Consider the following 57,671-nt stretch of genomic DNA (forward strand, 5'->3'; position numbering starts at 1 on the left):
CGCTGTCCCAGACAGACAATTCTTGACGGATGTACGGTTGCGGCGGGCCAGAAGGACGATCTGGCCCCTGTTGGTGCCTGAAATTCGCCTCTGTACCGGTGATCTTCCGGTATTCTGAAAATGGGGCAAAGTAGTCGAGCATTCCGGTCGAGCCGGGGGTATGACAGGTAGCGGCTATGGCAGGAAACTCCGCGCAACGGTCTGTCGTTCTATTTGCGCTATACCGCCTTGAATTCGGATGGTTTTTAACTCTGATTCTTTAGGTATTTTACGTTGGGTATAATAAGTGGAACTTAATGGGGCGCTGTACCTGACTTGCATATTTTTTTATTTTTAGTATTATATCCAGTTGTTAAATAATTCATCTAAAATGGTAATAACAATGTTACAGTATTTGTATAAAGATGCTCCTGTTCGCAGCAAAATTCATGCGGTCATGCTGTTTCAGGAGTCTTACCCGGTTCTTCAGATCGCATTGATAATCCTTGCATACTTCATGGATGCGACCGCTCTGCATATGCTGTACATTACGGTGGCGTTGTTCGTGTTCAGCCAGCTGGAGGCCCTGGCTGTCTGGCACGTTCTGGAACGTTCAGTCATCCTGCCGACAGAACAGCTGGTGAACGTCGGTGAGGAACTGGGCAAGGGAATTATATCCAGCACGATTCCATATTATAATAACAAGGACTGTACCGGCAGGCTTGCACGAATCATGGTGTCCTTTGCCAGCAATGTCAAAGAGCAGAAGACGGCGCGCGAGCAGCAGGAAAAAATGTCTGACGAAATCAAGGATTCTTTTGAACGTAGCCAGAACCGTGACCGGCAGACCAGAGAAGTCATTTCAGTGCTGGGCGTTGCATTGAACGAGATGGCTCAGGGGGATGTCAGTCAGCAGATTTCCAACAATGCGTTTGACGGCGAGTTCGCGCCTTTGCGTGAGGCTTTCAACCAGTCAATGCAGGGTCTGAATGAAGCGCTTAAAACCGTGGCCAAAAGCTCGGATCTGATCGCCAGCAGCGCGAGTGAGATTTCCACGGCTTCTGACGATCTTGCAAAGCGCACTGAAAAGCAGGCAGCCAATCTGGCTCAGGCCGCGATAGCGGTCAGGACCATTACTGACGGGGTGCAAACGACCGCGCATGCCTGCAAGGATACAACAGAGGAAACCCGCCAGACACTGGAAAAGGTCAACCTTGCGACGACGGCAATGGTAGAAACGACGAAATCCATGGATGGTATCAAGGCGTCGTCCGATGCGATTGGTGAAATTATCTCCGTGATGGACAATATCGCGTTTCAGACAAATGTGCTGGCGCTCAATGCCGGGGTTGAGGCCGCCAGAGCGGGTAATGCCGGACGCGGTTTTGCTGTTGTGGCGCAGGAAGTCCGTTCTCTGTCCGAACAGGCGGCTACATCAGCCAATGAGATTAAAAAACTGGTCACTGTCGCGTCTGATCAGGTCTCCAAGGGAGTGACGCTTGTGCAGACAACAAGCTCCTACCTGAGCGAGTTTGCCAGCAGCACTCAGGGTATCGCTGAAAGAATTGAGAAAATTTCCGTTGCGACCCAGCATCAGGCGAGCAGCCTCTCGGAAATTACATTGTCTATTGGGGATATGGATCGCGTAACCCAGCAGAACGCGGCAATGGTGGAAGAAACAACGGCGGCCAGCCATAATCTGACCGGAGAGACAAAAACCCTGTCTCAAACGCTTCAGCGTTTCGTAATGTCCGCTTCGTCCTCACGCAGGCCGCCTCAGCTTGCATGGGACGAAACGGCCCCGTCCCGTTCAAAGCGCCTTCTTCAGAAGATAAGCGCATAGTCCAGCCCGGGCTTTGAGCCCCGGGCGTGATCCGGCTGAGCCCTGCGGGTACAGGCAAGAAGTATGCGCAGGCCCAGCAGGCACGGCTTGCAGCGGATAATTCCGAGGCATTTTTGCCCTGCCTGCAAGCCGGGCTTGGATACGCCCGTCAGTTTTCGCCCCCATTTGCGGTGTTTAGGGTTTGTGCTGCAACGTAGCCTGCGCTCACACTGAGCATGCACAACCCTACGGACAGGCCGATATTAAGAAGTGCGCGGCCCGGCGCACCGCTTTTGAGCAGGTCAAGCGTTTGCAGGCTGAAGGCCGAAAACGTGGTGTACCCCCCGCATAACCCCACCATAAACACCAGCCTTCCGGTTTCGGATACGGGCAGGCGGCCACCTGCTGCGGTTAGGGTGCCAAAAAAAGCAATGGCAAACGAACCGGATACATTAATGGCAATGGTCCCCCACGGCAGAACCTGATTCCAGCGCAGGGTTGCGAGCCCTACCCAGTAGCGCAGCAGCGTGCCAGCCGCCCCGGCGAGACCGATAAGGAGAGAGGGTAGAATGTTGGTCAACATGGAAAGCTCTGTGTCTGTGGTTCTGTGCTGATCAATGGTGGGGTCAGGACTGGCCATGTGGCATGGGCCAGCAGGTCCACCATTCCGGCTGTGGTGTCAGGGGGTGCGTATGTCCGGTGGAGGCAAGCCGTGTAGGCGGGCATGGTTCTGGGCATATTCCTCCCTCACGCATGGTGTTGCGGGGTAGGAATCATCAGCCAGCAGGGCGGTTTGATTTTGGTGGGGCAAAATCCGACAGAGTCCATTACCGTGGTTAAGTATGAATAAAACACGTTCTCCAAGTCAATCCCGTCTGCTGGCGCGGGAGGCGGGGCTTTGAAAATACATCCCGATATATCTTTACTTTCGATATATCGGGATGTATATCGGAGTCATGGAACACAAAAACAGACACGCAGGCGGTCGCTACTGCCATCAGTTATTCGCTCCTGAAGGTCGGTCCGACCTGGCAGGGCATGGTCGCCACCACGGACGGGGTGGCGGCGGGCGGCGGGGTGGCCGCCACAGACTGTTCGATTACGGGGAGATGCGTCTGCTTGTGCTGAGCCTGATCGGACAGAATCCGACCTACGGGTACGAGCTTATCAAAACCATAGAGGACAAGTTTGCAGGCAGTTATACGCCAAGCCCCGGTGTGATTTACCCCACACTGACATGGCTGGAGGAGGCTGGGCATATCCGCCCTGTGGAGCAAAATGGGCGCAAGACGTACCACATCACCTCCGAAGGGGAGGTCTATCTGTCTGCCAATGGCGCTGATCTGCACGCAATTCTTGCCCGTGCCGCCAGCGCGGACACGCCAGAGCAGGGCGGGCGGTGCAATACACCGGTGTCCGTAGTGCGTGCGATGGAAAACCTGAAAACCGCTCTACGCCTGAAGCTGCGCAACGGTGGCTTAACCCCGCAGGAAGCCGAACAGATAGCCTCCCTGCTGGACGGGGCCGCCCGTGCCATTGACCAGACATAAGCTCCTTTGAAGCTTCACCCACATCCAACCCATGGACCAGACAGCTATGCAAAATCTGATACAGGAGCAGGCATGGCCACCCGCTCCCGTCTATGAGACCGTGCGGCATCCAATGCGCAGGCGCAGCCTGAGCGTGGCGGCGGTGGATTACCTGACACCCCATACGATCCGTATCACACTGACCGGGCCGGATCTGACTGATTTTACCAGTGCGTCTGCCGATGACCATGTTAAAGTCTTTTTGCCCGGAGCCGATGGCGTGGAGGTACGCAGGGACTACACACCGCGCCGTTACAGCCAGGAGGAGGCAACGCTTGTGCTGGACTTTGTCAACCATCAGGCCGGTCCAGCCGTAACGTGGGCGCGTGCGGCCCGTGTGGGGGCGCCGCTGGATATTGGCGGGCCAAAAGGGTCGCGCGTTATTGCGGGCACCGTGGCGCAGTGGCTTCTTGTGGGGGATGAGACGGCTTTACCAGCCATTGCTCGCAGGGTAGAGGAATTACCCGCGCCCGTAACAGTAACAACCGTTGTGGCTGTGCCCGGGCCGGAAGATGAACAGAACTTTGCAACGGCTGCCAGCCATGATGCGCACTGGGTACACCGGCCCATGGCTCAGGCGGATCAGGCGCAGGCGCTTGTGGCCGCGCTTGGTGAGGTGAGCATTGCGCCGGGCACTTTTGTCTGGGTTGGGGCGGAGGCTCATGTGGCCCGGGCTGTGCGGCAATACCTGCTGAAAGAACGCTGCGTGCCAGCCCGGTGGATGAAGGTCGCAGGGTACTGGATTATGGGGCAGGAGAATGCTGCCGTGCGGGATATGGCAGATTTTTAAGAGACGGGGCGTTGCTTGCAGGCCACCCGGCTATCCGTATGAAAAGGAACAGACAGACCATGCCTCAATATATTGCCATGAACCGTTTTCTGGTTACGCCTGAAAATGAGGAAGCCTTTTGCCAGCGCTGGCTGGAGCGCGAGGTGTTCTTGCAGAGCGTTCCCGGTTTTGTCAGTTTCCAGTTTCTGCAAGGTCCGGAAAAGGAAGGCGGCAGGCTCTATGCCTCCCATACCGTATGGGCATCATACGATGCATTTGTAGGCTGGACCCAGTCCGAGCAGTTTCGGCAGGCTCATGCCGGAGCAGGGCAGGGGCGTGCCCTGACCGCAGGCCCACCAGTGTTTGAAGGTTTTACGGTGCTACAGAACGTAACAGCCTGAACAGGGGGAGGGCTCCCCCGGCCCGGTGGGTGGGGGGTTAGTTTGAATGCTGGCCGTCGGGGATTTCGTCCCCCAGTTTTTCCCACGCATAATCAGCATTCCAGACTGCCAGCAGGTCATCCAGATGTGTGGCGCATAAAAGGGCAAGCTTGGGTTCAAACGCGCGCCCGGCTTCCTGTTGCAGAATTTTTTTGACTGCTTCGGGTGTCCATGAGTGCTTGTAGTTGCGCTTGGACAGGCATGCGTCAATGGTATCTGCCACGGATATGACCTGTACCCAGAGCGGAATATGCGCACCTTTAAGCCCGAGTGGGTAGCCTGTGCCATCCCACCGTTCATGGTGGAGCAGGGTTGCATCCATGACTTCGCGCGGGAAGTCGTGCTCGTACCATTGCAGCACGCCAAGTCCCAGCAGTGGATGTTTGCGAATGACGCTTTTTTCTTCCGGGGTCAGCGGGCGCGGCGCGTGCAGGATCTCTGGCCCTGTCAGCACCTTGCCTGTATCATGCAGTTCTCCGGCAAGCTGGATGGTATTCTGGTCCAGCCCCAGTCCCGCCAGTTCGTTGATCCGCGCAGCCAGTAATCCCACGCGACGACCATGCCCGTCCTGGATATTGCTTACACCCTGAATAAACTCTTTGTGGGAGAGCGATGGAGGAGGAAGCGTTCCGGCATCCCACATGGAGGCGATGGTACAGTCAGGCATACATAGTCTACTCGTAGATATTGAATGTGATTTATTCAGTTTGCGTTGAGGGATTTTAGAATCAATAAAATACGCAGTAAACTCGGAAAAAAGTTTATTACCAAGAAAACATGGGGTGTCTGCACTGCAACTGTTGCAATGCCAGAAGAGAATTGCAGTCCGGCGTGCGGAAGAAAAGAGGGATTGGGTTTATAAAATTGTTTTTATTCAATATGTTATGCATAAATCCGCTGTGGCGGAATGTAGCCAACCCTTCCGTTCCTTTTGTTTGTTAATCAGGAGCGTGGGCGGCAATGCTGATATATTCGTAATATAATCAGGCTTTTTCAGGGGCTCTGGTTCATGGCTACAATGCGGTTGCGACCGTTGTTCTTGGCTTTGTAGAGGGCCTCATCGGCCTGATGGATCAGCAGGCGTGCATTGGTTTCGCCCGCAAATGTCGTGGCACCACCCGAGACGGTGACCTGAACCTGATCATGGGAGGAGAGCGTAAGCGGATGTTCGGCCAGCGAGGTGCGAATACGCTCCGCACAACTCAGCCCGTCCTCCAGCGGGGTTTCGGTCAGGACAATCAGGAATTCTTCGCCGCCATAGCGGAAGATAAAGTCGTTGGCGCGTACGTTGACGGCAATAATTTCGGCGACAAAGCACAACACTTCATCCCCTATCAGATGACCGAACTGATCATTGATTTTTTTGAAATGATCAATGTCGAGAATAACCAGACTGAACGGTTTTTCGTGCGTGAGGGCAAAGGTGATCTCGTTCTGGATGACCACATCGAGAAACCGGCGGTTGAACACCTTGGTCAGGGGGTCACGCCCGTTTTCCACTTCCTCCAGATGCCGGAATACGCGCCCGATCAAAAAGGTCAGGCTGGTAATGGCCTTGTGGAGTTCGGTGGGGAATTCGGGCGGAATGGTAGCGGTTTGGCGAATGACCGTAATCTTGGCGTCCAGATCACGCACCTTGTTCTGGATTTCATGGGCTTCATGCGTACCTTTGAACAGGCTCATGCCCTTGTGGGTCAGCCATAGGCCAAATTCGGATTCCGCAATGGTGGGCAGGTCTTCGGGGTGGTCCTTGCACAGACAATAGAAAGCCTGCGTGCTCCACCCCGAAAAGGTGCTGATCTGTGTTTCTTTTTCGTAGGAAATATTGTGCCCGAGGGAGACAAGGCGGAAGGCCTCGTCACTTTCCACTTTTTTGCGGAAGTTGATGTCATAAGCCTTGATCATGAACTTGAAGGCAAAATCCATCATGTTGCTCAGGTAGATAATGGCGGCAATAGTGTCGTCCTTATCCGATGTGGCGGCTTTTATGCTGTTAATAAGAGCCTGTTTGATAATGTAAATTCCGTACACCACAATATCGGTTGGAATTTCAAGCTGGGCATGGACCGTACCGATACGGCACTGGAATTCGCTCAGTTCCTCAAGGTGCTCGGCATCGGTAAAAAACAGGCTCTGGATCCAGGCGAGCAACTGGGGTCGCATTTTGACATCAACAGTTTCCTTTTCCAAAAAAATGGCGGCCCGTTCGTGATGGAAAAGTGCGGAGTAAAACAGGCTCACGCAGGTCTGCCCCGAAGTCGTGACAACGTCGCGCAAAATTTCGCGGATATGTGCCGGGGTCCCGTTCATCGTCTCCTTCATTTGATCGAGGGGGGACAAGGTTATGAAATCGGGAGACATATGTTAACGGAACCTTTTGATAAAACTATATAAAATATGCTTCGCCACTGGGTGGCAATAACGCGGAACAAGAACCATACCAGAGGACACACGGCAGCGTAGAATACGACCCGACTGTTATAATACCGAAGCACAGGCTGCGATATTTATGCATATCACAACCAGTGTGTCTGTTGCGCTTTGAGCTTTATAGCATTGTTTTATGCTTTTGGGGCTGTGTGGTCGGGGGCGCGGCATAGTGTGCAAGGGAGCGGACTTTATACTCCCATGGCATGGATGCAAGGGGGAAGGCGTTTACGTATCTGCCTGCTCTCCCCTGTTCATGCGGTGGCGTGGGGGAATGTGCGGGAGGATACGGAGGTAGGCGTCCTCCTCCGTTTCGTCCGGTTTTATACCCAGCCAGTGGGGTTTGCGGCGGATCGTCCAGTCCAGCATATGCGCGCAGGCCTTGCGGCACAGGGTAAAATCTTCTGCCAGCAGGGCAATGCCCAGAGGGAGCATCCATAAGCCCAGCACGGGCAGGAAGGAGAGCAGTCCCCCCATCACCAGCAATGTGCCAGCAGGCAGGCGGAGCCATTTCTGCCCCGGTTCGCGCAGCCAGAACAGCCAGCCCCGTGTGGTGTCCGGCAGTCGGACAAGGAGTAGCGCCATACGGCGCTGGCGCAGGAATTCGGTGGGATGGGCTGTTCCGGCAATGGTCTGTGCATCGGTCATGGTACAGATATGGGGTACAGGTAGGGTGCTTGCAAAGGTGCTCCCCGCTTCTGGCATGCCATATGCCCGGCGGTGCGGTACCTATTGGGCAGATCGCAAGGCTTGGAGGGACGTGCCAGCGGCAATAACCCTCACATTCAGTGCCGGAGTGGGTGGAGCCAGTGTGCGCAGCGCTTCCAGCCCCTGATGGAACAGACGGACAACAATGTATGGCCCATGTGCCGTGCGCCACAGCTCAAAGGCCAGTGTTGTATCGGGGGCAGTGGGGTCGGGCTGGTCGGCAAAAGACCAGTCCAGCCCATACAGGGTGGCCAGTGCGTCCAGATTGGTGTCGTGCCCTGCCAGTACGAGCAGTTTTGTCTGTTCCGTTACAGTGGGTATACCGTCCACCGGCTTGCCAGCCAGCGTGTTTTGCACGGCTGCGGCCATCGGAGCGCCCTTGTGTGCGGCCAGTGTGGGCAGGCGGCGGACCAGCCAGCTTTCTTCTGTGTGAAGGGGAAATACCTGCCCGATCAGGGGGGCGGGGTCACGCCCACCAAACGGTTCAGCCTGTGCGGGCATGCCCTGTGCGTATTCCAGCAGCAGGTTTTCGGCCGCTGTGCCGCCCGTGGCAATGCCGCCTGCAAGGTGGGGTCTGCCTTTTTTCCATACCAGAGTGGTTTTGCTGGCGCGCAGGCAGTGGGGGGTATTGGTTGCGCAGGCGGTGGGGGCCAGAACACCCTGCAGCGTGGTCATGCTGGCCGCCACGCCGGGGGGCTGGGTGTGTGCTCGCTGGCTGAACTCCTGCGTGATGGCACTTTGCTCCTGTGCACTGAGCGGTGCTGGCAAGCCTGCAAAAATGGGGTCTTCCTGCCCGTCGGGTAGGGCGTTGGCGCGCAGACCGCACGGGGGTGCAAGCTGGTCGGCCCATATGCCTCCACTCTCACGCGTGCGGTGGTCTTTGGCATCGGCCCATATGGCAATGCTGGCAGATGTGGGGCAGCCGCCTGACTGGAGCAGACCCGCCTGCGTGTAGTACTGTCGTACCAGCACCACCATCTGGGCCAATGCCTGTCTGCCATGTTCGGTCAGGTCGCCGGGGGCTACGGGCCATTGCGCCCATGCGTGGCCGGTCTGGGCCTGCAGGGTCCGGGGTGGTTTGGTGGGGCTGCGTATGCCATGGCGGGTTAGCAGGACCACCCTCTCCAGCATTGCCCCGCGCTGCGTGGAAGGCAGCGGGAGTGTGGGGGCGGCAAAGGCGGGAATTGCCATGAGCACTGTGCAGAAAAGGGCAGGACGTTTCATGGTATGGTTACCGCAAGGTTGAAGGATATGCTGCGTCCGAGGGTATGGTCAGTCCGGATTTTGCCTGGAAAATATATGATGGATAAAGCAGGTATCGTCTGGTCCAGGTCCGTGGCATCATCAGAGGGAGTACCGTCATAGGCCCTGCATTGCTGTCTGTCCTGAAAATCGTGCAGGCATATGGCGCGGCCCGGAGCGGTAATGGGTTTGTCTGTTTTTCTGTCAGTCTGGCATGTTGTTATCGCATATCTTTTTGCGGCGTGATGCCTGCAGGACAAGGAGGAGCGGGTGCGACCGCGTGGTGTGGCGGTATGGTGGATGCGCGGCATTCACATCAACTGTACACATTATCCACAGGCTTATGCACCGGAGCATCCGCAGAATCTGTGGACGAATCTTATGCAAAGCGCTTTTTTTGCGCGTCAACAGGTGGCAGGGGGAACGGGTCTGTCGCCATGCCGCGGCGCATTGCTGTGCCTGTATTTAAAACATGGCTGTGTTGCGTAATGGTTAACGGGTTTGGGACCTTCTTGGAGGGTAAAGTAAATTTCTCAAAAATAATAATTTTTTTAATTCAGTTTCTTTTGCGTTTAACACCTTGAGAAACGCATTTTGCTAACCAGATATTGAGTTTGAATCCTTAATACTCGGGTGTTCAACATTTTCGGTCAGGATTGTTTTTATGCGTTTTAAAGCATCTTTTGCGGCAGTGGCCGCTCTTATGGTCAGTGCTTCGGCAGCGCATGCCGGGGCCATTCATACGGATTGGGAAAAGTTCAAGGCCGGGCGTGCGCTGCACCACCTGTCTGTGGATGGTCAGAAAGCCTTGCAGGATGTGCTGGTCGCGCGGGATCTGCTGGCGCAGGGTAAAACGGATGCGGCTATCCCCCCGATTTACGATGCGCAAAAGCGCTTTGTTGCGGCACAAAAGGATAACCGGCGGTTTTACGCGGCGGAGAACCAGTTGCAGCCCGCGCCCCAGCATCCTGTTTCGGCCACACATAAGCCTACGACTGGCCCTGTGACGTGGATTCCCGTTGGTGGTGAGTTCATTCTGACCGAAACTCTGGCCCCCGATAAAAAAGCCGCAGCCCAGAAAGCCAACAAGGCGCTCAAGGCTGGGCAGAACGCACAGGCCCAGCAGAACCTGCAGGTTGTGGGCGAAGATGCCGACTTTATTATTGCTCTTGCCCCTCTGGAGCAGACCAAAGACACCCTGTACCGCGCCCGTGTGCTGACTGAAGGCCGTCAGGCCAAACAGGCGAAGGAAGCGCTGGACCAGTTGCTGGATAGCATTGTGTTTGTCTCGGACGATTTTGTGGACCAGTCCGCAAATGCCCATTCCTCCGCCCAGACTGCGGGCAAGACTGCAGCTCAGGGTAACAGCAGTGCTGTAGCGCCAGCCGCCACCCCTGCTACGGTGTCCGCTCCCGCTCCCGCTCCCGCTCCCGCATCCAGCGTGACAGCACCAGCAGCTTCGACCACGGCAACGCCAGATGCCTCAAAGGGGAATTCTGCCACGGGCAGCACTCACTAAAAGCTTTTTAAACCAATATGTTAGAAAATTAATGCAAAGGGCGACGAAAAAAAATCGTCGCCCTTTCGTTTTTTGCTTGCCTTTTAATGCGAGTCGTTCTTATTATCATCTTGTCGCGGTGATGAAGGCGTTTCTGCTGGTGGGGCAAGGGGCATCACCGCGACAATCTGTGGTTGTCGTGACTACCGTAAAACTATCCCCCCTAACTTCCGGGCTGTTTTGCATCCCCGGTCAGTCCGGAAGAGTTCTTTCTTCTCCTCCTACCCCTTGCCCTGCCAGCACCAGCTTCAGACCCGCCCTCCTGAGAGCGGGTTTTTTAGTGTTCGGGCACGGCCCTGTAAGGCACAACCCCGCGCGCATTGCTGCCCGTGTCCAGCACCCTGCCAGAAACGGGGAGCGAACGGTGGCTGCATACTTCCCGTCCGCAGGCCCGGCACCCAGGCCCAATAGGCACGACCAGAGTGTGGTCGGCCAGATCAAGCCCGGCGGCGTAAACGGTTTTTGCCGCATCGGCTATGGTGCAGCCCAGCACAATGGCAATCTGGCGGGGGCGGTCGGCATAGCTCAGTCCTTCCCGCCCGACGGTGCGCGCGACATTCAGGTAAATGGAATCATCCGTAGTCTGTGAAAGCTGGACCTGAATCTGCCCCGGTGTTGCAAAGGCACGGAACACGTTCCACAACGGGCAGGGGCCACCAAAGCGCGCCTGAGAAAAACGGTTGGCTGAAAAACTTTTAAGAATATTGCCAGCAATATCCAGTTTTAGAAAATAGAACGGAATACCTTCCGCGCCAAAGCGCTGCATGGTGCTCAGGCGGTGGCAGACCTGCTCGAAACTGACTCCAAAATGGCGGCGCAGGTCGTCCACATCATACCGCATGCTTTGCGCCTTATGCAGGAAGCGCGTATAGGGCAGGATAAGCGCACCAGCAAAATAGTTGCCCAGATATACCCGTGCAAGTTCCTGCGCATTACGCTCCTTTGGGCCTTCGCGGCGCAAAATATCCGCCATCAGGCGGGTATGTTCCAGCTGGCCTATAATCTGAGCCAGAAAAAACAGCGTGCTTTCCGGCGGCTGGTTATGGGGGAGCTGTATTTGGTGCTTGTGCCGGTCAATCCGCCAGACCAGCCCGCGCTCCTGTATGTCCGTATTATGGGTTATGCCCAGACCGTGCTGGTTGCGCAGGTGCTGGGCGAGGGCTGTATCCAGAGATATTTCCGTGCTTATGAGTCGTTCGTAAAATGCCTCGGCTGCGCAATCAAGTTCATGAAAATAGTTGTTATGGTCCTGCACCCAGTTGCCAACGGCCTCGTACGGTTCAAGCGGGGGAGTGCTGGCCAGAGGAGCATGGGCATGCCGTTCCTGCTCAAACGTGTATGCACGATAGAGCGTTAAAAACGCTTCGCACAGTTCGGGGGTCTGGCGGGCAGCTTCGGCCATTTTAGCAAGCTGTAACGGAGAGTTTTTAAAAATCGGGTCGGCCATGGTCTCGCGCAGCGCCTGTGCGGCATGGGCTTCGCGCGTGTCGGCGAACCAGGCGGGGCTCAGGGCAAAACGGTCGCACAGGTTTTGCAGCAGGTGGTCGGGCAGGGGGCGATGGTTGCGCTCCATCTGGTTAAGATAGCTGAGCGATACGCCAACACACTCCGCCAGCACGGCCTGTGTCATGCCTTCACGCTGGCGTAACTGGCGGAGCCTGTTGCCAGCAAACAGCTTGGTTTTGGTTCTGGGCATGCTCGCCAACCTTCACAGACTTTGCAATGGACGCGAATTCCTTCGCTTCTTTTTACTCTTATTCCTCTGCTGCTTTACGCAACAGTCTGCAACTGTTTCCCCAGATCACAAGTTGGCAAGGGCCGGAATAATGCAAAATCATGAAGTGCGCGTACACCCAGAGAGTGAACGCCTGAACCGTGCGGACCAGCTGGCCTGGAAAATTGCACAGGTCGCGGCAGACCCGGTTGGGGTGGAACCCGCGGTGGCGGATATGATCATCAACCGCATGATTGACAATGCCGCCGTAGCCATGGCCTCTGTCAACCGTCATTCGGTCATGAGCGCACGGACCGAGGCGCTGGCCCACTGCAGGCCCGGCGGGGCGACGGTGTTTGGCATGGGGCCGGATGTGCGCGTGCATGCGGAATGGGCGGCATGGGCCAACGGGACCGCCGTGCGTGAGCTGGACTACCATGACACCTTTCTGGCGGCTGAATACTCCCATCCGGGGGATAATATTCCCGGTATTCTGGCTGTGGCGCAGCAGTGCAACCGCAGCGGCGCGGACCTGATCCGCGGCATCGCCACCGGCTACGAAATCCAGATTGATCTGGTCCGCGCCATATGTCTGCACAAGCACAAGATTGACCATGTGGCGCATCTTGGCCCATCGGTTGCGGCGGGTATTGGCACGCTGCTACGCCTGCCGCCCTCGGTCATTTATCAGGCTATTGGGCAGGCGCTGCATGTCACCACCGCCACCCGCCAGAGCCGCAAGGGCGAGATTTCGTCCTGGAAGGCGTATGCTCCGGCCCATGCAGGCAAAATGGCTGTGGAATCCGTCGATCGGGCCATGCTGGGCGAAACATCCCCCACTCCGATCTATGAGGGGGAGGATGGGGTTATCGCATGGATGCTTGATGGCAAAAACGCGCATTACACCGTGCCCCTGCCGGGTATGGGTGAACCCAAGCGGGCCATCCTGTCTTCCTTTACCAAGGAACATTCAGCCGAATACCAGAGTCAGGCGCTGATTGATCTTGCCTTCCGCATGGGTAAAAAAATCAGCAACTGGGAAGATGTGGAAGATGTGCTGATCGAAACCAGCCATCACACCCACTACGTAATTGGCACCGGCTCCAACGACCCGCAGAAGTTTGACCCCCAGGCCACGCGGGAAACGCTGGACCACTCCATCATGTATATTGTGGCCGTGGCCTTGCAGGACGGGTGCTGGCACCATGTGCGCTCCTACGAGCCCGAACGGGCGCGCAGGCCCGATACGGTGCGGTTGTGGAAAAAAATCCACACGATTGAAAAACCCGAATGGACAGAACGCTACCATGAGAGCGACCCGGACAAAAAAGCTTTTGGCGGGCGCATCGTCATCCGCATGAAAGGCGGCGCCGTTCTGGCAGATGAACTGGCCGTGGCCAATGCCCATACTCTGGGGGCAACTCCGTGGCAGCGCGCAGATTACATTAAAAAATTCCGCACCCTGTCTGAAGGTATCGTTGCTCCGGCGGAGGTCGAGCGTTTTCTGGCCGTAGTGCAGCGCCTGCCAGAACTTGGGGCAGGGGAACTCCACCAGCTTGAACTGCATATTCCACCGCAGGACATGCAGATCAACAAGGTGGAAGGTATTTTCAACTTCGGCCAGTCTGCCCTGGGTGCCAGAAATATCCAGCAGACCGCAGCCCTTACGTCCTGACAGACACAGAAAGATCAAGGCAGGGGAGCAACAGCAATGCACACCGAACTGCACCGCACAAAACCCAAAAAATCCGTGGCTCTGTCCGGTACCGTGGCGGGCAACACGGCTCTGAGCACGGTCGGCCATAGTGGTAATGACCTGCATTACCGTGGGTATGACATAAAAGACCTCGCCCGTACCTGCACGTTCGAGGAGGTAGCCTACCTGCTGATCTATGGCTTTTTACCCAACACAGCGGAGCTGGAAGGGTATAAGCGCCACCTGATGAGCCTGCGCGATATTCCCGATATCGTGCGGGCAGCTCTGGAACGTCTGCCAGCGTCTACGCACCCCATGGATGTCCTGCGTACGGCGGTGTCCGTTCTGGGGTGCGCCCTGCCCGAGCGGAGTGACTGCCCCACCGCAGGCGCGCGTGAGATTGCGGACAGGTTTGTGGCCTCCACCGCGTCCATGCTGCTTTACTGGTACCATTATTCCAACCACGGGCGGCGGATAGACACCCATACGGATGATTCCAGTGCAGGCGGGCATTTTTTGCATCTTCTGCACGGCGTTCCTCCTCCGGACAGCTGGGTGCAGGCCATGCATACATCGCTGATCCTGTATGCCGAGCATGAGTTTAACGCCTCCACCTTTGCCGCGCGTGTTGTGGCTGGCACAGGGTCGGACATGTATTCTGCCGTAACGGCGGCCATTGGCGCGTTGCGCGGCCCCAAACATGGGGGGGCGAACGAGGTGGCGCTGGATATCCAGCAACGCTACCACACGGCGGACGAAGCCGAGGCGGACATCCGCCGCAGGCTGGAAGGCAAGGAGGTGATAATCGGTTTTGGGCACCCGGTGTACACTCTGGCTGACCCGCGTAACGAAATTATCAAGGAAACGGCAAGGGACCTGTCCTGCCGTAATGGCACCATGCGGCTCTATACCGTGGCCGAGCGTATAGAGCGGATTATGGCTGAACAGAAAAAGATGTTCCCCAACCTCGACTGGTTCAGTGCTGTTTCCTACAACGCCATGAACATTCCCACGGCCATGTTCACTCCTGTTTTTGTCATGGCCCGTGTGACCGGCTGGTGCGCGCATATTATGGAACAGCGTATGGATGGAAAAATCATCCGCCCATCCGCCAATTATACCGGGCCAGATGCCCGCCCGCTTATACCTTTGCGCGAACGCGATGGACTGGAGTACGCAGCATGACCTATCTGGTAGGCAAAGACCTGCCCGCAACTCCTGCGGGCCAGCGTTTTAAGGACATGATGCACCGTAAGGGCATTATGCAAATTCCCGGCGCGCATAACGGGCAGGCTGCCCTGCAGGCAAAAGACTCCGGGTTTGGCGCGCTGTATCTTTCGGGGGCAGCCATGACCGCAAGCATGGGACTGCCCGATCTTGGTATTATTACCATAGACGAGGTGTGTTTTTTCATTCGTCAGGTTGTGCGCGCCTCGGGTCTGCCCGTGCTGGTGGATGGAGATACGGGGTACGGTGAAACCCTGAACGTGATGAACATGGTGCGCGCGTTTGAGGAGGCCGGGGCCGCCGCCGTGCATATTGAGGATCAGGTTCTGCCCAAAAAATGCGGGCACCTGAATGACAAGAAGCTCGTCTCCCCCCAGGAAATGGCCCAGAAAGTGGCCGCCGCCGCCCGTGCCCGGCGCGATATGGTGGTGATCGCCCGCACAGATGCCGCTGGTTCGGAAGGGTTGGATGGCGCGGTTGCCCGTGCAAGGCTGTATTACGAGGCCGGAGCGGACGCCATTTTCCCGGAGGCTCTGATATCGGAAGATATGTTCAGGGAGTTTGCGCACCGCCTGCCCGATGTGCCCCTGCTGGCCAACATGACCGAATTTGGCCGTTCCCCCTATTTTACGGCTTCCGAGTTCGAAGCCATGGGGTACAGCATGATCATATGGCCGGTCAGTTCCCTGCGTGCGGCCAACAGGGCGCAGGCGGATCTGTATGCCACCATTGCGCGCACGGGGGGCACACACGCCATGCTGGATCGGATGCAAACCCGCGAGGAGCTGTACAAAACACTTCGGTATTATGATTATGAAACACTCGATGCAGGCATTGTGGCCACGGTTCTCCCGCATATAGGGCAGCCAGACCGTAACGCAGCCTGAAAACCGCAGACTTCTGTCCCATACAAACAACAAAAATCAGGGGATACAAGACCATGACGGACCAAACAGTCATCCCGGCGCGCAGCTACCCTCATTATCCAGCCATCATGACACCGGAGCAGTTGCAGGTCATGCGTGAGCATGCAAACCGCGATCCGGACGGGTTCTGGCTGCAACAGGCGCGACGCATCCACTGGTGTTCGCGCCCCACTCAGGGCTTTTCCGGAAGTTTTGAAAAAGACGTGTCCATAAACTGGTTTGCAGATGGCACGCTGAATGCTTCGGTCTGCTGCATAGACCGGCACCTGACCGAGCGGGGCGACCAGGCTGCCCTGATCAGCCAGCGCGAGGCTGCGGGCCGCTCGGAAAGCCTGACATACAGGGACCTGCACGAACGTGTCTGCCGTCTGGCCAATGCCCTGACCCATCTGGGGGTGGAAAAAGGGCACCGCGTGGCCATCTGCCTGCCCATGGTGGCCGAAGCGGTTGTGTCCATGCTGGCCTGCGCGCGCATTGGTGCGGTGCATGTGGTGCTGTTTGGCGGGTTCTCGGCCGAAGGTATTGCCGAACGTCTGGTGGATAGTGGGGCTGTGGCCGTTATTACCGCCAACATGGCATGGCGTGGCAACAAGCCTGTGGCGTACAAGCAGAGCATGGATGAAGCCTTGCGCAAGGCTGGGGGCAATAGTGGCGTGCACTCCATGCTGGTCGTGCGCACATCGGAGGAAGCCGTGCCCATGCTGCCGGGCCGGGACTACGATTTTCATGATTTTGTTGATAACTTCGAGGCGGATTTCGTGCCTGCCGTCATGCGGGCGGAGGATCCGCTGTTCATGCTCTATACCTCGGGCAGCACAGGCAAGCCCAAAGCGGTTGTGCATGCAACGGGGGGGTATATGGTGTGGGCGGCCTACACCATGGGCATGGTCTATACCCACCAACCGGGCGATGTGCTGTGGTGCACGGCCGATGTGGCCTGGATTACGGGGCATACCTCGGTTGTGTATGGTCCGCTGGCCAATGGCGGCACCACCATGATCTCGGACAGTCTGCCCACTCACCCCCAGCCGGGGCGGTGGTTTGACCTGATTGATGAATACAAGGTGAGCATGCTCTTTACCGCTCCCACCGCCGTACGTGCCATGATGGCCGAAGGCGATGCGGTGGTGAACCGGCACAACCTTGGTTCCCTGCGCCTGCTTGGCGTGGCGGGTGAACCCATAAGCCCCGATGCGTGGCTGTGGTACCATGATGTGGTGGGCAAAAAACGCTGCCCCGTGGCCGATACATGGTGGCAGACGGAAACCGCAGGCATTGTGCTTGGCCCGGTACCGGGTGTGCAATCGCTCAAACCCGGTTCGGCCACCATGCCCCTGCCGGGGGTGGAAATGGCCATAATCGACCAGCAGGGCAAGGTGGAGCAGGGTGCGGCGGAAGGCGCGTTGTGCATTGCGCGCTCATGGCCCGGGCAGGCGCGCACCATATGGGGCGACCATGCCCGCTTCTGCCAGACGTATTTTGCCCTTGCGCCGGGCCTGTATTTTACAGGCGATGGCGCAAGGCGGGATGAGGACGGGTATTACTGGATAACCGGCCGTATGGATGACGTGATCAACATTGCCGGGCACCGTCTGGGCACGGCAGAGGTGGAGGACGCTCTGGGCGCGGACCACAGGATTGTGGAATGTGCGGCCGTGGGGGTGGAACACCCCGTCAAGGGGCAGGCGCTGGTTGTGTTTGCCATTCCCCGCAAGGATGCAACCACCGGGCTGGACGAAGGGGGCATCAGCCGCCTTGTGGTGGAGTTGATCGGGCGGTACGCAGCACCGGAGGCGGTGTATCTGGTGCCGGATCTGCCCCGCACCCGTTCTGGCAAAATCGTACGCCGCCTGTTGCGCAAGATTGCAAGTGGCGATACCAATGAACTGGGTGATCTGTCTGCCCTGAGCGATCAGTCCATCGTGCCCATGCTACGGGAGCGGGTATGGGGGCAAATGGCTTTTGGGAAGTCAGAAGCCGTGCAGGCCAGAGCCTGAGGCTTGGTAGGCCAGCGCGTGACGGAATCTTGCTAAGCGCGGCAAGACCGGGGGGGTCGAGGCGGCAACGCCCCGGCCCTTCTGCTTATCCGGGCCATAGTCTGCCGTATTCGTGATTATTCCTGCGTGGCAAAGCCAGTGGCGGGCATGCCACAAGGTGGATAACCGGCAAGCAGGAGTTCCAAATGGCCACCAGCGCCCTCCCCCCCATTGACCGTACAACAGCCCGGCACGTTGTAGCCGCTTCCTTTATGGGGTGGATGCTCGATGCCTGCGATTTTTTTATTGTCCTGTTTACGCTTGATAATGTTGCCCGCAGTTTTTCCACTTCGCTGGAGGTGGTGCTGCTGGCCCCGACACTTACCCTTGTAACCCGGCCCATAGGGGCTTTTGTATGTGGACGGGCAGCGGATGCATACGGGCGCAAACCGGTGCTGATCGGCACGATTACCATTTATTCGCTGATCGAGGTCTTATCGGCTTTTGCGCCCACTCTTACGGTTTTTCTGGGTCTGCGTGCCCTGTTTGGCGTGGCTCTTGGGGGGGAATGGGGGGTTGGCACCTCCCTGATCATGGAAAGTGTTCCGCCATCATGGCGGGGTACGGCATCGGGCATTTTGCAGGCGGGGTATCCGGCGGGGTACCTGCTGGCGTCGCTTATGTTCCTGCTGTTGCCCGTGCTGGGCTGGCGGGGGCTGTTTGTGCTGGGGGGCGGGGCCATTGTGTCGGCTATCTACATCTGGCTGCGTGTGCCCGAAAGCCCGGACTGGCTGGCCCGTCAGGCACAGGGGGCAGGGGCTGCGCGTCCGCCGGGCATGCTGGTGGGGGCACGCCAGAACATGGCCTTGTGCGTGTTTGCGGTGGCGCTTATGGCGGCCTTCAACTTCATGAGTCACGGCTCGCAGGATTTGTATCCCAAGGTGTTCCTTGCACTTGAGCGGCATGTGCCGCCTCCTTCCATTACCCTGCTGGCCGTGCTGTATAATCTGGCGGCCATTGCGGGCGGGGTGGTGTTTGGTGTGCTCTCCCAGCGCATTGGGCGGCAGTATGCCATAGCCGTGGCCGCAGTGCTGACCATTCCGCTGCTGCCGTTATGGACCCTGCCGCACTCCATTTTCTGGCTTGGAGTGGGGGCTGTGTGTATCCAGTTCTGTATTCAGGGGGCGTGGGGGGTGGTGCCTGCCTATCTGAGCGAACTCTCCCCCGCTTCTGTTCGTGCCACGTTTCCGGGGCTTGCGTATCAGTGCGGTAATCTTATTGCGGCCAGCAACGCACTTGTGCAAACCCGGCTTGCGGGGTGGATCGGGGCTGGGCTTGCCCCTGCCCTTATGCTCACGGTAGGGGGTGCGGCACTGGGTGTGCTGGTGCTGACCCTGCTGAATGCCCGCCTGCACCCGCAAGGCAGACCGGGCTGAACAACCGCAAACAAGGGTGCGTGCCCATGCGCTGCTTCAGGGTTTCTGTTCATCTTTGCCTGCTGCTGGGAACTGTTGGTGGCGTGCAGGCTCTGGCTGCTCCCGCGCGGGAGGATTTTTCTGCTGTTGCCCATGATGTCGCGCCGTTTGTTGGAGCAACCGTCTTTGATGCCGCAGATCAGTCCTTCTCCCAGCCTCTGGGCGTAAGTGCCGGGGGACTGGGCGCACGGGTGGAGATTGCCGAACGTCAGCCATGTTCCTCCCATGGTCTGCTGGAGAGGGAAGGGCTGGCGACACCTGTACGGTCAGGGGAGCTTTGCAAGGTTGCAATACTGGTGGCCAGCACCCCGGGTCATCCCGATTTCAGGCAGGGCATCGCATCGCTCGGAACTGAGGGGAAAGGCGCGCTCAGCGAACTCACACTGTCTTTTTACTATCTGGAACCGGGGTATAAATGGCCCCAGTTCATCCTGTCCGGTTTTACGGGGGGCGCATCTTGCTGTCTGGTCAGCGCCATTGTGGGGGTGGGGGATGCCGGCCAGTGGTATGCGGTGCAACTGCCTGAACAGAATGGGTTCGGGCCGCTCTCAGTGGTGGATATTGCCCATGATGGCGGGCGGCAGTTTATTTTTCCGGATAAACGGTTTGATGCTGTTTTTGCCTCGCATGATGGTTCGGTAATGCCAGACGTTATTTATGAATACGCACAGGGAAAGCTCAATATAATTACCGCGCAGCCCCGTTTCAGGCCCTACATGGCGTTGTCCGTCAGGGCCATGCCGGGTGAGGAGGATGTACCAGCTCCCGGAAGCCGCGAGGTTAACGGATATCTGGCGGGTTATGTGGCAACAAGTGCCCTGGCCGGGCAGGTGCAGGCGGGATGGCGCTATATGCTGGCACGCTACAACCCTCAATCGCCTTATCTGGCAAAGTGGTGCGCGCTGGACAGGTCCGTGTGGAGCGGGAAGGGGCAGAAGGAGTGCCCGGCACCGTATGTGCGTACGGTGCCATACCCGCAGCAACTGGCCCTGTTTCTGCTTCAGACAGGATATATCACACATGCACAGTGCGTGGCCCTTGGGTATGACCCGGAAAAAATACGGCATGAGCGGGACACAATCCGGGCTGCGGCTATAGTACACTGGCACGCAACACATTCCGGTTAGGCCCGTGCACATTGTTTTGGCGCACCCTGCCGGGCAGTGTTGGCCGTGGTGTCTGGTTGGGGCAGCGGAGCATTGACCTCCGGCGTGCCGCATCGGGTGCTGCGCATGCGGGTTTGTGCCATGCGCCATTGCGCCGTAAACGAAGGGGGGAGAGTGATATGCCTAACCTTCTGCCTGCCGGAGTATCATGAACGATCTGTTTACAGGCCACCACGTCGGCCAGTCCCGCCCGCTCAAACTGTCGGGGGATGTTGTGAGTGCGGCCACCTATGGCGGGCCGGACGACTGCTACCGCTACACCCTGCATCGGGTGTGGGATAAGGACAGGCCGCTGGTCATGTGGCTGATGATGAACCCTTCGGTCGCCACCGAACAGGGAGATGACCGGACCGTGGCCAAATGTCAGCGTTACGCGCGGGCATGGGGGTATGGTGGCCTGTACGTAGGCAATACCTTTGCTTACCGTTGCACGGACCAGTTGCGTCTGCTGGAAACCCCGGACCCCATAGGCCCCGGCAACGATGCGGCCTTGCTGGACATGGCCCTCAGGGCTGATCTGGTTGTGGCGGCTTATGGTTCGCCCCATCACAAGGCCCTGCTCGCGCGTGGACCTCAGGTTGTGCAGATGCTTCAGGACCACGGTATTATGGTGTGTGCCCTGCGGCTGAGTAACGCCGGACGACCGTGCCACCCGCTTTATCTGCCAGCGGAGTTAAAACCGTTTGAACTGCCCGTGGCGTAAGCGCGGCCCCACCCGGTAGTCCTTCCCCGATCGGGTACCAAAAAGGGCGGGAAGCAAAACCCGGAGTTGACGGACGCGCTCCATGTGTATCCCATAAGCATCCAAGAGTTCCGCTCCAGAAAAGGACAGGCATAAACGTGACAGAACGCAACATGCAGGCCGATGGTGGTTATCTGGCTTCGGCCGAATTTGCAGCCCGGCTTGACCGGCTGGGCGAGGTTGCGGCCCGCACGGGGCTGAATGTGGCTCCGGGCCAGCAGGTGATCATGACCGCTCCCCTGCATGCGGTGCCGCTGATGCGCCGTATTACGGAACATGCCTACAAGGCCGGGGCATCGCTGGTCACCACATTCTACTCGGATGAGGAGACCACGCTGGCCCGCTATGAATATGGTGCGGAAAACACGTTTGACACGGCATCGGGCTGGCTGTCCGCCGGTATGGCGGAGGGTTTTCGGGCGGGTGCTGCGCGTATGGCCATTACCGGTTCCAACCCGGCCCTGCTGGCGGGGCAGAACCCGGACCACGTCTCCCGCGCAAGCAAGGCGGCGGCCCGGGTCAACCGCCCTGCCATGGAGATCATTACCAATTTTGATGTGAACTGGTGCATTGTGGCCGCAGCAACTCCGGCATGGGCTGCGCAGGTGTTCCCGGACCTGCCCGAACAGCAGGCGGTGGAAAAACTCTGGCAGGCCATTTTTGCCGTCTCCCGCCTGACAGGGGATGACCCCGTGGCCCAGTGGGAGGCCCACAACGCCGTTCTGCACCGCCGCGCGTCCTACCTGAACGATGTGCGCTACGACGCCCTGCATTTTTCCGGCCCCGGCACGGACCTGCTGGTTGGGCTGGCCGATGGGCATGACTGGGCTGGTGGTGCGGAAAAAGCAGGCAACGGCATTGTGTGCAACCCCAACATCCCGACCGAGGAGGTGTTTACCACTCCCCACCGCCTGCGCGTGGAAGGGAGCGTGGCCAGCACCAAGCCTCTCTCGCATCAGGGCACGTTGATCGACGGGATCAAGGTCCGTTTTGAGGCCGGGCGTATTGTGGAGATGCATGCAACCCGTGGGCAGGATGTGCTGGAACGCGTGCTGGATACGGATGAAGGAGCCAGAAGGCTGGGCGAAGTCGCTCTTGTGCCCCATTCCTCCCCCATCTCGCGCAGCGGGCTGCTGTTCCAGAATACGTTGTTTGATGAAAACGCGGCCAGCCACATAGCCCTTGGTCAGTCCTACACCAAATGCATGCGCGACACGCAGGGGCAGGACGAGGCCGCACTGGCCGCGCGGGGGGCCAATACCAGCATGATTCACATAGACTGGATGATCGGCTCGGGCGAGATTGACGTGGACGGGCTGGACGCACAGGGTGGCCGCATGCCGCTCATGCGGAAGGGCGAATGGGTGATTGCAGCATGAAAAGGTTGAAAAACATGGTTTTTATTCGCAAGGCGTCCACTGTTCTGGGGGTTATGGCCCTGCTGCTGGCCGGGGCCGCGCAGGCCCAGAGCGTTGTTCCTGCGGACGGGGGGCGGCCGCAGGCACCCTCCCTCACGCCCGAGCAGGTCGCCACCATGCAGCATGATATGGATGCCGCCTTGCACTACAAGCTGGCCCCCGATGTGCTGCCTCGGCTGAGTGCAGCGCTCCGGGCCATTCAGGCGGCCAAAATTCAGCCGCCAGGGCATGTTGGCCTGTCGCTTGACCAGCAGATTACTCTTGTGGGGCAGGTTCCGGGGCTGGATGCCATTCTCAAGGCGCATGCGCTGGATGCGCGCAGCTTTGTCATGAGCCTGACCTGCGTGGGACTGACCGGCAGCCTGCTCAATATTCCACCCGGTCAGGGGGGGGCGCACATGCCCGTGCCCGATGCGGCCAATGTGGCTATTCTCAAGAACAACCCACAGGCTTTGCAGGAACTGGTAGGCGTTCTGCGCGAGGGTGCGCCCACGGGTGGCAGCGGCACGCAGGTGCACTAGACGGCTTAATCCTGTTGGCCTGAGCCTGCGCGGTGTGGCAGGGTAATGCACCACGCGGGGGGGGCATGGCGGGTTTTGTCCACCATGCCACAAAGGGTACGGAGCAGGCCATGACAGCAACCACAGGATCAGGCGGCCTGCCCGGTGCGGGTAACTGGCTGGGGCAGGCTGCACAAGGGTACGGCATGGCCGATGGCGGGCAGACCATAGCGCAGTCCCGCCTTGCTGCCGCTTTGCCCTCTTCTGCTGCACTGGTACAGACCGCCCGCACGGCATTGGTTGCGGCACAGGCCCAGCGGGCCGAGGTCATGCTCACATTATCTGAAGGGGCCAAAACCCTGCTTGGCGGTTCGCTTTCTGCCAGCCAGCCAGCTACCACGGCAACTGCGGATCATACTGCAACTGTGGCGGGGGCGAGCCAGAGTGTGGCCGGGACCACAAGCCTTGTTGCAGACATCATGCAGGCTGCAAATGCGGTGCTGAATGACCCGTCTGCCACAGTAGACCAGAAAGCCATGGCTGACAGGCTTGTGCAACTGGCTACCGCCATGGCCGCCGGGTCCGCCAGTGGGGGGGGCAGCGGGCTGGCTAACGGGGTTGCCGCTGTCTTGCCCCTGCTCCAGTCCCTTGGGGCGCAGACGGAAGCACCGGGCGTGCCGGGTGGGGCGGTTGTGACCACGGCCGGGCTGTATGGTCTGGTCAGCAACGCCGTGCAGGATGGCAGGCTGGCCAGCGCCCTGCTGGGCATGGCGGGCGCGCAGGAGGAGGAAATTGTGCTGCCCGGCGGCATTGTGCAGCTTCCTCAGGACCTGGAGACAGGGAGCGTCGGCGCACTTATGCCCGTATCTTCCGCAGGTGTGGGAGGGAGCCTGACCAACGCCCTCAGCAATGCCCTCCTGCCGGACCTGTTCAGGGCGTTGTCTGCCGTGCTGGCGAACACCAATGCAACGGATGAGCAGAAAGCGGCCGCCACCGCCCTGCTCCAGATGCTGGAGACGGCAGACAACACGCTTGATATTCCACAGGCCCTGCTTAACCCGCTGGTTGCGGCGGCTCTCATGCCCGCACTCAGCCCGTCCCAGCGGGGGCGGCTGGTCCGCGCTGCTCTGGCGGAGGAGGTGGAAGATATGGGGCAGACGGCAGAGGCCGAACAAACCGGCCAGCCGGGTGTGGCGGGGCTGCGGGCCGCATTGCGCAAAAATGCCGCGTATCTGGCGAGTGTGCAGAACCCCCTGCTGGACCGTGCGCTCCTGTTAACCCACAAGCAGGAGGCCGAAGCCGTGGCGACCGCACTGGCGGGGTGGGGTTTTGCAGGCCTCAGCCGCGGGCAGCTTATGGATGAGGCGCTGGATGTGTCTTCCATTCTGGCTTTTTCCCAGAATCTTATGGCAGACACCCCTTATATGGGAGCCTTGGCCAGCACCAGCCTGACCCCGATCCTGATCATGAGCTGGGCAGCGCTTCTGTCCGGCTGTCTGCCTCGGGTCTACCCGTTTGTGCCGCGTGTGTGGCGGCGGGCAGATAAAAATAAATGGCGCAGACAAAAACAGAACCAGAAAATGGATTTCCAGCATCTGCTGTTCATGGGGGACGCCGCGGGGGCGTAGTCTGCCTTTCCGCACCCTCCCCATCATGCGTGTGCCTAATGCGCTGTATCCTGCGTACAGGTTGGTGTGGGGGGCAGGTCGAGCGTGCTGAGCGTGCCCTGCATTTTAAAATCGCCAAAATCCAGATGGAGCTGGTCAGACACGCCATTGGCAAAATAGCGCATGCCCATTTCGTATTCGGGCATCATGGTGTGGGCGTTGCGGTCATAAAAGGCAATATGCACATGCCCGGACGCCAGTTTCTGCAAGGGCTGGTAGGGCGTGTTGCCGGTGGGAGGGGGGGACCATGTGAGCAGGGTCACGTAGGTATCCTCCGGCCCATCGGGCAGGGTGCCGTCGAACAGGGGGGTGGTCAGGTCTTTTTCGCCCAGCCGGGCGGCACTCAGGATACGGGCCGTATGGGTTACGGGGAACAGGGTGCCCACTGGCAGGTGCAGCGTTTTGGCCAGAGGCTGGCGATACTGCACAACACCAGACCCATCGGGGGTAAGGCTTGCTTCCCCACTGACAACGCGCAGCAGTTTGCCGTTACGTGTTTCCTGGCTTTTAAAGGTCAGGTGGCGACCGTCCAGACTTTCCTGCGCCGCATAATCGGAGAGCAGATGCTCCTCGCCCTGCTTGCGGGTGACACTCTGTATGTCCAGCCTCTGGTGGGAGGACCAGCCAAGGCAGGTTTTGAGCACGGAGTAGCTCATGTGCCCTGTGGCGGAGAGCGTTTGCCCGCCCGCAGCTTCCACCAGCCCCAGATCATAGACCGCCTGTTGCGACACAAGGGGGGATGGAGGCGTGGCGGCGCGCGCAGGCGGGCACAGCAGGCCAAGGGCAAGGCAGACTGGGGCAAAGGTCGCCAGCAGGGCGGTCTGGTGGCGCGGGGGGCGTATGGTCATGCCTTCTACAAGAAAACATCCGGCGTGGTCATGCAACCAGCCGGATGAATGTTTGTGGGCTAAAAAACGGTTATCAGTCTTTTTTAACCGCTGGTTTGGGCTTGGGCAGGTTGAGCGCGAGGGAAAGTTCCTTCATGCGCTCAGGAGCTACGGAGGCCGGTGCGCCCATCATCAGGTCTTCGCCCTGCTGGTTGAGCGGGAACAGGATGACCTCACGGATGTTCGGTTCATCGGCGAGCAGCATCACAATGCGGTCCACCCCGGGGGCGGAACCACCATGCGGGGGCGCTCCATAGCGGAAGGCGTTGAGCATGCCGCCAAAGCGGGCTTCCACCTCGCTCTCGGGGTAGCCTGCAATTTCAAACGCCCGTACCATCACATCCGGCAGATGGTTCCGCACAGCGCCGGAGGAAAGTTCGATGCCATTGCACACAATGTCGTACTGGTAGGCCAGAATATCCAGCGGGTCTCTGGTGTTCAGCGCTTCCAGCCCACCTTGGGGCATGGAGAACGGGTTGTGGGAGAAGTCTACCAGCCCCGTTTCCTCATTCAGCTCATACATGGGGAAGTCCGTGATCCAGCAGAAGCGGAAGGCGTTCTTTTCGATCAGGTCCAGTTCTTCGGCAATGCGGGTGCGCACAAGGCCGGAGAACTTGGCAACATCATGCCCCTTGCCAGCGGCAAAGAACACGGCGTCTCCCGCCTTCAGCCCCAGTCTGGTGCGAATGGCTTCCGCCCGTTCGGGCTCAAGGTTCTTGGCAATCGGGCCTTGCCCCCCTTCGGCGTTGAAGGTGATGTAGCCCAGACCACCAGCCCCGTTTTCACGCGCCCATGCGTTGAGCTTGTCAAAGAACGAGCGGGGCTTCTCACCCGCGCCGGGGGCGGGAATGGCGCGGATTTCTCCTCCATCGGCGGCAATGCGGGCAAACAGGCCAAAACCGGAGCCTGCAAAGTCTTCCGTCACATCCGCAATCAGCAGCGGGTTGCGCAGGTCCGGCTTGTCGGAGCCATATACCGCCATGGCGCGGGCGTAGGGAATACGCTCGAACGGTGCGGTGCTGACCGTGCGGCCGTTGCCGAATTCGGTAAACAGCCCGCTCATGACCTCTTCCATCACCGCAAAAATTTCGTCCTGCGTGGCAAAGGCCATTTCAAAGTCAAGCTGGTAGAACTCACCGGGGGAGCGGTCCGCGCGGGAGGCTTCATCTCGGAAGCAGGGGGCAATCTGGAAGTAGCGGTCAAACCCCGCCACCATGGCCAGCTGCTTGAACTGCTGCGGTGCCTGCGGCAGTGCGTAGAATTTGCCGGGGTGGTTGCGTGAGGGCACCAGAAAGTCGCGCGCCCCCTCGGGGGAGGAGGCGGTCAGGATCGGGGTTTGCAGTTCTACAAAGTTCAGGTCCGTCATGCGCTTGCGCATGCTGGCAATTACGGCGCAGCGCAGGCGGATGTTGGCGTGCACTTTTTCGCGCCGCAGGTCGATGTAGCGGTAGCGCAGGCGCAGTTCGTCGGAATAATGTTCCTGCCCGGCCACCTGCAGGGGCAGCACGGCGGCGTGGGACTGCACCACAAAGTCCTTTGCGCGCACCTCGATATCACCCGTGGCAAGGTCAGGGTTGCGTGTGCCTTCCTCGCGCAGGACAACATCGCCCGTCACGGTAATCACGCTTTCCACCCGGATATGTTCGGCCGTGGCCATCACGTCCGACCCGGCGGGGATGACAATCTGGGTCATGCCTGTTTCGTCCCGCAGGTCAATAAACAGCAGGCCGCCATGGTCGCGCTTGCTATGCACCCAGCCGGACAGGCGCGCGGTGGCGCCAGCATCGCTTGCGCGAAGGGCCGAGCAGCTATGGGTACGGTAAGGGTGCATGGTCTTGTCCCAACAAATTGTGGCCCGGCCTGCGGGCGCTTGTTTTGCCATATAGAATTGGGGTGGAGGAAGCAGGGGCAGGGGCGTTATGTCAAGGCTGGTGCAGGGGGCAGTCTGTCTGTTTTAGCGCATGTGAGGCATTTTACACGCTGTTCAGCCCCGCGCGCAGGGTGTTGGCTACGTGCTCGGACCTGAGCACAAACGCCATATTGCTCTGCATGGGTTCATGCCGGACCTTGCCTGTGGCGGGGTTTTGCTGTAAGGCCGCAGCCACCGCGCAGGCACCCCTGGAGGCCTGCGTGCTCAAGTTTTTCAGGAGAAGTCAAGGTGTCCAAAATTACAACAATCCAAGCTTCTGCGCGCGCGAAGGCTGGTAAGGGGGCAGCGCGTGCGACGAGGCGTGACGGCCTGGTGCCCGGCGTTGTGTACGGTGGCAAGCAGGAATCCACGCTGATCGCGCTTGATCCGCGTCTGGTTGTCAAGGCAATCCAGACCTCTGGCTGGCGCTCACGCGTGTATGACATCCAGATCGAAGGCGGCAAGACCGAACGCGCTCTGGTGCGTGACGTGCAGCTCCACCCGGTCAAGGATTCGCCCGTTCATATCGACTTCCTGCGTCTGGCCGCTGGCTCGCGCGTGCATGTTGAAGTGGCCGTGCATTTTGTGGGTGAAGACAAGTGCCCCGGCATCAAGCGTGGCGGCATGCTCAACATCGTGCGTCATACGGTTGACGTGGAAGTGGCAGCAGAGAACATCCCCGAGTTCTTTACTGTTGACCTGGCCAAGCTCGATATCAACGACAACGTGCGTTGGGACGATGTGCAGGGCACGGCAGGTGCGACACCTGTTTCCCACGAAGCCAACTTTGTGGTCGCCTCCATTGCCGCACCGCTGGTTGACACCACTTCCGCAGAAGGTGCTGGCGCTTCCTGACCGGAAGTTTCTAGTGATCTGAAGCTTATGGAACGCGGGGGCACGTGCAGGCGCATGTGCCCCCCTTTCTGTTCATAAACACAAGGCAGAATCCGCAATGCTGCTCTGGGTCGGACTGGGTAACCCCGAGTCCTCCATGCGCCGGCACCGGCACAATGTTGGCTTTATGGCAGTCGAGGCCATTGCCGCCCGGTACGGCTTTACGCCGTGGCGCAACCGCTTCAAGGGTGAGGTGGCCGAAGGGCGCATAGGCAGCCACAAGGTGCTCGCACTGTTGCCCATGACCTACATGAACCGCTCGGGCGAGAGTGTGCAGGAAGCGGCGGCCTTTTACAAAATAGCCCCCGAGCAGATAACGCTCTTCCATGATGAGCTGGATCTGGAGCCGGGCAGGCTACGCATCAAGCGTGGCGGCGGTGCAGCGGGCCATAACGGCCTGCGCTCGACAGATAAAATGCTGGGTACGCCCGATTATTGGCGTGTCCGTATTGGCATAGGCCACCCCGGCGCCAAGGAACGGGTGCATGGCTGGGTGCTGGGTAATTTTACACAAACAGACCAGCAGGACTGGCTCGATCCCATGCTCGCCAGCATGGCCGATGCCGCCCCCCTGCTGGCGGATGGGCATGCCGACCGGTTTATGACCAAGGTTGCACTGCCACAAGGGAGCAAGGGCTGATGGGTTTTAACTGCGGTATTGTTGGTCTGCCCAATGTGGGCAAGTCCACCCTGTTCAATGCGCTTACGGCCACGGCTACGGCGCAGGCCGCCAATTACCCGTTCTGCACGATCGAGCCCAATGTGGGCCGGGTTGCGGTGCCGGACCCACGGCTGGACAAGCTGGTGGTTATTGGCAAATCCCAGCGCGAAGTGCCGACAAGCCTTGAGTTTGTGGATATTGCGGGCCTTGTGCGCGGCGCATCCAAGGGGGAAGGGCTGGGCAACCAGTTTCTGGCCAATATCCGCGAGGTGGATGCCATTATCCACGTTCTGCGCTGCTTTGAGGATGATGATATTACCCATGTGGAAGGGGGCGTGGACCCCGTTCGGGATGCGGAGATCATTGAGACCGAGCTGATGCTGGCTGATCTGGATTCGCTGGAAAAGCGCCTGCCCGCGCTGGAAAAGCGCGCACGCAACCGCGACAGCGAAGCCATGGCCCAGATCGAGGTCATGCAGCCCCTCCTTGCGGCCCTGCGTGATGGCCGCCCCGCGCGTACCGCCATCCCCGCCGGGGAGGAGGAGACTGTCCGCCGCCTGCAGCTCATGACCAGCAAACCCGTGCTGTATGTGTGCAACGTGGATGAGGACTCGGCCTCCACCGGCAATGCGTTCTCCGAAAAGGTGAAGGCCAAGGCTGAGGCCGAAGGGGCGGCGGTGGTGATTGTTTCTGCCGCCATCGAAGCCGAGGTCAGCCAGCTTGAAAACGAGGAGCGCCGCGAATTTCTGGAAGGGCTGGGCCTGAACGATAGCGGTCTGGACCGTGTGATTGCCGCAGGGTACAAACTGCTGGGCCTGAGCACGTACTTTACCGTAGGCCCCAAGGAGGCGCGTGCATGGACCATTACGGTCGGCACCAAGGCTCCGCAGGCTGCTGCCGTTATTCACAATGATTTTGAGCGTGGCTTTATTGCCTGCGAAACCATCGCATTTGACGATTATGTTCGGTATAATGGGGAAGCAGGTGCGAAGGAAGCAGGACGCCTGCGGATTGAAGGCCGTGAGTACGTTGTGCAGGACGGTGACATTCTGCTCTTCCGCTTTAATGTCTGATACGGCACTCTGAAGCGCATGATCAGGTCCGCCCCGGTGGGCGGACCACACACGACAAAAAGAAAACAGGGCAATGGAGATAAGGGACGCCAGCATGAATACGGAGGAAGACAGTCGGCAGCATGTGGCCACGGCAGATATGCGCGCACCAGCACAGGGTGTGCCATCGCCATGCTCCATGCACGATCTGGCACAAAAAGCCAGACTGGCCGCGCGCACGCTGGCGCAGAGTTCCTCCTCCGAACGGGACAAGGCCCTGTGGGCTGCGGCCAGTGCGCTGCGGGCGTCCGCTCCGGCCATTCTGGAGGCCAATGCGCTTGACCTTGCCGGGTCCACTGCCAGGGATGCGTTCCGTGACCGGCTGACCCTGACCCCCGAGCGGGTGGAAGCCATGGCCCGTGGGCTGGAGGATATTGCCGACCTGCCCGACCCCGTAGGGCAGGTGCTGGAGGAATGGTCCCGCCCCAATGGCCTGCGTATTCGCAAGGTGGCGACTGCCGTTGGTGTTATTGGCGTCATTTACGAAAGCCGCCCCAATGTAGGGGCCGATGCCGCCGGGCTGTGTATAAAATCCGGCAATGCCGTGCTGCTGCGTGGTGGCTCGGAAAGCCTGCATAGCGCGCGTGCCATTCATGCCGCCATGCAGACCGGCCTGCGCAATGCCGGTCTGCCCGAAGATGTGGTGCTGATCGCCCCGGACGCCGACCGCAGGCACGTGGCGGACATGCTGACCGCCGCTGGCCTTGTGGACCTGATTATTCCGCGTGGTGGCCGTTCGCTGGTCGAACGCGTGCAGCGTGAGGCGCGCGTTCCCGTGCTGGCCCATGCGGAAGGGCTGTGCCACACCTATGTCCATTCCGCAGCAGACCATGCCATGGCCCGCCGGATTGTGCTGAATGCCAAAATGCGCCGCGTGGGCATTTGCGGTGCCACTGAAACCCTGCTGATAGACGCGGCCATTGCTTCGGTCCTGCTGCCCCAGATCGTGTCTGATCTGGCCGAGCAGGGGTGCACCTTCAAGGCGGATGCCGCGGCAAGGCAGGTCATGCCTGACCTGCCCGCAGGCACCGAAAAAGATTTTGCCACCGAATGGCTGGATGCAGTGCTGAATGTGGCCGTGGTGGATGGTGTGGACGAAGCGCTTGACCACATTGTCCGGTTTGGCTCCTCCCATACCGAAGCCATTGTTACGGCGGATGAAGCCGTTGCCACCCGGTTCATGAACGGTGTGAGCAGTGCTGTTGTCATGTGGAATGCCTCCACCCAGTTCTGTGATGGTGGGGAGTTCGGGTTTGGAGCGGAAATTGGCATTGCCACGGGGCGCTTCCATGCCCGTGGGCCAGTTGGCGTGGAACAGCTGACGACCTTCCGCTACGAAGTCATTGGCAATGGTCAGGTTCGTTCCTGAGCGTGCAGGCCCATAACAGGTCAGTGCCACATATCCGTCAGGGCAGGGTGGTGCGGGCAACAGGGTGCCGGATTCCCACATGGGGGGATAATCGCCACAGCCGGGTGGGGCTTTTGGGTGGGTCGTTCAACCCCGCGCACAGGTGGCATCAGGCCATAGCCCGGCGGGCTATGCTGGAACTGCGGCTGGATCAGGTCTGGCTTATGGTGTCTCCGGGGAATCCGCTCAAGTCAGGGCGGGAGATGGCCTCTTTTGCCACACGTCTGGAGACTGCGCGCCAGCTTGCCGATGGACGCAGGATTGTGGCCACCGATCTGGAGGTCCGACTCGGTACCCGTTATACGGTGGACACCCTTGCCCGGCTCAAGGCCCGCTTCCCCTATGTGCGGTTTGTATGGCTGATGGGGGCAGATGGTCTGGTAACATTGCCGCGCTGGAAGCACTGGCACCAGCTGGTACGGCAGGTGCCTGTAGCGGTTTTCCCCCGTCCGGGGCAGAATGTGCGGGCTTTGGGCGGGTTGGCCGCGCAGTATCTGGCGCGCTGGCGTGTGCCAGCACGGCAGGCAGCACGGCTTGCCACACTTTCTCCCCCAGCTTGGGCTTTCCTTCCGGGGGCACAAAACAGTATATCTGCAACAGCCATTCGTCAGCGGGGCGGGTTTGACGCCACTACGGATCAGCCCACCACCCCATAGAGTAGTCAGTTTTCAGGAGAACGGTCATAACCACCAAGCCACCCGCCGAGACGCCCGCCCGCACCCGCACGTCCACGGCCACTGCCCGCGGGGGCCGTGCGGCCTCCACCCGTGCCGCCGCAGTTCCCAAAGCAGCGGCAGCCCCCGGCTCTGTTCGTAAAAAGGCAGCCGCAGCTGGGCCAAAAACCCGCACCAAGCGTGAGGCAGTCGCCCCCGACCTGCTCGAACAGTCCCTTGCGCTGATCACTGCCAGTCTGGAGGATGACAAGGCGGAAGACCTGATCGTGATCAACCTTGCCGGGCGCGCTTCCTTTGCCGATAAAATGGTGATCGCAACCGGTCTGGCTGACCGCCAGATTGCCGCCATGGCCCAGCATATCGAGCGCAAGCTGCGCGATATTGGCATCAAGCGTGTGCTGGTCGAAGGGGCTAATGGTTCTGACTGGGTGCTGCTGGATACGGGCGATATTGTGGTCCACCTGTTCAAGCCGGAAGCGCGCGCGCTCTACGGGCTGGAAAAAATGTGGGGCGCGGAACTGGATGAAAGCAATGAAGACGGCGTGACCCGTCTGTAAGTGCTGATGTCTGGTTTACAGAACGTGCGATTCCGCCGTCACAGGTGCCGGGTATGAGGCTCGTGGCGGTAGGGCGCATGAAGGACAGGTCCGAGCGTGCGCTTGTGGAGCGGTACCTCAAGCGCCTGCGTCCTGCGCTGGATATTGTAGAACTGCCTGACGGGCGTGGCAGCCCCGATGAGATCAAGCGGCGTGAGGCACAGGCCATTCTGGCCGCCTGCCCCGCGCACAGCCATGTTGTGGCTCTGGATGAGGGCGGGCGCACGTACAGCAGTGTGGCCTTTGCCACCAGCCTTGCCGCATGGCAGGGTGCCGGGCGCGCACCCTGCTTTGTTATTGGCGGGGCAGAGGGGCTGGACAGCTCCGTTCTGCAGCGCGCAGATGCCACACTGTCTTTTGGTACGCTGACATGGCCGCATATGCTGGTACGGATTATGCTGGTTGAGCAGGTTTACCGCGCGCAGGCCATTGCGGCGGGCCATCCCTACCACCGGGCGGGCAGGCCGGATTAAGCCCGGCACCAGAGAATTATATATGCTGGCAACAGCACTCTACCCGGTTGCAACACCCTCCCAGGTATCCAACAAGAAAGGGGGAGCCAGTCTGGCTCCCCTTTTTTTGCGCAATGCGCAACGCTCCGTGCCCCCTGTGGGCTGTATGCCGCAGGGAAGGTACAGCCCCCGTTTATTCCGCGCGCGGTGGGGTAAAATCGGCATCATCGGTTAATTCCGCCGAAGGTATGGTCTGGGGCACAATGTTAAGCGGCGTATGGCTTGCAGCTTTCCAGCCAGCAAACAGCAGGGCCGCCAGTGCTGGAATGGCCATGATGGAATAGGTGCCCGTTGGGTAATCAAACAGCATCAGCCCCAGAATGCTGATAAAAAAGGCAATGGTCAGCCACGCAGTAACGGGTGCACCGGGCATGGCAAAGCCTGTGGGCGCAATACGGCCAGCCCGGATGGCCTGCCGCAGTTTGATCTGGCAAAGCACAATAAAGCACCATGTGCTGACAATGCCGATAGAGGCCATGTTGAGAACAATTTCAAAAATCTGGGAAGGCAGAAGGTAGTTCAGTCCCACCCCCACCAGATAAATGGCAACGGTTGTTAAAATGGCGGCTGCTGGTACGGCCTGTCTGTTCATATGGGCAAGGTAGCGCGGGGCTGTACCGTTTATGGCCAGTGCGCGCAGAACCCGTCCGGTGGAATACAGGCCAGAGTTCAGGCTGGACAGGGCAGCGGTCAGCACCACCATGTTCATGAGCGAATCCACTCCTGGCACACCAAGATGGGAAAAGAAGGTGACAAACGGGCTAACCCCGGCCTGATAGGCCGACCAGGGCAGCAGCAGAACCAGCAGTGTGACCGTGCCGACATAAAAGATCATGATCCGCCAGATCACGTTGTTAATGGCCGAGGGCAGCACTTCGCGCGCGTTTTTGCATTCCCCCGCGGCGGTGCCGATCATCTCTATGCCGTAATAGGCGAACACAACGCCCTGAATAAGCACAAGGGCAGGCAGCACGCCATGCGGGAACAGCCCGCCATGTTCGGTAATGAGCTGTATGCCCGTGTTATGCCCGTCTACTGGCACGCGCAGGCCCAGAATGGCGGTGCCCACAACCAGAAAAGCAAGAAGGGCGGCAACTTTGATGATGGAGAACCAGAACTCCATCTCCCCAAACCATTTGACGCCAACCAGGTTCATGCAGGTAATGACAATCAGGGCCATAAGCGCCATGAGCCATTGGGGGATGATGGCAAAAACACCCCAGAAGTGCATGTAAAGGGCCACAGCGGTAATATCGACAATGCCGGTCATGGCCCAGCTGAAGAACGACAGCGCCCCCGCAACATAGGATGCCGGGCTCCCCAGAAACTCCTGCGCGTAGGACACAAAGCTGCCACTGGTGGGGCGGTACATGACCAGTTCCCCCAGAGCGCGGAGCATGAGGAAAGAGAACACGCCGCAAACCAGATAAACAATGGCAAGAGAAGGCCCCACAGCCTGTAAGCGGCTGCCAGCACCCAGAAAAAGGCCGGTGCCGATGGCTCCGCCAACAGAAATCATCTGGATCTGTCGTTTGCCCAGACCTTGCCGGTAGCCTTCCGTCGTCTGGCCGGGCAGGGCATCGGATGGCGGCGGTGCATGCGTACTCAAAATGGTCTGTCTCCGTGCTGGTGGCGGGAACGGGGTCGGCTGAATGTTCCGGTGCGGGAACCGGGGGAGGCGGGTCTCTATCTGTTGCTTTTATGCAACAAAAGGGAAGATGTATCTAAGTCCTTTTGCAACTTATATAAAATTAAACAAAATCCGTCCTGTGCGGCAAATAATTTTATTGTTTTCCATAGGCTGTGCAGAGCGCGGAAGCCTATTTTTGTCCTTGTGCACTCAGATGTGATTATGAAATGGTGAGGGCAGGGGTCAGACAGTTTTTAATTCAAAAAGAAGAACTGCCAAGACGGAATATTTCTATTTTAACGAAAAATAGATAACAAAATTTCATATCTTTGGGTAATTGGAGAGCAGGATTCCATGGAAAACTGTCTGGACAAAACGGACCGTCAGATTTTGCGTCTGTTGCAAAATAATGGACGCATCCACAATACCGATCTGGCTGACAAGGTGCAGGTCAGCCCCGCTACCTGCCACCGCCGGGTGCAGCGGCTGTTTGATGAGGGCTATATTTCCGCCGTGCAGGCCAGAGTGAACGCCAGCAGGGTCGGGCTGGGCATGGTTGTGCTGGTCGGCGTTGTACTGGAACGTGCGGCAGACAGTTTTCCCATGTTCGAGGCCGCCATGACCGCCCAGCCCGCAGTGCTGGACTGTTATCTGGTGGCGGGAGATTTCGATTATTTTTTAAAAATCCGTGTTGAGGATATGGAAGGTTTTGATCGCTTCCATGCCGAAGTGCTGAGTGCCCAGCCCCATGTGCGCCAGACCCGCACGTTTTTTGTGCTCAGGGCCGTGGCCGATGCAAGGGAATACGCGTTTTAAATCCCGGTGGTACGGCTGCTTTTAGCCCTGTACGCTATTCCAGATCAAAAAAATCCTGCTCTGGCTGCCGGTTTGTCCATTTGCGGCAGGCCGTGCGCAGCACACTGGCAAAGCGGGTGACCAGTGGCATATTCTGGCCTGCACGTATGGCTACGGCCAGTGTGGCGCGTGGAGCAGGTTCGCTGATGGTGTGGAAGGTCACCCCCCCGGCATGGATCTGACTGAGTGAGCGCGGCACAACCGAAACTCCAAGCCCCGCGGCGACCAGCGGAATGGTACCTGCAATCTGGGGTGCCTGCTGCCCCATGACAGGTGTGACCCCCGCAACCTGATAAGCGGACAGAATGGCGTCATGAAAGCCCGGCCCCAGTTCACGCGGGAAGATAATCAGCGGGTCATGGGCTACCATATCCAGACTGATCACGGGGGTTTCGGCCAGCTTGTGCCCCCGTGGCAGGGCAATAACCGTGGGTTCATCCAGCAGATGAAAAACCGAAAGCCGTATCGGGTCGGGCACAGGGGGGCGCACAATGGCAATGTCCACACTGGGTTCATGCAATGCGGTGCACAGCGAGGGCGTATTGCTCTCCTCCAGAAAAATCGTGACATCGGGAGCCATTTCCCGGAAACGGCGGATGGTGAATGGAATAACAGGCAAAAGAGAGACCGCCCCCGCAAGCCCCAGACGGATATGCCCCATCTCCCCCCGTGCCAACCCTTGGGCGGTGGAGAGGAACTGGGCCTGCAAATCCAGAATGGTTCTGGCACGCGGGAGGAGTACGGCCCCTATGTCGGTCAGTTTGACGCCGCGTGTTAAGCGCTCGAACAGGACGACGCCAAGGTTTTTTTCAAGCTGGCGGATCTGCTGGCTTAGAGGTGGCTGCTCCATGCCCAGCGCTTCGGCTGCGCGGGTAATGGAGCCATGTTCGGCCACGGTTACAAAATAGCGGAGGTGTCGGATATCCATGACCCATATATATTCAATATGGATAACACCGACAAGATATATTGGAAGACTGCTTCAGACCGTTATAACATCTGTGTCAGATGAGATATGGGCCGTTAAGCGTTTGAAGGAGTGTGAGTATGGTAAAGCAGCCGGTAGCGGATATAGATCTGCGGTCCGCGGCGTTGGGGAACGGGATTATGGGCAAGCCACCGGTAAACCGCCTTTACCAGACCTCCACCATGGCTGCCCTGCTGGATGCGGTGTATGATGGAGAAACCACGCTGGATGAACTGCTCCAGCACGGCAACTTTGGTCTGGGTACGTTTAACTCCCTTGATGGGGAAATGATTGTAACGGACGGTGTTGTGCGCCAGTTCCGTGCGGAAGGTCTGGCGGCGGAAGTGCCGGGCTCCCTTAAAACTCCCTTTGCCTGCGTGACGTATTTCGAACCCGAAAAAAACGTGATGATCGACACGCCCAAAGACAAGGAAGGTTTTGAGGAACTGGTCGACCATCTGCTGGGTAACCCCAACCTGTTTGGCGCTGTGCGCTTTACCGGCCTGTTCGAACGGGTGGATACGCGCACGGTGTTCTGCCAGTGCAAGCCGTACCCGCATATGCTCGAAGTGGTTAAAAAACAGCCGACCTTCACTCTGGACTCGGTCGTTGGCACCATGATTGGCTTCCGCAGCCCGGTTTATATGCAGGGTGTGAATGTTGCTGGCTACCACCTGCACTTTTTGTCCGAGGACCATAAGCGCGGTGGGCATGTGACCGAATACAGAATTGTTAAGGGGATGCTTGAAGTCGCCACGATTTCGGACCTTCAGATACAGTTGCCCCGTACAAAGCAGTTCGCACAGGCCAACCTGAACCCCGAAAGTCTGAGTGAAGCCATTCGCATTGCCGAAGGTGGCTGATACCTCGCCCACCTGATCTGTTTGTTTTTTTTGAACTGTAAGGGGTTGTCGCGCGGTTTTTTCCCGCAACCCCGCCTGACCTGAGGGTTTTTATAACAATGACCAAAATGGCGGATACCACTGCGCAATGCGGTGCGGAGCTTATTGTCAAAAATCTGGAAGCGCATGGTATTACCCATGTGTTTGGTATTCCCGGTGCCAAGGTGGACCGGCTGTTTGATGCGCTGGTTGATTCCTCGATCAAAACCGTTGTGACCCGGCATGAGCAGAACGCCGCCTTTATTGCCGGTGGCCTTGGCCGCATGACCGGCAAGGCCGGGGTGTGTATTGCAACGTCCGGGCCGGGAGCTTCCAATTTCATTACCGGGCTGGCCACCGCCAATTCGGAAGGGGACCCCATTCTGGCCATTGGTGGTGCGGTCAAGCTGGCAGACCGGCTTAAACTGACGCACCAGACCATGGATACGGTCAGCCTGTTCCGCCCCGTAACCAAATACAGCGTGGAACTGACCACCCCTACTGCCATTTCGGAAGTTATGGCCAATGCCTTCCGCTTTGCAGAAAGTGGGCGGCCGGGCGCGGCATTTGTCAGCACGCCCATGGATGTGCTGTCCATGCCAGCCCATGCGCCGGTTCTGGCCGACCGTCTGGCTCCGCGCATGGGGGGCGCTCCGGCGGATGTGGTGGCCGAGGCCGCAACGCTGCTTAAAAAGGCCAGGCGTCCGGTCATGCTTTTGGGTATGCTGGCCAGCCGTCCGGATGTGGCGGATGCCGTGCGCGCTTTTGTCAAACAGACAGGCGTGCCGGTTGTGGGTACGTATCAGGCCGCGGGTGCGGTATCGGAAGACCTGGTGGACCGCTTTGGCGGGCGCATCGGCCTGTTCCGCAACCAGCATGGGGACCAGCTGCTGCACGAGGCCGATGTGGTGGTGGCCGTAGGCTACAACCCGGTGGAATATGACCCGTGGCTGTGGAACGTGAATGATGCCCGCCAGATCATCAATGTTGATATTGTGGCCGCTGAACTCGACAACGCCTTTGTGCCCGCAATTGAACTGATCGGGGATATTGCCCTGAGCCTTGAAGGGCTGGGTGGCCGAGCCGGTGGTCTTGCCCGCGCGCCGGAGCTGGAAGCCGTGCTGGAGGGGTACAAAAAAGCCCGCAATACCGCCTTGCTGAGTGCACGCAGCAGCAGCAACTCCGCTGTGCATCCGCTCCAGATCGTGCGTGAACTCGAACAGTTTGTTACTCCGGACATGACCCTGTGCCTGGATATGGGGACATTCCATATCTGGCTGGCCCGTTATCTGCTCTCCTTCCGTGCGCGCCAGGTGCTTATCAGCAACGGCCAGCAGACCATGGGCGTGGGCCTGCCGTGGGGGATTGCGGCCAGCCTTGTAAACCCATCGCAAAAAGTTGTTTCAATTTCTGGCGATGGCGGATTCATGATGTCGAGCATGGAGCTGGAAACAGCCGTGCGTCTGAAGTGCAACCTGATCCACATGGTCTGGATTGATCAGGCTTACAACATGGTCGAAATGCAGGAGCAGAAGAAGTACGGCCGTGGGTCCGGCGTGCATTTTGGTCCGATTGATTTTGCAAAATATGCAGAAGCTTGCGGGGCAAAAGGCATAACTGCCACAACGGAAGATGGCGTACGTCAGGCCCTGCGGGACGCCATGGACGTGGAAGGCCCGGTGGTTATTGCCGTGCCGGTTGACTACTCGCACAACCACCTGCTCATGCAGCCTCTGGCCCAGTTGGGGGAAACCACGGCGGCAGCCTGAACAAAGCGCTGCGCTTGACGCAGAACAGGTTCTATTGCTGTCATCCGCTCTGTCCATTTCATTGGCGCGATAATGTTGTTATAACACCGCGGCACGGCGCCACTGACGGACGGAGCAAAGGAGGCAGGCAGACTGCCTTTTTTCTTCCATAGACGCGGCAACGCAGTATGAAAGAGAACAAGAATGCAGATGCCCGAACCCAACCAGACCATTATAAGCCAGCGTGATGCACTGGCGCATGGTCTGCGCCAGATTGTAGGAAAAGACTGGGTTATTTCCGACGATGCACAGCGCAGGCCCTACCAGTGCGATGGTATTACCGCCTACATGGCCATGCCGCTGCTGGTTGTGTTGCCGGGGTCTGCGCAGGAAGTGCAGGCTGTTCTGCGTTTCTGCCACGAAAGAGGTGTCAAGATTGTCCCCCGTGGCTCGGGCACGTCGCTCTCCGGTGGCGCCCTGCCGCTGGAAGATGGCGTGCTGCTGGTAACATCGCGCCTGTGCAACGTGCTGGCGGTGGATGAGCATAACCGTGTAGCCCGCGTGCAGCCCGGTGTTCCCAATATTAAAATTACCGAGGCAGTCAGCCATCTTGGGCTGTGCTACATGCCCGATCCGTCCAGTCAGTTGATCTCCACCATCGGTGGTAACGTGGCGGAAAACGCCGGGGGTGTGCACTGTCTTAAATACGGTGTGACCGCCAACCATATTCTGGGCATGCAGGCCGTGCTGATGACCGGCGAGATGGTGGAACTGGGGGGTGCCTACCTTGGTGCTGCCGAGGGCGAACTGGACCTTATGGGCGTGCTGACCGGCTCCGAAGGGCTGTTGGCCGTGGTGACCGAAATTGCCGTGCGGCTGGAGCCCATACCCGAGGTCGCGCGTGTTATTTCCATGAGTTTCGCTTCCGTGGAGGAGGCGTGCGAATGTGTGGGTGCCATTATTGGGGTGGGCATTATTCCTGCGGGTCTGGAGTTCATGGACCGCAAGGTGCTGGATGCGGTTTCCGTTCTGATCAAGGAAAAATTTGATGACCGCACGGCAGCCCTCCTGCTGTGCGAGCTTGATGGCACGGCGGTTGAGGTGGATGCACTGGTCGGTGTGGTCAGCGACGTGGCGCGTGGGCAGGGGGCCATTGAACTCAAGGTCAGCACCACGGAAGAAGAGCGCCAGCGTATATGGAGCAGCCGCAAACTGGCGTTTTCCGCCATTGGCAAGCTCTGCCCGGATTATTACTGCACGGACGGCACCATTCCGCGCAACAAATTGCCCGAGGTGCTGAACAAGATGGCGGACATGTCCAGAAAATACGGGCTGGATTACGCCAACTGCTTCCACGCGGGGGATGGCAACCTGCACCCTATTATCATGTATGATGCCGCCAAGCCGGGCGATCTGGAAAAAGCCGAGGAGTTCGGGGCCGATGTGCTGATCGCCTGCGTGGATGCGGGCGGGGTGCTCAGCGGCGAGCACGGTATTGGCGTGGAAAAACGTGACCTGATGACCCACCAGTTTACCGAAGTGGATTTGCAGCAGCAGCAGATGGTCAAATGTGCGTTTGATCCCAAGGACCTGCTGAACCCGGGCAAGATGTTCCCCACCCTGTGCCGCTGCGCGGAGTTCGGGCGGATGCATGTGCATAACGGCAGCCTGCGTTTTGCGGATATTCCGCGTTTCTGATTCTGGTAGGGCATTGCAAGCATGACAGACATACAAACCACGGCATCCATGCGTCCTGCCACGACACAGGACGTTGCGGATATTCTTATGGACGCGGCCAGCCGGGGCGAGCCCCTGATGGTGCGGGGCAATGGCACCCGCGCCGGGCTGGGGAACCCGGTTACGGCCACCCGCGTGCTGGAGTTGGGCGGGCTGGACCAGATAGATTTTTATGACCCGGATGATCTGGTTATCCGCGCAGGAGTTGGCGCCACGCTGGATGAGGTCGAGCAGATTCTGGCGCAAAAGGGGCAGTACCTGCCGTTTGAACCCCCGCGCTATGCCGGGCTGTATGGCACCAATGGTGCGCGCAGTACGCTGGGTGGGGCTGTTTCTACGGCCCTGTCTGGCCCACGCCGGATTCTGACCGGCGCTGTCCGGGACTTTGTTCTGGGTATGGAGGGGGTGAACGGTCAGGGCGATGTGTTCAAGGCTGGCGGCCGGACCATGAAGAACGTGACCGGCTACGATATCAGCAAACTGGTGACAGGGGCCAATGGCACTCTGGCGGCGTTGACAAGCGTAACGCTCAAGGTTCTGCCCGCTCCACGCGCAGAGGTGACTCTGGTGCTGCCCGCGGGCACACTGGAAGAGGACGTGGCCCTGTTTGCCAGAATGCGCGCCCTTCCGCTGGGGCTTGGCGGGCTGGCCCGCAGGGTGAATGACGCAGGGATGTGCGAACTGCTGGTACGCGTGGAAGGCACAGTCCCCGGTGTTGCGGGTAACCAGCAGGTACTTAATGGTATGCTGGCAAGCCGCGGCACCATGGAGGTACTGGAACAGGAGCAGAGCCACGCCCTGTGGGGTGGTGTGCGCGAACTGGCATGCCTGAACGCCAAGCCGGATGAACTGGTCTGGCGTGTTAACCTGCCTGCCACAAGCATGCCCGTTTTTGTGGAGCAGGCGCGCAGCGCAGGCTGTATCAACCGCTTTTTTGTGGACTGGGCAGGCGGGGTCGTGTTCTCCACCATGCGCGGTGTGCAGCCCGAGGTGGACATCCTGCGTTACCGTAAAATGGCAGAAAAAGCAGGTGCGCGGGCAACCCTGCTGCGTGCGCCCGATGCAGTCCGCGCGCAGTTTGGCGCGTTCCCACCTGTCAGTGCAGGGGTGGCGGCTCTGGCCGCGCGCACCCGTACAGCCTTTGACCCCGCAGGTATTCTCAACCCCGGCCGCATGACCGTTCAGGCATAGGAGACGCCCCAATGCTCAGCCATATTCCCCAGGCCGCGCTGGATGCGGACCCGAACGTGCAGTTGGCCAAGGATATCATTGGCAACTGCGTACATTGTGGCGTGTGTCTTTCACGCTGCCCCACCTATGCCGTAAAGCATGAGGAAAATGACAGCCCGCGTGGCCGTATTTTCCTGATGAAGGATATGTACGAAAAAGGCGGCGTGCCCGATGCCAAAACGGTCGAACATCTGGACCGCTGCCTGACCTGCCTTGCATGCGAGGCCATCTGCCCTTCAGGCGTGGAATATTCCAAACTGATTGCCCATGGACGCGAATATGTGGAGGAGCATTACCAACGTCCGCTCTCCCAGCGCGTCGTGCGCGAACTGCTGGTCCGGCTTATTCCCAATGCCCGCCTGTTCCGTCTGGCCATTTGGGGCGGGCGTTTTGGCAGACCCTTCCGTGGTCTGTTTTCCGGCCCCCTGCGCGCCATGCTGGATATGGTGCCAACCACGCCCCTGCCTGCCCCCAGCCCTGTGGACCGGCCGCAAACCTTTTTGCCCGCACCGCAGGGGGACAGGGCGGTCAAACCGCGCAAGCGTGTGGCGCTGCTGAACGGCTGCGTGCAGACCGTGCTGGATACAGCCATTAACGAGGCCACAATCCGCCTGCTCCAGCGCCATGGGGTGGAGGTGGTGGTGGCCGCAGGCTCAGGCTGTTGTGGCGCTCCCGCCGAACATATGGGGGACGAGGCGCAGGCCCTGCCACTGGTCAAGGCCAATATCGACGCCTGGCTGCGTGAGGCCGATGGCCCGGATGGGCTGGATGCCATTGTTATCAACACATCCGGCTGTGGCACATCCATCAAGGCATATGGCCACGCGCTCCGGCTGGACCCGGAATGGGCGGACAAGGCGGCACGCGTGTCCGCCATGGCGCGGGACATTACCGAGTTTATGGTGGAAATCGGGCTGGAAAAGCCCACGACCCCCACAGGGTTGCGAGTGGTGTACCATTCCGCGTGTTCCATGCAGCATGGCCAGCGGATTGTGAACCAGCCCAAGGACCTGCTGCGCGAGGCCGGGTTTACCGTGCTGGATGTGCCCGAGGGGTACCTGTGCTGCGGGTCGGCGGGCACCTACAACCTGCTCCAGCCAGATATTGCCAACGAGCTGAAGGAACGCAAGCTGCGCAACATCCGCTCCGTGCATGCCCAGATTGCCGCCAGTGGCAATATTGGCTGCATGACCCAGCTCGCAGGGGAGCTCGGGCTGCCGTTCGTGCATACGGTGGAACTGCTGGACTGGGCTACTGGCGGGCCGGAACCTGCTGCCCTTAAAGGGCGGAATCTGGCGGCGGAATAGCCGGTTCAGGGCGCGCAACAGCGCAGGGGAGCATAAGGCATGTCAGGCATAACAGGGGTGGATACAGCCGGTGGACAGTTGCGCCGGGGGGCCGCTGTCCTGCTGGAGGTATTGCGGAGCGAGGGGGTCGATTACATTTTTGGCAACCCTGGCACCACTGAACTCCCGCTGATAGATGCGCTGCTGGAAGTGCCTGACGTGCATTACGTCCTGGGCTTGCAGGAGGCCAGCGTTGTGGCCATGGCCGATGGCTACGCGCAGGCCGCCCGCAGGCCGGGTTTTTTAAACCTGCATACGGCGGGCGGGCTGGGGCATGGGCTGGGGAACCTGCTGAACGCCAGTGTCTCGCAAACGCCATTGGTGGTCACTGCCGGGCAGCAGGATTCTCGCCATACCATTGCCGATCCGCTGCTGTTTGGGGACCTGGTGCAGATTGCCCGCCCCGCCGTTAAATGGGCGCAGGAAGTGGCGCACGCGGACCAGTTACCCGTGCTGCTGCGCCGTGCCTTCCATGATTCCACGGCGGCTCCTGCCGGGCCGGTCTTCCTCTCGCTCCCCATGGACGTGATGGAGGAGCTGAGTGCGGTGGATATCGGTGCGCCATCGCAGATCAATCGGCAGGCCGTGGCCGGTGGCCTGCCCGAACTGGCGCATGCGCTGGCGGGCATAGCACCGGGGCGGCTGGCCATTATTGCGGGGGACGAGGTGTATGGCTCCGATGCGGCTGCCGAGGTAGCCGCCGTGGCCCAATGTCTGGGGGCTCCGGTTTATGGTTCTTCCTGGCCATCGCGCATTCCCTTTGCCACGGCACATCCGCTGTGGTGTGGCAACCTGCCTACGCAGGCAACCGCCATTGCGCAGATACTGGGTGCGTATGACGCCATTTTTGCCCTTGGGGGCAAATCGCTCATTACCATTCTTTACACCGAAGGCCCGGCCCTGCCGCCAAGCTGTGCGGTGTATCAGATGTCGTCCGACGTGCGTGATCTGGGGCGTACGTTCTGGACCCCGCTCTCGGTTGTGGGGGATGTGCGGGCGTCACTTCAGGCATTGCTGCCCGAGTTGCAGGTGCTCACACGGGTCAGGGCTGCCGCCTACCACGCGGCGGGCGAGCGTGTGGCCGCCCAGCGCATGCAGCATAAGGCGCAGGCAAAGATGGCCATGCTGGCCCACCGCAGCGATGCGGTTATTCACCCCAGCGTTGCCGCGTGGGAAGTGGTGCGTGCCGTGGGGCCGGATATTGCCATTGTGGATGAGGCCATAGCCACATCTTCCGATGTGCGTCTGTTTTTGGAAAGTGCGTGGTCCGCGCAGTATTCGTTCCTGCGCGGTGGTGCGCTGGGCTGGGGCATGCCCGCAGCGGTCGGGGCTTCACTCGGTCTTGGGCGTGAGCGTGTGGTTTCCCTCGCAGGTGATGGGGCAGCCCTGTACTCGCCACAGGCTCTGTGGACCGCGGCACATGAAAAACTGCCGGTTACTTTTGTGGTCATGAATAATCAGGAGTACAATGTGCTCAAGAATTTCATGCGGCAGCAAAAAGATTATATTTCCGCTCGGGAGGGCACATATCCGGCCATGGATATTGTTAACCCGAGCATAGACTATCAGGCGCTTGCCCGTTCCATGGGGGTTCCCTCCACCAGAGTGACACGGGTGGCAGATATTGCGCCCGCACTGGAGGCGGCCTTGGCGACTGATGGCCCATCGTTAGTGGAAATTGTGATTGCAGCGAGCTGAGGAGGCTTGCTTCTTTACCGGGGGTGCGTATGAAAATCGGGTTGTTTATTCCCTGTTATATAGACGCGTTTTATCCAAACGCGGGGATTGCCACACTGGAACTGCTGGAAAAGCTGGGGCAGGACGTGGAATACCCAATGAACCAGACCTGCTGTGGCCAGCCCATGGCCAATTCGGGCTGCAACAAGGATGCGGCTGCGGCAGAAGCGCTGTTTGTTAAGAATTTTGCCAGATATGATGCCATAGTCATGCCGTCTGGCAGTTGCACACACCATGTGCGCGATAATTTTGATGCCATCGACCAGACCGATGACGTACGCCATGTGCGTGAAAATACGTTTGAGCTGGTCGAATTTTTGCATGATGTGCTCAAGGTGCAGGACTTCCCCTGGGCGGAGTTCCCGCACAAGGTGGGCCTGCACAACAGTTGTGGCACCCTGCGCGCCCTGCGTACGGCCAGTATGTCCGAACTGGGCGAGCCGTTCTTTTCCAAACCCATGGACCTGCTGGGCAAGGTCAAGGGTATTTCCTTTGCCACACCCAAACGGCCGGATGAATGCTGCGGTTTTGGCGGCACCTTCTCGGTTACGGAGGAGGCTGTTTCGGCCAAAATGGGTACGGACAAGGTGATGGACCACCATAATGCCGGGGCCGAGTATATTGTATCGGCCGATACGTCCTGCATGATGCACCAGCAAGGGTGTGCGGAGCGGGCTGGTGTTCCCATCCGCTTTATTCATATTGCTGAAATTCTGAATGGAGCGCGGGAATGAAAGTCAAACCTGTCAACCACGCCAAGGCGGCTGAAGCGTTTATTGAAGATACCGCCCACATGGATTTCCATGACGAGCGGCTGTGGGACCTGCGGCAAAAGCGTGATCAGCAGATGCACATTCTGCCCGAATGGCAGGAACTGCGCACGCGCGCATCCGCTATCAAGGAGCACACGCTGGCCAATCTGCCCGAATACCTGGAACAGTTTGAGGCCAACGCCAAAAAGAACGGTATTCATGTACACTGGGCAGCCGATGGTGCGGAACATAACCGCATAGTCGGCGAAATTTTAGAAAAACACGGCGCCAAATCGCTCATCAAGAGCAAGTCCATGGTGACCGAAGAATGCTGCATGCGCGAGTATCTGGAGCCACGGGGCGTTGTGGTGACAGAAACCGACCTTGGCGAGCGCATCCAGCAACTGGACAACCAGATGCCCAGCCACATTGTGGTGCCAGCCGTACACAAGCTGATCCCCGATGTAGCCAAGATTTTTGCCGAGCATTACCACACGGACCCCAACGACAGCAGCGCGCAGTCCCTTGCATGGCAGCAGCGGCTGGCGGCGCGCCCGGTCATTCTGTCTGCTGATGCGGGCATGACCGGCGGCAACTTTGTGGTGGCTGAAACCGGCTCCTTTGTAGTCTGCACCAACGAAGGCAATGCGGATTTGAGCGCCACTGTGCCGGGTCTGCACATTGCCACGATCGGGATCGAACGGCTGGTGCCACGTATGGCGGATATGGGCGTGTTTATCCGCCTGCTCTCACGCTCTGCTCTTGGCTCGCCCATTACGCAGTACACAACGCATTTCCGTGGCCCGCAAAAAGGGAGTGAGATGCATGTGGTGCTGGTGGATAACGGGCGTTCGCACCGTTTGGGCATGGAGGATTTCTGGACTTCGCTCAAATGTATCCGTTGCGGCGCGTGCATGAACACCTGCCCGGTTTACCGCCGCTCGGGTGGTCTGTCCTATGGTGCGGTGTATTCCGGCCCTATTGGCGCGATTATTGACCCCACCTTTAACGAGCGCAAATACAGCACGCTGCCTTTTGCCTCGACCATGAACGGAAGCTGTACCAATGTCTGCCCGGTCAAGATCAACATTCACGAACAGCTCTACAAATGGCGTCGGGTTCTGGCCGAACACCACGAACTGCCGTTTGTAAAGCGTGAGGTCATGCACATGGCGGGCAAGCTTATGGGCCAGCCCACCCTGTACCGTGCCGCCATTAACAGCACCGAGGTCGCGCTCAGCACCATGCCGCGTTTTGTGCTGTATAACTGGCTGAACCCATGGGGCAAACACCGCGAACTGCCGCACCCGGTCAAGCAGACCTTCCATAGCTGGTACAAGCAGAACCGCCTGAAAAACAAAAAAAAGGAAGGGGAAAGCGCATGAGCACCTCGCGCGATGCCATTTTGACCCGCCTGCGGGACAACAGGCCAGACCCCAAGGCCCACCCGCTTCCCCCCGTTGCACGGTTGGGGGATATGGATAACGGGCAGGCCAGGTTTGAGAACAGCCTCCAGATTCTGGGGGGGCAGGTGCTGGAACGGCAGGAGGGGGACACACTGGCCACCGCCATTGCCCGCCGCTTCCCCGATTCCAAAGTCATCTGTTCCGCCGTGCCTGACTTTGCAGGCACAATCCGCATAGAAGAGCTGGGCACACCCCAGCAGGCGGCATCGGTGGATGTGCTGGTCGTGCGCTCCCCCTTTGGTATTGCGGAAATGGGGTCGATCTACCTAAGCGAAGTCCAGTTGCATGACCTGAACTCCGCCGCCCATCTGACCCAGCATATTGTAGTGATCCTGTCGGCCAAAAACCTGACCGCCAATATGCATACGGCCTATATGGACCGCCCGGAATTCCATACCGCCAATTATGGTGTGCTCATGAGCGGGCCGTCAGCCACGGCGGATATTCAGGGTGTGCTGATCCGCGGTGCGCAGGGTGTCCGCACCCTGTCTGTCTGGTGGGAGGATTAAGCCCCTCCCCGGTTCAGTGAGCGGCGCTTGTTAAAAAGCCGGAGCAGTTTGCGCTGCTCCGGCTGTTTTGTAGGTGGAACAGGGCCAGAAGGCAGAAGGGACAGCCGTAAATACTCAGAGCAGTTCAGCCATGACTGATCCCACAAGTTTAATTATCTTCATGAGTGGATTATATATATATTCATATATATAATAATATTCCATGAGTGTGAATATAACTACTGCAATACAAACTTGGTATGTTTGTTTCAATCTTAGATTTTTGATAATTGTCCATGTAATAATATCGACTATGATTGAGAAAAAGTAAAGAAGTAAGAGGATTCCTGCAATTTCCACCACTCTCAAGGGGGTGTAAGACGTTTTTTTGTATAAAAAATCGACAAATGATATTAATATGACCCAGCTAATGCATTTAAAAAATACATTGCAGAGGTTAAAGGCGTCATTCACATTTTTTTTGCGTCTTTGAGCGAAAAAACCAAGAAGTTTGTTGTAATTATCAAGGAAATTACTAAAAAATTCTTTTATCATATCTGGTATATCCAATGTTCAAAGTGTAATTATTATCAATCATGATTTCTTATTTTAATATGGCCGGGTAAGCCACAAAAATAGAAAGTCTCCTTCTTGCGTCCGGGTTAAAGACAACCTTGGGGGCGTATCGCAGGGAATGACCAGTTGAAACCAGCATGCTATGCTGCGGCCCAACTGGTCACCATCATGTTTTGAAAAGACCTGCCGGTATCGGGATTAATCCCGCACACGCTCAATCAGTGCGCCGCACTTGGCCAGCTTGCGTTCCACTGCCTCGTAACCCCGGTCAAGGTGGTACACGCGGCTCAGAATGGTCTCACCATGGGCGGCAAGCCCTGCGAGAATGAGCGAGAACGAAGCCCGCAGGTCGGTTGCCATAACCGGTGCGCCAGACAGGCTGTGCACACCACGGATAATGGCGGAAGACCCGTGTACGTTAATGCGCGCGCCCATGCGGTTGAGTTCGGGCACGTGCATGAACCGGTTTTCAAAAATGGTTTCGGTAATCATGGAGGCCCCTTCCGCGACCGAGAGCAGGGCCATGAACTGGGCCTGCATATCGGTTGGGAATCCGGGGTAGGGCTCGGTCATGATGTCTATGCCGCGCAGTGCTCCGGTGCGGCGTACGCGCATGGTATTCCCGTCCTGCGTGACCTCGGTCCCGCATTCTTCCAGCGCGCGTACAACAGCGCCCAGATGGTCCATCTGCCCGCCAACCAGCCGCAGGTCACCGCCCGTAATGGCCGCAGCACAGGCGTAGGTGCCACATTCTATCCGGTCGGGCATGATGCGATGCTCGGCACCGTGCAGGGCTTCCACGCCATCAATCAGAATGGCGGAACTGCCCGCACCCGTAATGCGCGCCCCCATGGCGTTCAGGCAGTTGGCCAGATCGACCATTTCCGGCTCACGCGCGGCGTTGATAATTTCGGTTTTGCCCTGGGCCAGGGTCGCGGCCATCATCAGGTTTTCAGTCGCGCCGACTGAAGCGAAGGGCAGAATAATACGGTCGCCAACAAGCCCCTTGGGTGCTCGGGCGTTAATATAGCCGTTTTCCAGCGTAATTTCCGCGCCCAGTGTTTCCAGCCCTTTAAGGTGGAGGTCGACCGGGCGTGTGCCAATGGCGCACCCGCCGGGCAGAGACACGCGCGCCTCCCGGCAGCGGGCCAGCAGGGGGCCGAGCACCAGAATGGAAGCCCGCATTTTGGAAACAATGTCATACGGGGCTTCTGTATTGGTAATATCTCCACCGACAGACAGGGTGGAGCCATCGCCTGTCACATCGCGCACTTCCAGCCCGTGCTGTTCCAGCAGGGCGCGCATGGTGGCAATGTCGGCAATATGGGGAACGTTGGACAGCAGCAGCCGTTCGGAGGTCAGGAGCCCCGCCACCAGCAGCTTGAGGCCTGCGTTCTTGGCCCCGCCAATGGTAATTTCTCCATGCAGGGGGCGGCCACCGTGGATAATAAAATGATCCATGATTTTACATCCTGGGCGTGGCAACGCCACGCTGGCCCATATATTTGCCCGCACGGTCGGCGTAACTGGTCTCACACGGGGAATCGCCCTTGAAGAACAGGAACTGGCAGATCCCCTCATTGGCGTAAATGCGCGCGGGCAGGGGGGTGGTGTTGCTGATCTCGATCGTGACCTGCCCTTCCCATTCCGGTTCAAGCGGGGTCACGTTGACAATAATGCCGCACCGGGCATAGGTGGATTTGCCAAGGCAGACCACCAGCACATCCCGCGGAATACGGAAGTATTCAACAGTATGGGCCAGCACAAAGCTGTTGGGCGGAATAATGCATTCATCCGCACGGCGGGACACAAAACCTTCGGGGCTGAAGTTCTTGGGGTCCACAATGGCGTTGTTCACATCCGTAAAAATACGGAAATCATCGGCCACGCGGGCATCATACCCGTAGGAGGAAAGACCGTAGGAAATAACGCCTTCGCGTTTCTGGTTTTCCACAAACGGTTCGATCATGCCGTGATCGTGCGCCATCTGGCGGATCCATGTATCGGGCATCACGGGCATGTCTTGTTCTCTCCATTACCGGGGGGCTGTGTGGTGGCGGGGGAGGGCTCCTCCGCCGTGCTAGGGTCCTGTCTGGTCCGGGCCTGATCCTTGCGGCGGCGCAGGTTGGCGCGCAATGCCGCAGCCTGACGGGCAAGCCGCGCGGCGAGGGCAGCTTCCGCTCTGGCGGAAAGGGTCTGTCCGGGGGATGGGGTTTTGTCGGGCGTGTCAGTCATGCCAGATGCAGCAAGGCCAGTCGCGTACGGGTTGAACGTTCGCCTTGCTGACTAGCAGAGGTACCGCGCCATGCCTAGAGCCCGGCGCAGGGGCGGGAGGCTTTCGTGCTGTTTTATGCGCGTCTGCCGGTGCGGGGGCGCACCGGCAGGGGCCGGTTTTTACAGGTTGGCAATAACCTTGAGGCCAATCAGGGCCGCATTGGGGATGTGGTGTGTTTCGCCTGGATGAATCAGGTACTGGAATTCAGGCTGGACCAGTACGCCATGTGTGGCGTCAATCCCGTAATACGCTTCGACCAGTTCGGAATCGTTCTGGATTCCGCGAATGGTCGACCCTAGTGAATACCCGCCATCCACGGCCAGAATTTCGCTATCGCGGCGGCGACGGCTGACTTTGTACCACGAATACAGCACGCCAAACCGGTCTGTCAGACGGGTGGGGATCAGCCCCACAAACGACAGGCCACCATAAGCCTGATCCGATATGTTGACCACATGCGGGGTGGCATGCACGTAACCCGCCATCAGGTAGCCACCGGCCATCTGGTTACGTCCGCCAAGGCGGTAGATCATCTGGTCCGCCTCCAGCCACATGGCGTCGGAGGGAGCGGAGCGTGTGCCAGGCAGGGTGTCGGCAACGTGTTTGGGCAGGACTGAGCCAATCTTGTCCGCATATCGGGTGGTGTCGTGCTCATACCCGATCACGTAGTGGCCAGCCAGACGGTTGCGGGTCAGGAAGGGTGCCCAGGTAAATTCGATTGGCAGGGACAGACCCGTTGCGTTCTCGGACCCCCATGCCCAGCCCGAAGGGTTCTCGCTCATGGTGCCCACGGAATACGCGCCAACCTGTATGGCGGTGTCCCGCGTGGGGCGGAAGCGCGCGCGCGCACCCCATGTGGCTTTTGGGTACACGCTCATGCCCGGCAACTGCTTGATGGCCACAGGAGCGGAGCAGGTGACCATGAAGGAGCACAGCAGCGGGGATGTAGCGAACACATGGGTGAGCGACATGCGGCCGAAAATGATGTCCAGCTTGTTGTTGAGCATCTTTTTCTCGGCGTACATATCTACCAGATGAGCCGCTACGTTGCCCGAGAGCGTGTACACTTCCTGCAAGGCCACATAGTATTCACCCGCGCGCACGTTCTGCGCCGCACGGCCTGCACGTTCCATGACCAGCCCATGTACCGACCAGCCGTTGAGTGCCGGATTCATGCGCCCCAGATCAAACGTGGTCTGCAAGGTCAGTTCATGCACGTAGCTGATGCCTTTCTGGCGGGGTAACCCGCCAGATGCCAGCCCCATGGCTTCCCCCTTGTAGGAGAAGGAGAACGAAAACCCCTTGTTCCTCAGCCGGTCGCGGAAGGGCATCAACTGTGGAATAAGGTGCCCCGTGCCTGCTGTGGGCACGTAGTACGGGTCTGGCAGGTCGTAGTCGCGCTGGGCGTCCCAGCTTGCGGGCAGCAGGGCGGAGGGGCCTTCCCCATTTATCAGGGAGTCCAGTTCGATCTGGTGCAGCGAGTGTGGCGTTTCCGATGGCATAATTGGCATCACGCTCAGAGGTGCCAGACCGGGGGACGGCAGAATGGGCACCCCGCTTGCTGGAATGGGCGTGTTGGCCGGGCGGCGGATGGCGCTCAGGTCCGGGCCGATGGTTTCTGCATCCAGCGGACGCAGGGACTGCGCGGGCAGGGCATGGACCTTGCTGCCGGGGTTGATGATGGTGTCAGAAATAGGGGCCGCACTTGGCTGGGCCGTAAGGGCGGAAGCATGGGTGGTCTGGGCCTGTGCCATGCCTGAGCCAAAGGGCGCATGCCACACGGAGGCCAGCGCAATGGCGTATGCGGCGGTTGTGCGGGTATGTTTTGGCCCGTGTTCGGGGGTGCCGGGGCGCTGGGGGCGGTGTATTTTTGGCATTGTTATTCCGCTTCCTCTCGCTCTTGCTGGAGGGAGTTGTCTTATGCGTGTGGTGGTTGGGTTTTAAGGAGCGTGCCGCTGGGCCGGGTGTTCAGGCCGTGCGTACAGCCTTGTGCACCGGCAGGGCATGGGCGTAACGCCAGAACGTGCTGGGCGGGGTGGCATAAGAACGGAGGCGGATATTCCGCCGGGCAGAATGTGCGACCATGTGACAGACCGTTATTGTTTTTGTGTTGTCGGTTCGCCATCAGGAGCATGAAGGGAAATGCCCGGTCAAGAGTGGTTTTGAAATATTATTACCAAAAACCAAACAGAATAGGCATTTTAGAAAAAATCGAGTGCAAATTTTTGTTATAACGATAAATTTGCAACATATGCACGGCAGCTATGCGTTATAGGCGATGTCCTGCCAGCCGCAAAGCTGCGCCCCCGCCTGCTCCAGCCCTTTGCGAAAGCCCGGCGAGCAGAGAGCCTGAAATTCGGCCTCATGTTCGTAACCTGGCATCAGCTCTTCGAGCATGGCGTTCTTGTGGGTGGCAGGATGGAAATAGATTTCAGACACACCATCGGGCAGGTGGGCTGCCAGGGCGGCCATACGTTCGGTGGTCATATGCCCGCTCCAGGCCAGCCCAAAGCACCAGTCATTTGTGATCATGCCCGCAGCATGGGCCTGATGGCGCAGCAGGGCAGTCCAGCGGCGCAGGGCGGCATCGCCCAGCGTGTCGGTATAGGTGCCTGCGGCGTATAAAGGGCGGGGCGGCTCCAGAGGCACGCGCACGGCATTCAGCCCGTAGCCTTTGCCTATGCCAATCATCATTTTACCCACGGTAGGGTGCAGGTGCATGTGCTTGTGGGCGTTGGCGTGGTCCAGCGGCAGACCCGTGCGGCTGAAGGCTTCAAACTGGGCGGTAATTTCCGCCTCCAGTTCCCGCCGTCCTTCGGGGCGGAAAAAATAGTCCACTCCAAGCCCGAACTGGGAGGAAGAGAACCAGCCATTCCCGCGCGTAATCAGCGGCAGGCGGCTGTGGGGCAGAACCGATGGTCCTTCAATAACCACCAGATGCAGGCCAACATGAAGGGAGGGCAGACGTCTGGCCCGTTCCACGGCATCCTGTGCGGCAGGGCCGGAAACCATAAGGCTGGCGGTCGAGAGGACGCCGTTGATGTGGGCCTGTTCAATGGCCTCGTTCACTTCAACCGACATGCCGAAATCATCGGCGGAAATAATGGCGCGTTTCATGGTTCTGGCAGCCCTTTGTAACCTTTGCCTGTGTCTAGCACTGGCGGGCGGGGGCTGTCATGGCTGTTCTGGGTGGGGGGCTTATGCGCCATTCCCCACCCAGCGCCATCTGTTATGCCAGATCAGGCAGCCTTGCGGCTTTTAAGGAACTGGAAGAATTCCACACCCTCGCGCAGGCGGCGCTTCATCATCTGGGGTGAACGCACCATTTCCCCAACGATGGACGCAATCTTGGGAGCGCGGAAGTAGAACTTCTTGTAGAATTCTTCCACGCTGTTGAAGATTTCTGTGTGCGACAGGTGCGGGTAGTGCAGCGGTGCAATCTGCACGCCGTTTTCGTCCAGCAGTTCTGCGTTGCTTTCGTCCAGCCAGCCGTTTTCCGTGGCTTCCTTGAACAGGGCCGTGCCGGGGTAGGGCGCGGCAAGGGAGACCTGCAACGTGTGCGGGTTGATTTCCTGCGCGAAGCGAATGGTTTCCTGAATGGTTTCCTTCGTCTCACCGGGCAGGCCCAGAATGAAGGTGCCGTGAATTTTAATGCCCAGTTCGTGGCAGTTCTTGGTGAACTCACGCGCGACTTCAACGCGCATGCCTTTTTTGATGTTGTGCAGGATCTGCTGGTTGCCACTTTCGTAGCCCACCAGAAGCAGGCGCAGGCCGTTGTCACGCAGGACCTTGAGTGTGTCGTAGGGCACGTTGGCCTTGGCGTTGCACGACCAGGTTACACCCAGCTTACCCAGTTCGCGGGCAATGGCTTCGGCGCGGGGCAGGTCGTCGGTAAAGGTGTCATCATCAAAGAAGAACTCCTTCACCTGCGGGAAATACTGCATGGCCAGACGGATTTCCGCTGCCACATGCTGCGGGCTGCGGGTACGGTAACGGTGGCCCCCCACAGTCTGCGGCCACAGGCAGAAGGTGCAGCGCGATTTGCAGCCACGGCCCGTGTAGATGGAGATGTAAGGGTGCATGAGATAGCCGATGAAGTAATCTTCAATCCGCAGGTCACGCTTGTACACTTCGGTCACGAAGGGCAGGGCGTCCATGTCTTCGATCATGGCGCGATCACGGTTGGCGATAATTTCGCCATCCTTGTTGCGCCACGTAATGCCGTCCACGTCCTTGAAGTCCATGCCATCGGCAATGTCCTTGATTGTGTAATCAAATTCATTGCGGGCAACAAAGTCGATGGGCGCACCCTTGAGCAGGCTTTCTTCCGGCTGAACAGCCACCTTGGCGCCAACCATGCCGATCTTCAGGTTCGGGTTAACGTCCTTGAGCATCTGGGCCACCTGCACGTCCTTGGCAAAGGACGGGGTGGAGGTGTGCAGCACCACCAGATCGCGGTTTTTCACGTCTTCCAGAATGGGCTCCATGCCCATGTTGGCGGGGGGGGCATCAATCAGGCGGCTGCCGGGAACCAGAGCGGCAGGCTGGGCCAGCCATGTCGGATACCAGAAAGATTTAATTTCACGGCGGGCCTGATAGCGCGAGCCTGCACCGCCATCAAAACCATCAAAAGTTGGCGGCTGGAGAAAAAGGGTTCTCATCGTCATTGGTTTTTATCCTGACAGGGGCGTAGAACGGTGGGGTCCGGCAGTAAGCTTTGGCATACATGCTGGCTCAGGGACTTCCGTATCTGCATTTGATTTAGGCAAATACTCTGGCGGATAGGAATAAAGCAAGTCTTTGCATGCGTTCACTAGGGTCCGGGGGAGAGAGTCCGTACCGGCGCAGACGCTGTGTCCGGGTGGGGGGCAATGTGCATGGTCTGGCCCCGCCAGTGGACTTCCGTTCCACTGGCACTCCCTACCATAATGGCGGCAGACAGCCAGTCCCGCAGGGGAAGCAGCAAAAGCGGCCACAGCGCGCGCGCGCCTACGGCACGGTCGATCAGGAGCGAAGTTACTCCACGCATGGCCCATATGCCCCAGAAGAATGGCAAACTCCATGCCGCATGTGGCTGAAAAAGCACAACCAGTGTTGCCCAGAACAGCGGTAGCTGGATGGAGGAGGCGGCATACCCCGCCGGAGCCAGTGTGCACACTGTGCGCCCCCAGCGCAGCTCGTGCCGGAGCAGTTCGCCAAAGCTGGATTCGGCAATGGTGGTCCATGTCATGCATTCGGCAATGGCAATGTTCATGCCAGCCTGCCGCACAAGCCTGCCTAGCAGGGCGTCATCGGCCACGTGGGGCAAAAGGGTTTCCAGCCCGCCTATGTCATTCAGCGTCTGGCGGCGCAGGGCCATGGTGGCACCCAGACAGTCCTGCCGCCCCAGATAGCGCGAGAGCATGACGCCGGGCAGAAAATTATGGTTGATCTGGCAGGCGGCCAGCATCTGCACAAGGGAACTGCTGGCCGGCAGGCCCGCATACAGCGTGGTGACCAGACCGGTATTGGGCTGGTGCAGGGCCGATACGATATGCTGCAGGTAGTCTGGCCGCACATGAATGTCGGAATCGGAAATGACCAGAATATCGTGCCGTGCCTTGGGCAGAATATTCATCAGGTTGCTGATCTTGCGGTTCAGCCCATGCAGGGCGGGGTCCACCACAAGCTCCATGTCCAGCGCGGGGTGGCGTTCCTGCAGGCGGCGTACAACGGCAATGGCGGGGTCATCCGCATCGCGCACGCCAAACAGGATCTGCATATGGGGGTAGTCCTGCGTACAAAAGCTTTCCAGAGCTTCTTCCAGCAGGGGTTCGGAGCCGTACAGGGGCTTGAGCACGGTCACCGGTGGGGGGGCGCCCAGCACAACAGGCAGCCGCTCGTTGCGGCGGAAACGCGTCAGCAATCCAGCCCCCAGTGAGGACTGGATACAGCCGGTAACAGAAAGAAGCGCGCTGGCAGCAGCCAGAAGAGGAAAAACCGCTACCATGCCCCGACCATCATGCGCCCCGTAAGGGAGAAGTATGTCTGTTTGCGTTGCCGCACGCGCCTGTTCCTGTTCCCTTTAGTCTTTGGCGTAAGCCTGAGACTTGCGTTCAAGAACGCTGATAAGGCCAGAAACGCCACCCGAGGTCAGCGTGGAGCTGAAATCCGAGCGCTGGGCCGCAGCCTGACTGATACGGGCGTCACTGAGCAGCACGTCCACAATTTTCCATGACCCGCCAGCATTGTTCATGATGTAGCTGATCTCGGTCGGGGTTGAGCCATCGCTTGCGCCAAGGTCGGTCAC

General features: G+C 58.9%; 52 protein-coding genes and 1 pseudogene (2 of these 53 cut by a window edge). 33 read left to right on the forward strand and 20 right to left on the reverse strand.

Translation table 11 applies throughout. The features are described from left to right. Both proP and PY793_RS10325 read left to right on the forward strand, forming a co-directional pair. Positions 1–26: the 3' end of a glycine betaine/L-proline transporter ProP gene (proP, locus tag PY793_RS10320; RefSeq protein ID WP_275177976.1), read on the forward strand. The gene continues 1,444 nt to the left of window position 1, outside the view; 26 of the gene's 1,470 nt are visible here — the last part of the coding sequence; its start codon lies beyond the left edge, outside the window; its stop codon occupies positions 24–26. Between the two features lie 410 nt (positions 27–436). Beyond that, positions 437–1,822, forward strand: a complete 1,386-nt coding sequence (locus PY793_RS10325) for a methyl-accepting chemotaxis protein (protein WP_275177977.1) — start codon at positions 437–439, stop codon at positions 1,820–1,822. 148 nt (positions 1,823–1,970) lie between these two features. Here the strand turns inward: PY793_RS10325 and PY793_RS10330 are convergent, their stop codons facing one another. Beyond that, positions 1,971–2,384: a CrcB family protein gene (locus tag PY793_RS10330; RefSeq protein ID WP_275178025.1), complete on the reverse strand. Its 414-nt coding sequence runs from the start codon at positions 2,382–2,384 to the stop codon at positions 1,971–1,973. A 96-nt stretch (positions 2,385–2,480) separates the two neighbouring features. After that, complete coding sequence (locus PY793_RS10335) at positions 2,481–2,612, reverse strand: hypothetical protein (protein ID WP_275177978.1); 132 nt, start codon at positions 2,610–2,612, stop codon at positions 2,481–2,483. 145 nt (positions 2,613–2,757) lie between these two features. Here PY793_RS10335 and PY793_RS10340 point away from each other — a divergent pair, with 145 nt between their 5' ends. From PY793_RS10340 to hmuQ, 3 genes are read left to right on the forward strand one after another with little or no spacing between them, the layout of a single operon-like run. Further along, positions 2,758–3,351 (forward strand): PadR family transcriptional regulator, encoded by a 594-nt coding sequence (locus PY793_RS10340; RefSeq protein WP_275177979.1) that lies wholly within the window; start codon positions 2,758–2,760, stop codon positions 3,349–3,351. Positions 3,352–3,397: 46 nt separating this feature from the next. Then, positions 3,398–4,180: a siderophore-interacting protein gene (locus PY793_RS10345; RefSeq protein WP_275177980.1), complete on the forward strand. Its 783-nt coding sequence runs from the start codon at positions 3,398–3,400 to the stop codon at positions 4,178–4,180. Between the two features lie 59 nt (positions 4,181–4,239). Beyond that, on the forward strand, positions 4,240–4,560 hold the full coding sequence (gene hmuQ / locus PY793_RS10350; RefSeq protein ID WP_275177981.1) for a heme-degrading protein HmuQ: 321 nt from the start codon (positions 4,240–4,242) through the stop codon (positions 4,558–4,560). Positions 4,561–4,597: 37 nt separating this feature from the next. Here the strand turns inward: hmuQ and PY793_RS10355 are convergent, their stop codons facing one another. The 4 genes from PY793_RS10355 to PY793_RS10370 all read right to left on the reverse strand — a co-directional run bounded on the left by PY793_RS10355 (position 4,598) and on the right by PY793_RS10370 (position 8,925). After that, positions 4,598–5,266 carry an HD-GYP domain-containing protein gene (locus PY793_RS10355; protein WP_275177982.1) on the reverse strand — a complete coding sequence of 223 codons (669 nt, stop codon included), beginning with the start codon at positions 5,264–5,266 and terminating at the stop codon, positions 4,598–4,600. Between the two features lie 326 nt (positions 5,267–5,592). After that, on the reverse strand, positions 5,593–6,960 hold the full coding sequence (locus PY793_RS10360) for a GGDEF domain-containing protein (RefSeq protein ID WP_342803921.1): 1,368 nt from the start codon (positions 6,958–6,960) through the stop codon (positions 5,593–5,595). Positions 6,961–7,254: 294 nt separating this feature from the next. Continuing rightward, positions 7,255–7,731, reverse strand: coding sequence for a hypothetical protein (locus tag PY793_RS10365; RefSeq protein WP_275177983.1), 477 nt, complete (start codon positions 7,729–7,731; stop codon positions 7,255–7,257). Between the two features lie 24 nt (positions 7,732–7,755). Further along, the gene (locus PY793_RS10370) at positions 7,756–8,925 is read right to left on the reverse strand and encodes a histidine-type phosphatase (RefSeq protein ID WP_275177984.1); all 1,170 of its coding nucleotides are present in this window, start codon (positions 8,923–8,925) and stop codon (positions 7,756–7,758) included. Positions 8,926–9,640: 715 nt separating this feature from the next. On the opposite strand from PY793_RS10370, the pseudogene PY793_RS10375 reads away from it, so the two are divergent. Next, positions 9,641–10,291: pseudogene (locus PY793_RS10375) on the forward strand (YfdX family protein); the annotation flags it as partial. 520 nt (positions 10,292–10,811) lie between these two features. On the opposite strand, the gene PY793_RS10380 reads toward PY793_RS10375, so the two are convergent. After that, on the reverse strand, positions 10,812–12,230 hold the full coding sequence (locus PY793_RS10380) for a helix-turn-helix domain-containing protein (RefSeq protein WP_275177986.1): 1,419 nt from the start codon (positions 12,228–12,230) through the stop codon (positions 10,812–10,814). Between the two features lie 130 nt (positions 12,231–12,360). Here PY793_RS10380 and PY793_RS10385 point away from each other — a divergent pair, with 130 nt between their 5' ends. From PY793_RS10385 to PY793_RS10430, 10 genes are all read left to right on the forward strand, one after another. Then, positions 12,361–13,923 (forward strand): MmgE/PrpD family protein, encoded by a 1,563-nt coding sequence (locus tag PY793_RS10385; RefSeq protein WP_275177987.1) that lies wholly within the window; start codon positions 12,361–12,363, stop codon positions 13,921–13,923. Positions 13,924–13,959: 36 nt separating this feature from the next. Continuing rightward, complete coding sequence (gene prpC / locus PY793_RS10390) at positions 13,960–15,129, forward strand: bifunctional 2-methylcitrate synthase/citrate synthase (RefSeq protein ID WP_275177988.1); 1,170 nt, start codon at positions 13,960–13,962, stop codon at positions 15,127–15,129. Next, on the forward strand, positions 15,126–16,058 hold the full coding sequence (gene prpB / locus PY793_RS10395; RefSeq protein ID WP_275177989.1) for a methylisocitrate lyase: 933 nt from the start codon (positions 15,126–15,128) through the stop codon (positions 16,056–16,058). Before prpC ends, prpB begins: the two co-directional genes overlap by 4 nt. A gap of 53 nt (positions 16,059–16,111) precedes the next feature. After that, on the forward strand, positions 16,112–18,094 hold the full coding sequence (acs, locus tag PY793_RS10400; RefSeq protein ID WP_275177990.1) for an acetate--CoA ligase: 1,983 nt from the start codon (positions 16,112–16,114) through the stop codon (positions 18,092–18,094). A 185-nt stretch (positions 18,095–18,279) separates the two neighbouring features. Next, positions 18,280–19,509: an MFS transporter gene (locus PY793_RS10405; RefSeq protein WP_275177991.1), complete on the forward strand. Its 1,230-nt coding sequence runs from the start codon at positions 18,280–18,282 to the stop codon at positions 19,507–19,509. 26 nt (positions 19,510–19,535) lie between these two features. After that, positions 19,536–20,675, forward strand: a complete 1,140-nt coding sequence (locus PY793_RS10410) for a thylakoid lumen protein (protein ID WP_275177992.1) — start codon at positions 19,536–19,538, stop codon at positions 20,673–20,675. A gap of 187 nt (positions 20,676–20,862) precedes the next feature. Next, positions 20,863–21,417, forward strand: coding sequence for a DUF1643 domain-containing protein (locus tag PY793_RS10415; protein WP_275177993.1), 555 nt, complete (start codon positions 20,863–20,865; stop codon positions 21,415–21,417). Between the two features lie 152 nt (positions 21,418–21,569). Further along, the gene (locus tag PY793_RS10420) at positions 21,570–22,835 is read left to right on the forward strand and encodes an aminopeptidase (RefSeq protein WP_275178027.1); all 1,266 of its coding nucleotides are present in this window, start codon (positions 21,570–21,572) and stop codon (positions 22,833–22,835) included. A 14-nt stretch (positions 22,836–22,849) separates the two neighbouring features. Further along, complete coding sequence (locus PY793_RS10425; RefSeq protein WP_275177994.1) at positions 22,850–23,395, forward strand: hypothetical protein; 546 nt, start codon at positions 22,850–22,852, stop codon at positions 23,393–23,395. A gap of 110 nt (positions 23,396–23,505) precedes the next feature. Then, on the forward strand, positions 23,506–25,002 hold the full coding sequence (locus PY793_RS10430) for a hypothetical protein (RefSeq protein ID WP_275177995.1): 1,497 nt from the start codon (positions 23,506–23,508) through the stop codon (positions 25,000–25,002). A gap of 35 nt (positions 25,003–25,037) precedes the next feature. Here the strand turns inward: PY793_RS10430 and PY793_RS10435 are convergent, their stop codons facing one another. From PY793_RS10435 to PY793_RS10445, 3 genes are all read right to left on the reverse strand, one after another. After that, positions 25,038–25,889, reverse strand: a complete 852-nt coding sequence (locus tag PY793_RS10435) for an EipB family protein (protein WP_275177996.1) — start codon at positions 25,887–25,889, stop codon at positions 25,038–25,040. Between the two features lie 73 nt (positions 25,890–25,962). After that, a complete protein-coding gene (aspS, locus tag PY793_RS10440) occupies positions 25,963–27,759 on the reverse strand; it encodes an aspartate--tRNA ligase (RefSeq protein WP_275177997.1) in 1,797 nt (598 codons plus the stop codon). Positions 27,760–27,901: 142 nt separating this feature from the next. Further along, positions 27,902–28,033, reverse strand: coding sequence for a hypothetical protein (locus tag PY793_RS10445; RefSeq protein ID WP_275177998.1), 132 nt, complete (start codon positions 28,031–28,033; stop codon positions 27,902–27,904). Between the two features lie 53 nt (positions 28,034–28,086). Here PY793_RS10445 and PY793_RS10450 point away from each other — a divergent pair, with 53 nt between their 5' ends. The 7 genes from PY793_RS10450 to PY793_RS10480 all read left to right on the forward strand — a co-directional run bounded on the left by PY793_RS10450 (position 28,087) and on the right by PY793_RS10480 (position 33,655). Continuing rightward, complete coding sequence (locus tag PY793_RS10450) at positions 28,087–28,692, forward strand: 50S ribosomal protein L25/general stress protein Ctc (RefSeq protein ID WP_275177999.1); 606 nt, start codon at positions 28,087–28,089, stop codon at positions 28,690–28,692. A gap of 97 nt (positions 28,693–28,789) precedes the next feature. Then, complete coding sequence (gene pth, locus PY793_RS10455; RefSeq protein WP_275178000.1) at positions 28,790–29,371, forward strand: aminoacyl-tRNA hydrolase; 582 nt, start codon at positions 28,790–28,792, stop codon at positions 29,369–29,371. Next, positions 29,371–30,465 carry a redox-regulated ATPase YchF gene (gene ychF, locus PY793_RS10460; protein WP_275178001.1) on the forward strand — a complete coding sequence of 365 codons (1,095 nt, stop codon included), beginning with the start codon at positions 29,371–29,373 and terminating at the stop codon, positions 30,463–30,465. Before pth ends, ychF begins: the two co-directional genes overlap by 1 nt. A gap of 94 nt (positions 30,466–30,559) precedes the next feature. Next, positions 30,560–31,873, forward strand: coding sequence for a glutamate-5-semialdehyde dehydrogenase (locus tag PY793_RS10465; protein ID WP_408744698.1), 1,314 nt, complete (start codon positions 30,560–30,562; stop codon positions 31,871–31,873). Between the two features lie 23 nt (positions 31,874–31,896). Continuing rightward, on the forward strand, positions 31,897–32,568 hold the full coding sequence (locus PY793_RS10470) for a nicotinate-nucleotide adenylyltransferase (protein WP_275178002.1): 672 nt from the start codon (positions 31,897–31,899) through the stop codon (positions 32,566–32,568). Positions 32,569–32,594: 26 nt separating this feature from the next. Continuing rightward, positions 32,595–33,143 (forward strand): ribosome silencing factor, encoded by a 549-nt coding sequence (rsfS, locus tag PY793_RS10475; protein ID WP_275178029.1) that lies wholly within the window; start codon positions 32,595–32,597, stop codon positions 33,141–33,143. A 53-nt stretch (positions 33,144–33,196) separates the two neighbouring features. Continuing rightward, positions 33,197–33,655, forward strand: a complete 459-nt coding sequence (locus PY793_RS10480) for a 23S rRNA (pseudouridine(1915)-N(3))-methyltransferase RlmH (protein ID WP_275178003.1) — start codon at positions 33,197–33,199, stop codon at positions 33,653–33,655. Between the two features lie 172 nt (positions 33,656–33,827). On the opposite strand, the gene PY793_RS10485 is transcribed toward PY793_RS10480, so the two are convergent. Then, positions 33,828–35,306 carry an amino acid permease gene (locus PY793_RS10485; RefSeq protein ID WP_408744701.1) on the reverse strand — a complete coding sequence of 493 codons (1,479 nt, stop codon included), beginning with the start codon at positions 35,304–35,306 and terminating at the stop codon, positions 33,828–33,830. Between the two features lie 372 nt (positions 35,307–35,678). On the opposite strand from PY793_RS10485, the gene PY793_RS10490 reads away from it, so the two are divergent. Beyond that, entirely contained in the window at positions 35,679–36,140 is a 462-nt protein-coding gene (locus tag PY793_RS10490; protein WP_275178005.1) for an Lrp/AsnC family transcriptional regulator, read from the forward strand. Positions 36,141–36,174: 34 nt separating this feature from the next. On the opposite strand, the gene PY793_RS10495 is transcribed toward PY793_RS10490, so the two are convergent. Then, complete coding sequence (locus tag PY793_RS10495; RefSeq protein ID WP_275178006.1) at positions 36,175–37,107, reverse strand: LysR family transcriptional regulator; 933 nt, start codon at positions 37,105–37,107, stop codon at positions 36,175–36,177. Positions 37,108–37,226: 119 nt separating this feature from the next. Between PY793_RS10495 and budA the strand changes: the two genes are divergently transcribed. The 9 genes from budA to PY793_RS10540 all read left to right on the forward strand — a co-directional run bounded on the left by budA (position 37,227) and on the right by PY793_RS10540 (position 48,552). Then, positions 37,227–38,009: an acetolactate decarboxylase gene (gene budA / locus PY793_RS10500; RefSeq protein WP_275178007.1), complete on the forward strand. Its 783-nt coding sequence runs from the start codon at positions 37,227–37,229 to the stop codon at positions 38,007–38,009. Between the two features lie 98 nt (positions 38,010–38,107). Further along, positions 38,108–39,796, forward strand: a complete 1,689-nt coding sequence (gene alsS / locus PY793_RS10505) for an acetolactate synthase AlsS (RefSeq protein WP_275178008.1) — start codon at positions 38,108–38,110, stop codon at positions 39,794–39,796. Between the two features lie 183 nt (positions 39,797–39,979). Continuing rightward, complete coding sequence (locus PY793_RS10510; RefSeq protein ID WP_275178009.1) at positions 39,980–41,473, forward strand: FAD-linked oxidase C-terminal domain-containing protein; 1,494 nt, start codon at positions 39,980–39,982, stop codon at positions 41,471–41,473. A gap of 21 nt (positions 41,474–41,494) precedes the next feature. Then, the gene (locus PY793_RS10515; protein ID WP_275178010.1) at positions 41,495–42,703 is read left to right on the forward strand and encodes an FAD-binding protein; all 1,209 of its coding nucleotides are present in this window, start codon (positions 41,495–41,497) and stop codon (positions 42,701–42,703) included. 11 nt (positions 42,704–42,714) lie between these two features. Next, on the forward strand, positions 42,715–44,049 hold the full coding sequence (gene glcF / locus PY793_RS10520) for a glycolate oxidase subunit GlcF (protein ID WP_275178011.1): 1,335 nt from the start codon (positions 42,715–42,717) through the stop codon (positions 44,047–44,049). A gap of 39 nt (positions 44,050–44,088) precedes the next feature. Further along, positions 44,089–45,786 carry a thiamine pyrophosphate-binding protein gene (locus tag PY793_RS10525; RefSeq protein ID WP_275178012.1) on the forward strand — a complete coding sequence of 566 codons (1,698 nt, stop codon included), beginning with the start codon at positions 44,089–44,091 and terminating at the stop codon, positions 45,784–45,786. Positions 45,787–45,815: 29 nt separating this feature from the next. Next, positions 45,816–46,559, forward strand: a complete 744-nt coding sequence (locus PY793_RS10530; RefSeq protein WP_275178013.1) for a (Fe-S)-binding protein — start codon at positions 45,816–45,818, stop codon at positions 46,557–46,559. Next, complete coding sequence (locus PY793_RS10535; protein ID WP_275178014.1) at positions 46,556–47,962, forward strand: lactate utilization protein B; 1,407 nt, start codon at positions 46,556–46,558, stop codon at positions 47,960–47,962. Before PY793_RS10530 ends, PY793_RS10535 begins: the two co-directional genes overlap by 4 nt. Then, entirely contained in the window at positions 47,959–48,552 is a 594-nt protein-coding gene (locus PY793_RS10540; RefSeq protein WP_275178015.1) for a LutC/YkgG family protein, read from the forward strand. Before PY793_RS10535 ends, PY793_RS10540 begins: the two co-directional genes overlap by 4 nt. A 753-nt stretch (positions 48,553–49,305) precedes the next feature. Here PY793_RS10540 and murA read toward each other — a convergent pair. The 8 genes from murA to PY793_RS10580 all read right to left on the reverse strand — a co-directional run. After that, on the reverse strand, positions 49,306–50,568 hold the full coding sequence (murA, locus tag PY793_RS10545; RefSeq protein WP_275178016.1) for a UDP-N-acetylglucosamine 1-carboxyvinyltransferase: 1,263 nt from the start codon (positions 50,566–50,568) through the stop codon (positions 49,306–49,308). Positions 50,569–50,572: 4 nt separating this feature from the next. Continuing rightward, the gene (gene dcd / locus PY793_RS10550) at positions 50,573–51,127 is read right to left on the reverse strand and encodes a dCTP deaminase (protein WP_275178017.1); all 555 of its coding nucleotides are present in this window, start codon (positions 51,125–51,127) and stop codon (positions 50,573–50,575) included. Continuing rightward, positions 51,118–51,342: a hypothetical protein gene (locus PY793_RS10555; protein ID WP_275178018.1), complete on the reverse strand. Its 225-nt coding sequence runs from the start codon at positions 51,340–51,342 to the stop codon at positions 51,118–51,120. Before PY793_RS10555 ends, dcd begins: the two co-directional genes overlap by 10 nt. A 159-nt stretch (positions 51,343–51,501) precedes the next feature. Continuing rightward, positions 51,502–53,259: a carbohydrate porin gene (locus PY793_RS10560; RefSeq protein ID WP_408744699.1), complete on the reverse strand. Its 1,758-nt coding sequence runs from the start codon at positions 53,257–53,259 to the stop codon at positions 51,502–51,504. Between the two features lie 385 nt (positions 53,260–53,644). After that, complete coding sequence (gene hpnK / locus PY793_RS10565) at positions 53,645–54,499, reverse strand: hopanoid biosynthesis-associated protein HpnK (protein WP_275178019.1); 855 nt, start codon at positions 54,497–54,499, stop codon at positions 53,645–53,647. A 122-nt stretch (positions 54,500–54,621) separates the two neighbouring features. Further along, positions 54,622–56,049, reverse strand: coding sequence for a hopanoid biosynthesis associated radical SAM protein HpnJ (gene hpnJ, locus PY793_RS10570; RefSeq protein ID WP_275178020.1), 1,428 nt, complete (start codon positions 56,047–56,049; stop codon positions 54,622–54,624). A gap of 146 nt (positions 56,050–56,195) precedes the next feature. After that, complete coding sequence (gene hpnI, locus PY793_RS10575; protein ID WP_275178021.1) at positions 56,196–57,371, reverse strand: bacteriohopanetetrol glucosamine biosynthesis glycosyltransferase HpnI; 1,176 nt, start codon at positions 57,369–57,371, stop codon at positions 56,196–56,198. A gap of 75 nt (positions 57,372–57,446) precedes the next feature. Next, positions 57,447–57,671, reverse strand: the 3' portion of a protein-coding gene (locus PY793_RS10580) for an ABC transporter substrate-binding protein (protein ID WP_275178022.1). 429 nt of this gene lie beyond the right edge of the window; 225 of the gene's 654 nt are visible here — the last part of the coding sequence; its start codon lies beyond the right edge, outside the window; it ends in the stop codon at positions 57,447–57,449.

The organism is Acetobacter fabarum (assembly GCF_029069195.1).
GTDB classification, from domain to species: Bacteria; Pseudomonadota; Alphaproteobacteria; order Acetobacterales; family Acetobacteraceae; genus Acetobacter; species Acetobacter fabarum_A.

Bases quoted from the DNA above. Each gene is read 5' to 3' on its own strand.
- PY793_RS10325 (WP_275177977.1), top strand. From the start codon at position 437: ATGCTGTTTCAGGAGTCTTACCCGGTTCTTCAGATCGCATTGATAATC.
- PY793_RS10330 (WP_275178025.1), bottom strand. From the start codon at position 2,384: ATGTTGACCAACATTCTACCCTCTCTCCTTATCGGTCTCGCCGGGGCG.
- PY793_RS10340 (WP_275177979.1), top strand. From the start codon at position 2,758: ATGGAACACAAAAACAGACACGCAGGCGGTCGCTACTGCCATCAGTTA.
- PY793_RS10345 (WP_275177980.1), top strand. From the start codon at position 3,398: ATGCAAAATCTGATACAGGAGCAGGCATGGCCACCCGCTCCCGTCTAT.
- hmuQ (WP_275177981.1), top strand. From the start codon at position 4,240: ATGCCTCAATATATTGCCATGAACCGTTTTCTGGTTACGCCTGAAAAT.
- PY793_RS10355 (WP_275177982.1), bottom strand. From the start codon at position 5,266: ATGCCTGACTGTACCATCGCCTCCATGTGGGATGCCGGAACGCTTCCT.
- PY793_RS10360 (WP_342803921.1), bottom strand. From the start codon at position 6,960: ATGTCTCCCGATTTCATAACCTTGTCCCCCCTCGATCAAATGAAGGAG.
- PY793_RS10365 (WP_275177983.1), bottom strand. From the start codon at position 7,731: ATGCCAGAAGCGGGGAGCACCTTTGCAAGCACCCTACCTGTACCCCAT.
- PY793_RS10370 (WP_275177984.1), bottom strand. From the start codon at position 8,925: ATGGCAATTCCCGCCTTTGCCGCCCCCACACTCCCGCTGCCTTCCACG.
- PY793_RS10380 (WP_275177986.1), bottom strand. From the start codon at position 12,230: ATGCCCAGAACCAAAACCAAGCTGTTTGCTGGCAACAGGCTCCGCCAG.
- PY793_RS10385 (WP_275177987.1), top strand. From the start codon at position 12,361: ATGCAAAATCATGAAGTGCGCGTACACCCAGAGAGTGAACGCCTGAAC.
- prpC (WP_275177988.1), top strand. From the start codon at position 13,960: ATGCACACCGAACTGCACCGCACAAAACCCAAAAAATCCGTGGCTCTG.
- prpB (WP_275177989.1), top strand. From the start codon at position 15,126: ATGACCTATCTGGTAGGCAAAGACCTGCCCGCAACTCCTGCGGGCCAG.
- acs (WP_275177990.1), top strand. From the start codon at position 16,112: ATGACGGACCAAACAGTCATCCCGGCGCGCAGCTACCCTCATTATCCA.
- PY793_RS10405 (WP_275177991.1), top strand. From the start codon at position 18,280: ATGGCCACCAGCGCCCTCCCCCCCATTGACCGTACAACAGCCCGGCAC.
- PY793_RS10410 (WP_275177992.1), top strand. From the start codon at position 19,536: ATGCGCTGCTTCAGGGTTTCTGTTCATCTTTGCCTGCTGCTGGGAACT.
- PY793_RS10415 (WP_275177993.1), top strand. From the start codon at position 20,863: ATGAACGATCTGTTTACAGGCCACCACGTCGGCCAGTCCCGCCCGCTC.
- PY793_RS10420 (WP_275178027.1), top strand. From the start codon at position 21,570: ATGCAGGCCGATGGTGGTTATCTGGCTTCGGCCGAATTTGCAGCCCGG.
- PY793_RS10425 (WP_275177994.1), top strand. From the start codon at position 22,850: ATGGTTTTTATTCGCAAGGCGTCCACTGTTCTGGGGGTTATGGCCCTG.
- PY793_RS10430 (WP_275177995.1), top strand. From the start codon at position 23,506: ATGACAGCAACCACAGGATCAGGCGGCCTGCCCGGTGCGGGTAACTGG.
- PY793_RS10435 (WP_275177996.1), bottom strand. From the start codon at position 25,889: ATGACCATACGCCCCCCGCGCCACCAGACCGCCCTGCTGGCGACCTTT.
- aspS (WP_275177997.1), bottom strand. From the start codon at position 27,759: ATGCACCCTTACCGTACCCATAGCTGCTCGGCCCTTCGCGCAAGCGAT.
- pth (WP_275178000.1), top strand. From the start codon at position 28,790: ATGCTGCTCTGGGTCGGACTGGGTAACCCCGAGTCCTCCATGCGCCGG.
- ychF (WP_275178001.1), top strand. From the start codon at position 29,371: ATGGGTTTTAACTGCGGTATTGTTGGTCTGCCCAATGTGGGCAAGTCC.
- PY793_RS10465 (WP_408744698.1), top strand. From the start codon at position 30,560: ATGAATACGGAGGAAGACAGTCGGCAGCATGTGGCCACGGCAGATATG.
- PY793_RS10480 (WP_275178003.1), top strand. From the start codon at position 33,197: ATGAGGCTCGTGGCGGTAGGGCGCATGAAGGACAGGTCCGAGCGTGCG.
- PY793_RS10490 (WP_275178005.1), top strand. From the start codon at position 35,679: ATGGAAAACTGTCTGGACAAAACGGACCGTCAGATTTTGCGTCTGTTG.
- PY793_RS10495 (WP_275178006.1), bottom strand. From the start codon at position 37,107: ATGGATATCCGACACCTCCGCTATTTTGTAACCGTGGCCGAACATGGC.
- budA (WP_275178007.1), top strand. From the start codon at position 37,227: ATGGTAAAGCAGCCGGTAGCGGATATAGATCTGCGGTCCGCGGCGTTG.
- alsS (WP_275178008.1), top strand. From the start codon at position 38,108: ATGACCAAAATGGCGGATACCACTGCGCAATGCGGTGCGGAGCTTATT.
- PY793_RS10510 (WP_275178009.1), top strand. From the start codon at position 39,980: ATGCAGATGCCCGAACCCAACCAGACCATTATAAGCCAGCGTGATGCA.
- PY793_RS10515 (WP_275178010.1), top strand. From the start codon at position 41,495: ATGACAGACATACAAACCACGGCATCCATGCGTCCTGCCACGACACAG.
- glcF (WP_275178011.1), top strand. From the start codon at position 42,715: ATGCTCAGCCATATTCCCCAGGCCGCGCTGGATGCGGACCCGAACGTG.
- PY793_RS10525 (WP_275178012.1), top strand. From the start codon at position 44,089: ATGTCAGGCATAACAGGGGTGGATACAGCCGGTGGACAGTTGCGCCGG.
- PY793_RS10530 (WP_275178013.1), top strand. From the start codon at position 45,816: ATGAAAATCGGGTTGTTTATTCCCTGTTATATAGACGCGTTTTATCCA.
- PY793_RS10535 (WP_275178014.1), top strand. From the start codon at position 46,556: ATGAAAGTCAAACCTGTCAACCACGCCAAGGCGGCTGAAGCGTTTATT.
- PY793_RS10540 (WP_275178015.1), top strand. From the start codon at position 47,959: ATGAGCACCTCGCGCGATGCCATTTTGACCCGCCTGCGGGACAACAGG.
- murA (WP_275178016.1), bottom strand. From the start codon at position 50,568: ATGGATCATTTTATTATCCACGGTGGCCGCCCCCTGCATGGAGAAATT.
- dcd (WP_275178017.1), bottom strand. From the start codon at position 51,127: ATGCCCGTGATGCCCGATACATGGATCCGCCAGATGGCGCACGATCAC.
- PY793_RS10555 (WP_275178018.1), bottom strand. From the start codon at position 51,342: ATGACTGACACGCCCGACAAAACCCCATCCCCCGGACAGACCCTTTCC.
- PY793_RS10560 (WP_408744699.1), bottom strand. From the start codon at position 53,259: ATGCCAAAAATACACCGCCCCCAGCGCCCCGGCACCCCCGAACACGGG.
- hpnK (WP_275178019.1), bottom strand. From the start codon at position 54,499: ATGAAACGCGCCATTATTTCCGCCGATGATTTCGGCATGTCGGTTGAA.
- hpnJ (WP_275178020.1), bottom strand. From the start codon at position 56,049: ATGACGATGAGAACCCTTTTTCTCCAGCCGCCAACTTTTGATGGTTTT.
- hpnI (WP_275178021.1), bottom strand. From the start codon at position 57,371: ATGGTAGCGGTTTTTCCTCTTCTGGCTGCTGCCAGCGCGCTTCTTTCT.